Source organism: Rhizobium sp. CF122 (genome assembly GCF_000282035.1).
In the GTDB taxonomy this organism is placed as follows: Bacteria; Pseudomonadota; Alphaproteobacteria; order Rhizobiales; family Rhizobiaceae; genus Rhizobium.
Genome location: NZ_AKKA01000119.1, coordinates 1 through 56,880 on the forward strand (window position 1 = coordinate 1; position 56,880 = coordinate 56,880).

Below are 56,880 nucleotides of genomic sequence, written 5' to 3' on the forward strand. Positions count from 1 at the left end.
GGATCACCCGGTCGGGGAGGCGGCCCGCGCGGCAACTGATCGCCATCTTGATCATTCCGGAAATTCGGATCCAGCAGACGCGGCAGAATCTGATCGGCAGCACCAACGAATTGCCCGCCCGGCAAGAGGTTTTTGTTGCTGCCATCAACATGGCGCAGACCCCACGGAAGGATCGCCGCATTCGGTCCGATGATCGATTGCAGGCTTTCACCGGCAACTTCGCGTTCGGCGACGACGATCTGCTTCAGAATATACGCAAGGTCGTCCTGATAGACGGTGAAATTCGGATTCTGCGTAGCCATGTCGGTCCTCGAAGCAAACGCCGCCCCTCGGAAAGAACGCTCATTCTTTCCGTTGCGATCGGCTGGCAATTGTTGACCGTCTGAAGTTGTACAGGTCCCGAGGTGCAGTGATCTACAGAACAAGGTCCAAGGAATGTCGCGACCAAGAGGCCAGTTCATTCCTGCCACCAAAGTCGCACAATGCTTGGACCGAGGTCCCGGTATTATCAGACCAAAGTCCGAGAGGGGCGTTGGCTATTCGCCGTCGCGCGCGGCATCCGTCGTCTTCTGCGCGATCAGCGCCAACTCGATGCGGTTTTTCGCATTGACCTTACGGAGCAGCCGCGAGACGTGAAATTTGACGGTACGCAACGTCGTACCGGTCGCTTCGGCAATTGCCTGATTGCCCATGCCACGCCCCACGCATTCCAACACGTGGCGCTCCTTCGCCGACAACTCCGTCAGCAAATTGCCTTTCGTTCTCGGCTGCGTCTGCCCTCTCATTGCAGCAACCAGCTTGGAGCCGAGCGTCGGCGCGAGATAGGTGCTACCCCGCTGGACAGTCGTCAACGCATCCAAAAGCTCGGTCGCGGCAATACCCTTGAGAATATAGCCGGAAGCGCCCGCTTCCAGTGCTTCGAGGGCATCTTGGTCATCCTCCGAAACGGTCAGCATCACAACCTTCACATCAGGCCATCGTTCATGGATTTCGCGGGCCGCCGCCACGCCACCACCCGGCATGGAAATATCCAGAAGCACGATCGTCGGCTGATGCAGCGCGACGAGGTCAAGCGCATCCTGCTTCGACGCGCCTTCGGCGACAACCTGCAAGTTCTCGCTGAGCGCAATCGTCTGCATCACCCCCATGCGAAAGAGCGCGTGATCATCGACAACAATGACAGAGGCCGGCACCACCATTCAGATTGTCTCCCGAAGCTCGAAGAGCATTGTCAGCTTTGTTCCCGCGCCGGCGGTGACGATCTGCAGGCTGCCGCCCAGGCTCTCGATACGCTGCCGCAGGCCCTGGAGGCCCATTCCGCCACCCGTTCGAGTAGCCGGCTTGACGAAGCCCTGCGGCGGCCCCCTGTCGGAGACGACCACTTTCATGTGTGCACGGCTCATCTCGCACCAAACTTCCTGGCCGTTGCCGCCAGCGTGCCTATAGGCGTTATTTAGCCCCTCCTGCACGAAACGGAAAAGGCAGATCTTCAATGCCGCCGGAATGTCGATATCCTCCGACACGACCGTCGAAGCGACCTTCGTTCCCGACCGGCTCTCGTGCATCTTGATCGCGCGTTCGATGATGCGACTGGGTGAAAGGTGCTCGATCTCCGGCAGGATCAACGATCGAGCGATCACCCGGATCTCGGCCAGGGCACTATCGAGCGACTCCTCGAGTGTCGCGAGCGGCACCTTGCGCGCAGGATCGGTCTTGGCCTGTCGGACCTGCTCGACCTGCAGGCGTGCGAAGCTGAGAAGCTGGGCCGGGCCATCATGAAGATCCGCGCCAACCCCACGCATAAGTTTTTCATTGCGTTCGGCAAGCTGCATCGAGGCCTGACGGGCGATGCCCTGCAATTCTGCGAGCTTGCGCGACGCGGCCTCCGCATCTTCCGCGCGTTGGTGCAAGGCTCGCCGCTGTTCCTCAATGGTGTTGCTGCCCCGGCGAACGATCATGAAGAGACAAAGCAGGATCGCGCAGGAGGCAAGAGCCACCGCGACCCAACTTGCCAGTCGCACATATCCTACATCGTGATCGAAGGTTGCAGGATCCTCCTGTATCTCCGCGACAGCGATGATCGTGCCGGAGGAGTTGTCACGCAGTGGGCTATAGATCTCCAGATAATTTGTCTGGAAATTGCGGACGACGTGTTCGCCTGCATCGAGGTCGGCAAAGGAAAGCGCAACCTCGCCTGCCAGCGCACTCCTGGCACCAGAAGGCAGAGGGAACTTTCGACCGATTAGGTCCGGCGCGATCGAATAGGCAACCGTCCCATCCGGCTTCCATATCTCGACATGCGGGAAACGTTCCCGCAACATGGGATCGGTGAAAAGATCGTGGAGCCTGGCGAGATCCTCCGGCGGCACGGCATCCGCCGAAGCCAGCTTCTGCACTAACGGCTCGGTCATACTCTGAACGAATATCGCGGCGGCTCCGGCTTTGCTGCGGATGGCGTTTTGCTCAACGATTCCGGAGATGACGTAGCCCGAGATCAGTGTCGCGAAGAAGATCAGGATGCCACTGGCAAACAGGAACTGAATCGACAATGGCCGACTCCTCACCCAACTCAGCAATCCTTTGGACCGCAATCCTTGTCCTCCGATCGAAGAAAGCAGCTCTTGCCAGTATAAGCCCAGCAGTATGATCGCAGTGTTCGCGAAAAATTGAAAGACTGGCCTGGAAGGCATCGCAACGGCTAGTCGACGCGTCATTTTTCAAGGAGCCAGTTCTTCCATGAGTGAAGGAGAATTGAGATGCGAAAGATCCTTGTGAACTGCACTGTCGCGGCGATGGCGCGCCAACGGAGCTACGCCAACGACCATGATCAGGCGCGTCCCGCAATTACCATCAACGATCATGGCATCAGAGTTGGCGCCGTTCGCGAGCGTGACCGCCACTATCGCGATCGCTGCTACACCAAGACGGTCAGAACGATGACCGACGATGGCGATGAGATCACCAAGACGGTACGCCGTTGCAGATAGCCACAAACGTGGCCGACCTCTTGCGACAATTCGAAATCCGAAGCAACAAACGCCTCGACCGAGGCGAGCGGAAGAGTGTCGACCATAAAGCGATAAGCCAAAGGAGAAATGCCATGCTTCTACGAGCGCTTGGAGCGCCCGTTCTAGCAATTGGTCTTGCAACCAGCGCTATGGCGCGATCGAGCGCGCGACCGGCGGCGGAGCAAATACTACCGGCAGCGGCTCGACAACACGCCCGGCCTGAACAACAACACACCTGGTATCAACAACAGTAACAATGGCACCGGCACGCTGGATCCAAACGCTGCGAATAACGTCACCACTGCGAACGGACAGTCGGGCTCGTCGGGCGGCAATCCGAATGACCGCCAACGCCGCGAGTCCAGTGGCACGTCCAACCCAACGCCGCCGGTGAGCACCACGATGACCTCGCCTGACACCCAGCAGGCGTGCCGATAGAACTAAACCCGCCTTCGACCGGGTTTTTCTTTTTAGACTAACTCTCTGCCTCAAACTCGTCGGAAGGCGTCAGCGGAATCGATTGCAGCAGAGTCTGGCGCGCCGAGCGCAGATGCAGGCGGCACGCGAAATCAATCGTCGCCTGATCACGTGATTCCAGTGCGGCGATATAATCCAGATGTTCGTAAATAGCGCGTTCGTTGCGCTCACGGGCGAAAGCTTTGTTCCACTGGTAGTGATAGTGAAAGATGATCGCGATCGCATCGTAGAAATCGGCGATGAAGCGGTTCTTCGAGGCTGCGTGGATGAGCAGGTGGAAGCGTTCGTCGAGGGTGGAAAACTCCTTGTAGCGCGTATCGAGATCGCGCAGCATCGCCTGGTGTTGGGCCTTGATGTCCGATAGCGCGCGCCACGCGTCGCTCTCGGGCGGAAGCTTGCCGAATTCCGCGGCCGAATGCAGCTCGAACATCTCACGCACGTCAGCGAGTTCAAGCGCAAAGTCACGCGTGAACCCCTTGAGTATCCAGTGGCTGTTCGGCCGCTTCTCGATCAGGCCGAACCGCGAAAAGCGGATCAGGAACTCGCGGACGCTGGTGGTGCCGGTGCCGATTTCGCGGGCGAGTTCCAACTCGTTGATCTGCATGCCGGGTGCAGCATCATCCGACAGAATGCGCTGCATAAAGCTGCGCTCGATGATGTCGTGCAGCGAATCCGTCTCTTCCGTCGGGAAGAAATCGGCCTCGGTCGGCTGCCGGAGGACAACCTTCTGGCGCTTGTTCCAGCGAATGATGCCGGCATCGCTGAGCCGTGTCAGGATGGCACGCGCCGTGCTGCGGCTGATGCCGAGCTGGGACGCGATCTCGGGCTCCGACGGTAATGCGGCATCCGTCCGCAAAGCCGCGGCATAGCGGTTGTACGCTTCCTTGAAGACTGTATTCTGCCGTGCCATACGCGCTCCGCCCTCTTGCCTCGGCAACACGAACGGCCGGCCGCGGAGCGCGGCACGAAGCGTGGCAGAAGCTTATCTCTCAGCAATCCTTATCTTATTTTGGATCGCATGCGGCTGTTTGCCTCCCTCGTCCACAGGATCAATAATCCCGTTGACTTGAAAATGTTTATTGTAGATAAAAAACAAAATCAATGAGCATTCGCCGACGCAGCGAGTGTTTCCCTAGGGAGAAGAATGTTGACCAAGGACCCCTGGATCATCTTGTCTGCCGGCGACAACGTTGCGGTCGCAACGGCGGCGATCCCCTCTGGCGCAACGGTCGCCGGCATCCAGACCCGGGAGAAGATCGATCCCGGCCACAAGATTGCATTGGCCGATATTCCGCTCGGCCAGCCGGTCGTCAAATACGGGCAAGCGATCGGGCGGACGACGGCTGACGTTAGGGCCGGCGACCATATTCACAGCCACAATCTGCATTTCGAGAACGATCGTCTTGCGGCAACGGCCAATTCGGCGCCCGAGGAAGCAAGCGCCGCAGACAGAGCGCGCACGTTCATGGGCTATCGTCGCGCCGACGGCCGCTCGGCGACGCGCAACTACATCGGCATCATTGCCAGCGTGAACTGTTCCACCACGGTCTGTCGGGCGATCGCCGACGAGGCCAACCGGACGATCCTGCCGCATTTCGACGGCATCGACGGTTTCGTGCCGATCGTGCACGATCAAGGTTGCGGCATGAGCTCCACCGGCGACGGCATGGCGGTCCTCCACCGGACACTTGCCGGCTATACCAGGCATGTGAACTTCGGTGGCGTGCTGATGATCGGGCTCGGCTGCGAAGTCAACCAGCTCACGCTCTACGGCCAAAGCGGCGCCGGCAATTCCAAGCGCCATTTCAACATCCAAGATGCCGGTGGCTCGCGCCGTGCGGTTGCGCGCGCCATGGGCATGCTGCGCGAGATTGCTCAGGATGTCGGCAAGGAAAAGCGGGTGCCGCTGCCGATCAGCGATATCATCATCGGCCTGCAGTGCGGTGGCTCGGATGGATTTTCCGGCATCACCGCCAATCCGGCGCTTGGAGTGGCCGCCGACCTGCTGGCGGCTGCCGGCGGCACGGCGATCCTCTCCGAAACATCCGAGATCTATGGCGCGGAGCACCTACTGCGAAGCCGTGCAGTCAACGATGAGGTTGCCCGCAAGCTCGACGATAAGATCGCCTGGTGGGAGAAATATGTGGCGTTGCATGGCGCATCGCTGGATAACAACCCCTCGCCCGGCAACAAGCGTGGCGGCCTGACGACCATTCTAGAAAAATCGCTTGGCGCCGTCGCCAAGGGCGGTCGCTCGCCCTTGACCGCCGTCTATGGCTATGCCGAGCGCGTCAGCGCGCCGGGTCTGGTCTTCATGGATACCCCCGGCTACGATCCGGTTTCGGCAACCGGCCAGGTGGCCGGTGGCGCGAACATGATCGCCTTCACCACCGGCCGCGGCAGCTGCTTCGGCTGCCGCCCGGCGCCTTCGATCAAGCTTTCCAGCAACTCGGCTCTTTATGCCTCGATGGAAGAGGACATGGATATCGACTGCGGCACGATCGCAACAGGCGACGCAACCATTAGCGCGAAGGGCCGCGAGATCTTCGATCTGATCATCGACACAGCGTCGGGCAAGAAGACGAAAAGCGAAGAATTCGGCTACGGCGACAATGAGTTCGTGCCGTGGCATCTCGGAGCGACGCTCTAAACCACACGAAATATCAGGTCTTCACAGGAGGAAGGATGAAGACGAGGAGCATCGGCAGGACGGAGCTTGACGTGACCGAAGTGAGCTTCGGTGGCGCGGCTCTCGGCGGCCTGTATCGGACCTGCCCGCGCGAGCAGGCCATGGAGACGCTGGAGGCTGCATGGGACAGCGGCATTCGCTACTTCGATGTCGCGCCATGGTATGGCCTTGGCCTTGCGGAGCGTCGCTTCGGCGATTTCCTGCGTGACAAGCCGGAAAAGGAGTGGGTGCTCTCGACCAAGGTGGGCCGACTGCTACGCCCGGTGCCGACGAGGACGGTTCCCGATTATAGCTATGTCGATCCGCTCTCCTTCGATGCCGACTACGACTATTCCTACGACGGCATCATGCGCTCGGTGGAGTTCAGCTACGCCCGTCTCGGCCTGAACCGGATCGATATCCTCTATGTCCACGACATCGGCAGATACACCCATGGTGCGGCCAAGAACGCCATCCTCCAGAAGCAATTCCTGGATAGCGGCATCAAGGCGTTGGAGGAGCTGAAATCCTCCGGAGCGATCAAGGCCTTCGGGCTTGGTGTCAACGAGGTCCCGGTCTGCCTTGACGTGATGCGTAATGCCGATATCGACTGCATCCTGATGGCCGGGCGCTACACCCTGCTCGACCGATCGGCAGTTGCCGAGCTGCTGCCGCTCTGTCGGAAGAAGGGCACATCGCTCGTGGTCGGCGGCGTCTTCAATTCAGGTATCCTTGCAACCGGACCCGTGCCTGGCTCGCATTTCGACTATATGCCGGCGACAGATGACGTGCTCGCCAAGGTCGCGAGCATGGAAAAGATTGCCATTAAGCACGGTGTGCCACTGGCCGCCCCTGCTCTGCAGTTTCCGCTCCGCGATCCGCTCGTCTCGTCCGTGCTGATCGGCACGGCCAAGGCATCAAGCTTGCAGCGCAACATGGAGCTTTTCGAGCCCACGTTGCCGGACTCCATCTTCCCCGAATTCGACGCTCTGACGCTCGTCGCGCCGCCGCTCGGCGAAGACGCTGTGCGTGTTTAAGGACTGACTATGCTTAAAGGCATCCACCCCATCCTCAATCCCGACCTGCTGCGTGCGATCGCTCGCATGGGACACGGCGACGACATCGTGATTGCCGACGCCAACTTCCCGTCGAGCACGATGGGGCCGGAGGTCATCCGCGCCGACGGCGTCAGCGCGACCGACATGGCCGGGGCCATCCTGACGCATTTTCCGCTTGATACGTTCGTGCCGGAAACGGCGTGGCGCATGGAGGTGGTCGGCGATCCGACTGCCGTGCCCGAAGTTTGTGCCGAATTTCAGGAAATCGTGTCGAGGCGCGCTGGCGACTTCAGGATCGCCTCCCTCGAACGCTTTGCCTTTTATGAGCGCGCTCGCACGGCTGCCTATATCGTGGCAACGACCGAATTCCGGCTCTACGGCAACTTGATTTTGAAGAAAGGCGTCGTGCACCCCCATGAAGTCTATCGCGGTTGACAGAACTTCAGACCGCGGTTGAATAATCGTAAAAACAATCACTTACGGCGAACGAAGAAACGACAATCGAGCCTGCTAAGCTACTTGCAATTTGACTTTCGCTCGGCTAGCTTCTCGTAGTAAATGTTTTTTATCGATAAAAATCGTCCGCCTGCGTTCAGCGGTACGGTTTACCTGGAGGAGAACGCACCTAGGAGGAGAACTACATGCGCATGAAATCCATTCTGTCGCGCCGAGCCTTCACGGCTCTCGCGGGTGCTGCCGTTATCGCCACCGCAATGCCGGTGACGTCGTTCGCAGCTGACGTGACGATCCCGATCATCGTCAAGGACACGACGTCCTTCTACTGGCAGATCGTTCTGGCCGGCGCCCGCGCTGCCGGCAAGGATCTCGGCGTCAACGTACCGGAACTCGGCGCACAGGCCGAATCCGACATCAACGGCCAGATCAGCATTCTTGAGAACGCCGTTGCCGGCAAGCCGGCTGCAATCGTGATCTCGCCGACGGAGTTCAAGGCGCTCGGCAAGCCGATCGATGAAGCCGCCAAGTCCGTTCCGATCATCGGCATCGACTCGGCCGCGGACTCCCAGGCGTTTAAGTCGTTCCTGACGACCGACAACGTTCAGGGCGGGCGCATCGCAGCCGACGGCCTTGCCGCGGCCATTAAGGAAATGACCGGCAAGGAAGAGGGCGAAGTCGTCATCCTTACCAACCTTCCGGGCGTCGGCTCGCTTGAGCAGCGCCGCGAAGGTTTCCTGGATCAAGTAAAGACGAAGCATCCCGGCCTGAAGGTCATCGCCGACAAATACGGTGATGGCCAGGCGACGACCGGCCTCAACATGATGACCGATCTGATCACGGCCAATCCGAACCTCGTGGGTGTCTTCGCCTCGAACCTGATCCTGGGTCAGGGTGTTGGCCAAGCGATTGCGGAAAACAAGCTCGGCGACAAGATCAAGGTCATCGCCTTCGATAGCGACGACAAGACGGTTGGCTTCCTCAAGGACGGCTCGCTTGCCGGTCTCGTTGTTCAGGATCCCTATCGCATGGGCTATGACGGCGTGAAGACGGCGCTCGCCGTATCCAAGGGCGAGAAGGTCGAAGAGAAGGTCGATACCGGTGCCAACCTGGTCACCAAGGCCAACATGAGCGACCCGAAGATCGACGCTCTGCTGAACCCGAAGATCAAGTAATGATCTGACGATGGCCGCGCGGGAGAAATCCCGCGCGGCCTTTCCTTCACCTGTGTTATCGTCCGCATGAGGAGCGCGGACGGCCGGTGGAGAGTTGGCAATTCGCGAGAAGGAGACGCCCATGAGCCTGGAAGAGGTCAGTCATCGCCACGATGACAGCGCCACGCTGACGGAGGGAAACCGCATTCCGGCGGGCGCCCCAATCCTCGAACTCAAGGGATTGCAGAAGAATTACGGCTACGTTCAGGCACTGAAGCCGGCGACGATGACGTTTCTGGCCGGCGAGATTCATGCGATTGTAGGTGAGAACGGAGCCGGAAAGTCGACGCTGATCAAGCTGCTGACAGGCGTTATCACCAGAACGGCCGGCGAGATCCTCTGGTGCGGACACCCCGTCGCGCTGGCAACGCCGAACGAGGCGATCGCGCGCGGCATCAACGCCGTCCATCAGGAAGTCGTGCTTTGCCCGCATCTGACGGTCGCGGCCAATCTCTTCCTTGGCGACGAGGTCAATCAATACGGCCTGATGCGCAAGAGAGAGATGGAGAAGATGGCGCAAGCCGTGCTCGACGATCTCGGCTTCGGGCTGCCCGCCGGCGTCCCGCTCGCCGATCTGACGATCGGCCAGCAGCAGCTCGTCGCGACGGCGCGTGCGGCGATGCGCGGCACCCAGTTTCTGATCTTCGACGAACCGACCGCTTACCTTACGCGTCAGGAATCGGCCCAACTTTTCAAGCTGATCCGTCGCCTGCAGGGCGAAGGCGTGACGATCGTCTACATCAGCCACCGCATGGAGGAAGTGTTCGAGCTCGCCGACCGTGTTTCGGTACTTCGCGACGGCACGCATGTCGGCACGCGCGCCATCGGCGAGACGAACGAGGCCGAGCTGATCGCTCTCATGATCAACCGCTCGATCGAGCAGATCTATCATAAGGAAGAGATCCCGATCGGAGAAACGATCCTCGACGTGCGCGGCCTTTCTGGGCCGGGCTTCGAGAACGTGTCGCTCTCGGTCAAGGCCGGGCAGATCGTCGGCCTTTACGGCCTGATCGGTGCGGGGCGAAGCGAATTCGCGCTGGGCCTTTTCGGCCGGGAAAAGACGACGGCCGGTGAGATCCACTGGATGGGCAAGAAGGTCGATATCAACAGCGAACGCACGGCGATGGAGCTCGGGATCGCGCTGGCGCCGGAGAGCCGCCGCGACCAGGGTCTTTGCCTCAACCTACCGATCGGGCTCAACATCAACCTCCCGGTCTTCAAGCGGCTGAGCAAGGGCCCGGTCATCAGCCACAGCGAAGAAACGCAGAATGCCGACCAGCAGATCCGTGACCTCGCGATCAAGACGCCCAGCCGGCGCGTTCTGGTTTCGGCCATGTCCGGCGGCAATCAACAGAAAGTCGTCATCGGCAAGTGGCTGAGCTATGGCGCACGGCTCTTCATCTTCGACGAGCCGACCGTGGGCGTCGATGTTGGCACCAAGGCGGAAATCTACCGGCTGTTCGCCAAGCTTCTGAAGCAGGGGGCCGGGATCATTCTGATCTCGTCCTATCTGCCCGAGGTTTATGAGCTTGCGGATAGGCTGCACGTCTTCCGCCGCGGCCAGCTTGTCGCGAGCCACGACTTCCACGCCGCAACACATGAAGAAGTGCTGAGCGAAGCGATCGGCGTCTAAAAGAATAAGAGGGAGAGAGAACCAATGACCGCAACCCCCACCGAGATCGCCGCGCCGCCACCGCGTCGAAAAGTGAACATCCTTTTCGGCCTGACTCTAATCGGGCTCCTGGCCTTCCTTTGGATCGTTCTCGGCTTCGTGACTGCCAGCTTCTGGACGCCACTGAATATCTCCAACCTCCTGCGCCAAGGCGCAATGACGGCGATTTTGGCTCTTGGCCAGACCTTTGTGATCATCACCGCCGGCATCGACCTTTCGGTCGGAGCGATCGTCGGCTTCACCAGCGTCATCCTTGCCTGGCTGCTGCAGGCGGGCGTGCCGGTCTGGGCGTCTATCCTGATAACGCTGCTGATCGGCGTCGGCATCGGGGTGTTCCATGGCTTCGGCATCGTCAAAATGGGACTGCCGCCTTTCATCATCACGCTGGCAACGCTCACGTCGTTGCGCGGCATCGGGCTTCTGATCACCAACGGCTCGACGATCAACATCGTCAACGAGCCCTTCACGAACTTTGCCCGCGCCGACTTCCTCGGAGTGCCGAGCCTGTTCTGGATGGTCATTCTCGTCGCGGTGCCGTCCTACATCTTCCTGCATCTGAGCCGATGGGGGCGCTATCTCTTCGCCGTCGGCTCGAACCGTGAAGCGGCCCGCCTATCGGGCGTCCGGGTGAACGGCATCATTTACCTCGCCTACATCCTCTCGGCGACGTTCGCTGCCTTCGTCGGCGTTCTGCTTGCCTCGCGTATCGCGATCGGCAACGCCACACAGGCCGACGGATGGGAGCTGCAGGCGATCGCTTCCTCGGTGATCGGCGGCACCAGTCTGTTCGGCGCTGTCGGTTCGGTCCACGGGCCGCTCATCGGCGCCTTCATTCTGGCAACCATCAACAACGGTGCGAACCTGCTCAACGTCAATTCGTTCTGGCAGCGCATCATCACCGGTCTGCTGATCATCGTGATCGTCTACTTCGATCAACTGCGCCGCCGCCGCAACCCGTAAGCAGGCAGCGACATACGGAGCCGGCCCCGAGGCCGGCTTCTTCCATTTCAGGAATGCGAGACCATCATGAAAGCAGTGCTCTGCAAAGAACCCGGTGTCCTCGAACTCGTGGAACGCCCTTCCCCCGGCGCGCCGTCACCCGGCTGGATCCGCCTTGCGGTCAGCCATGTCGGTATCTGTGGCACCGACTACCACATCTTCGAGGGCAAGCATCCATTCCTCGAATATCCACGCGTGATGGGGCACGAGATCTCCGCGACGGTTCTGGAAACAGGCGACGGTGTTGCCATGGCGGTCGGCACGCCCGTCATCGTCAACCCCTATCTTTCGTGTGGCAACTGCGTTGCCTGCCGCCAGGGCAAGCCGAATTGCTGCACGGACATCAAGGTGTTGGGCGTGCACACGGACGGAGCGTTCTGCGACGAGATTTCGGTGCCGGCCGGCAATCTCTATGCTGCAAAGGGCGTGAGCCTGGAGGCCGCAGCCACCACCGAGTTCCTCGCAATCGGCGCCCATGCGGTCCGCCGTTCCATGGCGCCGGCCGGATCACGCTCACTCGTCATCGGTGCCGGTCCGATCGGGCTGGGCGCCGCGATCTTCTCGCGGATTGCCGGGCATGAGGTCACATTGCTCGACACCAGTCAGGAGCGACTGCAGATGGCTGCTGACCGGTTCAACTTCTCCTCAGGCATCGTTGCCGGCGAAGGTGCCTCCGAAGCTGTCAAAGCGAAGACTGACGGCGATGGTTTTGACGTCGTCTTTGATGCCACCGGCTATGGCCCGTCGATGGAGAAGGCCTTCAGCTTCGTTGCCCATGGCGGCGCGCTTGTGCTCGTCAGCGTCGTCAAGGACGACATCCGTTTCTCCGATCCGGAGTTTCATAAGCGTGAAATGATGGTGATCGGTAGCCGCAACGCGACGCGCGTGGATTTCGAGCATGTCGCAGATTCGATCGCCAAAGGACTCGTGCCCGTCGAGCAGTTGATCACTCACCGCACGACGCTGGCGGACGCGCCGCGTGACCTGGCACGCTGGGCGCACGAAAAGAGCGGCCTGATCAAGGCAGTCATCAAGGTCGGCGCCTAAAGCGCGTCGATCGCCGCCCGCATTTGACGCACTACGTCGGCATCCGTCCGGTTCGTCGTCGCGGCTTCGAAGCCGAAGGCAACCGCCCTTGGATCGATGCTGTCAACCCGTGAGCTGCAGGAGGCGTGAACCTCGCTTGCGCCCGTAACCCTTAGTATGTCGCCCACGTTGCCGGGACGCACGCCGCTGCCGGGCATGATCGAGACGCGGCCGGCGGCCTTGCGGGAGAGACGACCCAGCGTCTCCAAGCCGTCGATCGCCTTCGGCACACAGCCGGACGTGAGAACGCGCTCGCAGCCAAGCTCGATCGCCTGTTCCAGCGCTGCATCGGCATCAGGGACGAGATCGAAGGCGCGGTGAAGGGTCGATCCAAGTCCGTCGGCGCGAGCCTTTAACCGGCTGATCAGCGGTACATCCAGTGTACCGTCCAAACGATTGGCGCCGATGACAACCCCGGCGAGGCCGAAGGCGCGCACGGCGTCAATATCGGCCATCATCGCTTCTTCGTCGACCGCATCGAATACGAAGGGCCCGGCATGCGGCCGGATCATCGCATAGACAGGAACAGGTGCGGCGGCCGCAGCCTTCATCAGGCCCGCAACCGGCGTCAGTCCGCCAAGCTCCAGAGCCGAGCAGAGCTCAATGCGGCCGGCACCGCCGGCGATCGCAGCCGCAAGGCCCTGCGGGCTGTCGACGCATACTTCCAGCAAAACGGTCACGCTCGAATCTCCTTGTCCGCCGCTGTCTCTTTAAGCGAAGGCGCTCTCCTGCGCGATGGGCGTGGCAATTATTTTGGCGACGGCGTCGATGATCATGGCACTTGCGTCAGCCGAAGCTTTCCGATGGTTGAAGGCGACATGATAGGACATCGGAATGGACTCATCGAGCTCGACGATCCGAACTTTGTCGGCAATGGGCATGGCGCTGACGCGGCCAAGAAACGAGATGTAGCCGTGATTGGCCACAAGGTCGACGATGACAGGCAGCGAGTCAGCCGCCGTGATATCCCGGTTTCGGTAGCGGCGATTGTTGACGCGCTCGTGGCTCAGCGCCATCGTGGCGTGTCCGAGGCCCGTCCGGGAACTCGGCGTGCAGATCGCGTGACTTTCGACAAGCTCGGCCACTGTCCGCTCGCGGCTCTGCGGCGGAGCGATCAGAACCATGTTCGTCTGCAGCAATTCACGGTGTCGGAAGCGCTCGAGGCCGAAGACGGAGTCGAGAATTGCAACATCGATACGGCCGGCCTTGAGAGCTTCCCGCAAGTCATCCGCGGTCATCAGTACCAGCGAGATCGCGTTCTTGCTGCGGCTGGCATTCCACTCCGCAACCAGCGTGCCAAGGCATCGCGCTACCCAACTTTCCGATCCTGTTGGGATGATCGAACCGATGCGAAGCGCCCGCGCGGTGCGCTGATAGCGCTCGTCGGAGGATGCCTTCAAATCATTCCATCTCTGAGCGATGGCCTGGAAGATGGCATAGACCTCGTGGCCATGCTCGGTTAGCACAGAGCCCTGAGCCTGCCGCTCAAACAGGCGATGACCCAGTGCCTTCTCCAAAGTCGCGATCTGAAGCGAAAGCTGCGGCTGACCAAGCTTCAGCCGCCGCGCCGCACGGTTGATGCTGCCTTGGTCGGCGACCTCGAGAAATCGCTCCATTGTGGCGATCTTGATCGGCAGGCGCGACGGCTTGTCTGTCCCAATCCATTCCGCCAGATCCTCCGCCGACTGCACAATCGGCAGGAGTTTTTCGCGGACGTCGTCGCTGGCAAGCAGCGTCGCAAGCTCGCCGGAACTGCGCTCGGTCAGTTTGAGCGCAAGCTCGGTCTCAAGGCTGCGGACTGCTGTCGAAACCGTCGATACCGCGAGTGAAAGGTTTCGTGCCGTCTCTCTCACCGACCCGGACGAGAGCACGTGACTAGCAACAAACAACGTGCCGAGCTGCAACCGCGTTCTCCGTAACGATATGAAAAATCGAACGATATGATGTGTTCGTTAAAAAAGATATCCCTGCCGGGAAATCGGGCGGCTATCGTTCCTGCCAAGTACAAAACCGGGCGTGGCAGTAGAACCACGGAAAGAGCACCGGACATCTGCGGAAACGCGTAAGGGAACAAAACAAATCGCGCCGGCGATAGAAAAGGAAATGCATTTTCGCGCAAGCGTTTGCATTCACCGCCATAATCACGCCGCGACCGCAAAACTGGAGAGGCTTGCATCGATTTTTTCAACGCGAACGCTATTTCCATCACGCACGTATTTCCGGCACGATCGTAGCGGGGCTGCTTTCGCCGGTGATTTTATACGTGGGAGCCCTCCGCCGGGGCTTTCCGCGCAGTCAAACGGTGTAAATCAAGGGGACAATCCATGCTGAAGAAATTCGCTCTTGCCGTTTCGCTCTCCGCTTTTGCGGCAGGCGCGGCCGACGCTGCAGACGTCGTCGTTTCATCGAAGATCGATACTGAGGGCACGCTGCTCGGCAACGTCATCGTGCTGGCGCTCAACGCAAACGGCATCAAGACGCAGGAGCGCGTCGCGCTCGGTACGACGCCGGTTCTTCGCAAGGCGATCACTGCCGGCGAAATCGATATCTATCCGGAATACACAGGTAACGCCGGCTTCTTCTTCAACAAGGCCGACGACCCGGCCTGGAAAAATCTTCAGCAGGGCTACGACCTCGCGAAGAAGCTCGACTACGACGCCAACAAGATCGTCTGGCTGACGCCTTCTCCGGCGAACAACACCTGGGCGCTCGCCGTGCGCAATGATGTCGCCGGCCCGAACAACCTGAAGACCATGTCGGATTTCGGAAAATGGGTCGCCGGCGGCGGGGCTGCCAAGCTGGTCGCTTCCGCCGAGTTCATCAATTCGGCCGGCGCGCTTCCGGCATTCCAGACGACCTACGGCTTCACGCTGAAGCCGGATCAGGAAATCGTTCTTTCGGGCGGTGACACGGCCGCGACCATCAAGGCCGCAGCCGACCAGACGAACGGCGCCAACACGGCCATGGTCTACGGCACGGACGGTGCGATCCAAGCCGCCGAACTGACCGTTCTCGAGGACGACAAGAACGTGCAGCAGGTCTATGCGCCGACCGCGATCATCCGTGAAGAAGTGCTAAAGGCAAACCCGAAGATCGAAGAAGTCCTCGCACCAATCTTCAAGAGCCTGAGCGCGGATGAACTGCGCAAGCTGAACGGCAAGATCCAAGTCGATGGCGAACCGGCGAAATCCGTTGCCGAAGGCTACCTGAAGGAAAAAGGCTTCCTGAAGTAATCTCGTCGCCCGATGCTCCGCCCGCCCGCGGGCGGAGCATCATTTCTGACCGGACAGGGATGGATCGATGGAAGAAACCTTAGCGGTCCGCAAGCTGGACCGGCTCGGCGCGGTGTTGGTGACGGCCGGCATCGTCGCAACTGCGCTCCTGCCTTTCATCTATGTGAAGGCAAACCGCATCGCCGCCGGAAAGCCCATGCTGCTGATGCAGCTTCTGAACCAGCCGTCCGCCATCATCCTGACAATCCTCCTAATCGTCACCGCACTGGCCGTTCTGTTTCTGCAGAACGCGCTGCTGCGGCTGGTGATCGCGACCCTCTGCTTTGCGGCGCTGCTTGCGACGATCGGGCTTGCGGCCGCGGTATTCACACCACCGAACAGCAATGCCGCACGCATGACGCCTGGCGGCGGATTCTGGGTGCTGTTCGCGGTCATCGGGCTCATCATCTCGGACGCGCTCGTCAAGATCAGGCTTACTCCGTGGATGCGGATTGCAGCCCTTGCGGCTTACACCGGCCTGCTCGGAATCTTCCTCACGTCGGGTCTGCTCGACAATCTCTCGATCATGAAGGAATTCGCGACCCGATCCGCGCAATTCTGGACCGAGGCGCTGGCCCATCTGCTGCTCGCATTCGGCTCGCTGGCGACCGCAATCGTCATCGGCCTGCCGCTCGGCATCCTGTGTTTCTGGGTTCCGAAGCTGCGTGCCGCAGTGCTACAGGGTCTCAGCCTGATCCAGACGATCCCGAGCCTTGCGCTTTTCGGTATTCTGATGCTGCCGCTCGGCTATCTCGCGACCCATGTGCCGGCGGCTGCCTCGATCGGCATTCGCGGCATCGGTGCTGCGCCAGCGCTGATCGCGCTCATCCTTTATTCGCTGCTGCCGATCGTCGCCAACACGGTCGTCGGTCTGCAGGGTGTTGATCCCTCGGTCCGCGACGCCGCGGCGGGGATGGGCTTGACGCGCCGCCAGATCCTCACTGGCATCGACCTGCCGCTGGCCTTTCCCGTCATCCTGACAGGCATTCGCATCGTCCTCGTTCAGGCGATCGGTCTGGTGACGGTGGCAGCGCTGATCGGCGGTGGCGGCTTCGGCATCTTCATCTTCCAGGGGCTTGGCCAGACAGCCATGGATCTCGTTCTGCTCGGCGCCGTGCCGACCGTTTTCTTCGCCTTTTCTTCGGCCGTCATCCTCGATGCGGTCATCGACAGCATACGGGGATCCGCCGCATGAGCATGATCGAGATCAGGAACGTTACCAAGCGCTACGGAGCGGCAACCGTCGTCGACAATGTCTCGATGGATGTCGAGAAGGGCTCGATCACCGTCATCGTCGGTACCTCGGGCTCGGGCAAATCGACACTGATGCGGATGATCAACCGTCTCGTGCCGATCACCGCGGGTGAGATCTTCGTTGGCGGGCAGAACATCATGGATGTGCCAGTGACGGAACTGCGCCGCAAGATCGGCTATGCGATCCAGGGCCACGGCCTCTTTCCTCATCGGACGGTCGCACAGAACATCGCGACGGTGCCGCAGCTTCTCGGCTGGGACACGGTAAAAATCAAAGCCCGCGTCGAGGAACTGCTCGGCCTCTTCAACCTCGATCCGGCGACCTTCGCCGAGAAATATCCGCATCAGCTCTCGGGCGGCCAGCAGCAGCGCGTCGGCGTTGCGCGAGCGCTGGCGGCGGAACCGGAACTGCTGTTGATGGACGAGCCGTTCGGCGCGCTCGATCCTGTCATCCGCGGCAAGGCGCAAGACGATCTCCTCGCGATCCAGAAGCAGTTCGGTACGACCGTCGTCCTCGTCACGCACGATATGGACGAGGCCTTCCACCTCGGCAACCAGATCGCCGTGATGAGCGTCGGCAAGCTGCTGCAATGCTCGACCCCGGAAAAGATCCTGACCGAGCCGGCCGATCCCTTCGTGCAGCAATTGACCGGCACCTCCGACCGGGCACTGAAATTGATGTCGCTGCTGCCACTGAAGGAGAGCATGGAGCCGGCGAAGTCAGGCCTGGCTTACACATTGCCACAATCGCTCAGCCTGCGCGACGCGCTGGCCGAGATGATCTGGCAAGGCGTCGACGAAGCCGCCGTTCAGGATGGCGACAGGGCGCCTATCGGCTCGATCTCGATAACGCGGCTGCTCGAACTGGGCCGTAAGGCATGAAACACGTCTTCGCGAACCTCTTCCGCGTCGTCGCACTGCTGTTGCTGCTGATCCTCCTGTTCAGGACGGAGTGGCTGTCTTTCCTGCTCGTGCCGTTGACGAGTAACAATGCGCCGGCCGTCTACACGCAAAACAGTCTTCCGCAGCTTGCCGCTTCGCATCTCTTTCTTGTGGCGATCTCGATCGCGGGCAGCGCCGTTCTTGCGATCCTCGGCGGCATTTTCGTCACCCGCAAGAGCGGCGAAGACTTCCTGCCGTTGTCGCGGGCGATTGCCAATGCCGGCCAGACCTTTCCGCCGGTCGCGGTGCTCGCTTTGGCCGTGCCAGCAACCGGCTTCGGTGCCGGTCCGACGTTGATCGCCCTCTTTCTCTATGGCCTGCTGCCGATCTTCGAGAACACCGTCTCCGGCCTGAAGCAGGTCTCCCCCTCCGTGCTTGATGCCGCCGATGGCATGGGCATGAATGGCAGACAGCGGCTCTTTCAGGTGGAACTGCCGCTTGCTCTGCCGCTGATCCTCGAGGGCTTGAAGGTTGCGACCGTCATCAACATCGGTACCGCGACGATCGGCTCGACGGTGGCGGCCAAGGGCCTTGGCGAAGTCATCATCGCCGGGCTGATTTCCGACAATACCGCCTTCATCCTGCAAGGTGGTCTGATCGTCGGCCTGATGGCAGTGCTGATCTATGATGCGATGGGGCTTGTCGAAAACGCCATCACGCAAAGAATTGGCTTGCGCCCGGCCTGAGGCGGCGGCTACCAAGGCTGCCGTGATATCGGCAACGGGAGGCAGCCTTGGCCAAGATGATTCACTCCATGATCCGCGTTCTCGACGAGGCGCGCTCGGTCGAGTTCTACGGCAAGGTTCTCGGCCTCAAAGTCGCCGATCGCATCGACTTCGATACCTTCACCCTGATCTACATGAGCAACGACGAAACCGGCTTCGAGCTGGAGCTGACGGTCAACAAGGGGCGCACTGAACCCTATGATCTCGGCAATGGCTATGGGCATCTTGCCCTCTCCGTCCAGGAAGTGAAGATCGAGCATAAGCGCCTGATGGAAGCGGGCCTGAACCCCGGCAAGATCGTCGAACTCAATCGCGACGGCAAACTGCTGGCGCTGTTCTTCTTCGTTACCGATCCCGACGGCTACAAGATCGAAGTCCTGCAACGCCACGGCCGTTATCTCTAAGAGTTTCCCATGATCGAAAAGACCGAACTAAACCGGGGCTGGACTCTTTCCTGCAACGTTACAGGTCGACGCGACCTGCCGGCTGAGATTCCAGCAAAAGTGCCCGGTTGCGTACATCTCGACCTTCTGGCCGCCCGGCTGATCCCCGACCCCTATCTCGACATCAACGAGATCACCAACGACTGGATCGGCAAGGACGACTGGACCTATCGCTGCACTTTAGACGCGTCACCGGACGCCGGAAAAATCCACGAACTGGTGTTCGACGGCCTCGATACCGTCGCGACGATCGTCCTGAACGGCGAGGAGCTCGGCCGAACCTTCAACATGCATCGCACCTATCGCTACGATGTCTCGGAGCGACTGAAGCAGGGCTCGAACGAGCTCGTCGTGGCATTTCGCTCGGCATACGCATACGGTGCCGAGATGGAGGCGCATTACGGCTATCGGCCGAACAACTATCCCGGCCCTGGCAACCTGATGCGCAAGATGGCCTGCAACTTCGGTTGGGACTGGGGACCGACGCTGGTAACCGCGGGGATCTGGAAGCTGGTGCGGCTGGAAAGCTGGGAACGGGCTCGGCTTGCAGAAACGCGGGTTTCGGCAACGCTTGCCGGCCACGACGGGCTTGTGACGGTGCGAGCACGTGTCGAGCGCCACGCCGGCGAGGGCGCGAAGATCGTCGCTAGCATTGCCGGCATCAGCCATGTCGCCGAGTTCGTGGAGGGAGCAGATGAGATCGAGTTTCGGTTGACTGTCCCTGCCCCGCAGATCTGGTGGCCGCATCATCTCGGCGCACAACCGCTCTACCCGTTGCAGATTGAACTGCGCGATAGCGTAAGCAATGACTTACTTGACAGCTATTCGAAAGAGATCGGCTTCCGCTCGGTCAGGCTGGATACCGCACCCGACGAACACGGCTCCGCATTTACTTTCGTTGTCAACGACGTCCCACTTTTCCTCTGCGGCGCGAACTGGATTCCGGACGACTGCTTCCCATCGCGGGTGACCGCAGAGCGCTATACTTCCCGGATTGAGGAGGCCAAAGCAGGGAACATCAATCTGCTGCGTGTCTGGGGCGGCGGCATATTCGAGCGCGACGAGTTCTACGAAGCCTGCGACCGCGCCGGGATGCTCGTCTGGCAGGACTTCCTGTTTGCCTGCGCATCCTATCCCGAAGAAGAGCCCTTGCGCAGTGAGGTCGAAGCGGAGGTGCGCGACAACGTCATGCGCCTGATGCCGCACCCGTCGCTTATCGTCTGGAACGGCAACAACGAAAATATCTGGGGCTTCGACGAGTGGGGCTGGCGTCCGATCATCAAGGATGGAGTGAGCTGGGGGCTCGGCTACTATCTCGATGTTCTGCCGAAACTCTGTGCTGAGCTGGACCCGGATCGGCCGTATTATCCAGGCAGCCCCTACTCCGGGACGATGGAGATCGAGCCGAACGCCGATGAACATGGCTGCAAGCATATCTGGGATGTCTGGAATGACGTCGGCTACGAGGTCTATCGCAACTACATCCCACGCTTCTGCTCAGAGTTCGGCTGGCAGGCACCACCCAACTGGGCGACGATCGAGGAAAGCGTCCACGATACGCCGCTGACACCGACCTCGAATGGCGTTTTCCACCATCAGAAGGCGACGCAAGGCAACGACAAGCTGATCCGCGGGCTCGCCGGGCATCTGCCGGTGCCGCGGACCATGGACGACTGGCATTTCGCCACACAGCTCAACCAGGCGCGCGCCATCCGCTTCGCGATCGAGCACATGCGCTCACACCGCGCTGTCTGCAAAGGCGCCGTCGTCTGGCAGTTCAACGATTGCTGGCCGGTCACCTCCTGGGCGGCGCTCGATTCGGCCGGACGCCGCAAGCCGCTCTGGTATGCCATGCAACAGGCATTCGATCCGAGGCTGCTGACGATCCAGCCGCGCAGCAGCGGACTGGCGGCGGTGGCAGTCAACGAGCGTACCCTCTTCTGGCGTGCGAAGATTTCAGGCAAGCGCCTGCGGCTTGACGGAACAGTGCTGGCCGAATTCGAGTTCTGGCGACTGCTCTGCGACCGCTTCGAAGCGAAGGCGTTTCCGCTGCCGGCTGACATCGCAACGCCAGACAACGCAAACGATGAGCTCATCGTCGTGCAGATGCTCGACCGCCGTGCCTTCCACTACTTCGTCGAGGATGTCGACCTGAAGCTGCCGGCGCCGCAGGCATCGATCGAGGTTAGCCCTTCCGCGGATGGCTATGAAGTGAAAGTAACAGCTGTGACGTTCCTGAAGGATCTCTGCTTGATGTCAGATCGGCTCGATCCTGATGCCGTCGTCGATTCCATGCTGGTAACGCTACTTCCGGGCGAAAGCCACATATTCACGTTGCGGACTGCAACGGCGCTCTCGGCAAGCGATATCACCATTGGCGCTGTGCTGCGCTCGGCCAACGACCTCGTTGCCACAAACTGAAAAGGCCCCGTCTGCACGGCGCCCATCCAAGTCGCTTTACGACGCCAAGCGCCATAAAGCGCGCTCTGGCGCAGCGGATATACGCGCGATAGATAGACCGCGGGCGCCGACGACGTTGCATCCAGTAGGGCGGCACGCCGTAATAGTCATAAACGCGGCCATTATCCTTGTACCAAGTGTCGTCATCATCCGCATAGCTCGGCGCGCCTTCGATCTTTTCCTTCGTCTGGTCGATGCGGTAGCCGTACAGTTGTGTGTCGTAAGTCAGCTTTTCCCACGGCAGCGGACAGTGATTGTGACCGATGCCCAGGAAGCCACCGAAGCTCAACACGGCGTAGGCAACGCGCCCATCCTGCTCGCCGAGGATCAACCGTTCGATCGAGCCGATGTCTTTGCCATCGGCGCCATAGACTCGGGTGCCTTCCACGCGGTCGCTCGCAATCAGCGTTGGCGTATCCTCTACATTCGGGTCACGGCGGGTCGTGTCAGCGTCCTGATGCAGCATCCTGCACCTCCTTTTTCGTTCCTCGTGGTTGGTCCACAGTTGAAAGACGCTGCCCGAACTCGAGGTTCCCTTTAGTCACAACAACCAGCCCCGCAGCGTTATTGACGTTTACGTCAAGGTTAGTGTAACTCTATTCTCAGCTTGAACCGTTCAGGCGATGACATAAGCTGCCGTGTTGGAAGATGGAGGATCGTCCAATCGGTTTTGCCGGTAGGACCGGCCGGCGGCGACAGGGAGAGAGACACGATGAACAGCATTTCCGTCCATCCAGGCGGTGCGAATCCCCAAAAGCCCTGGCTTGCGACCTATCCCGACAGCGTGCCGGCCGAGCTGCCGCCTTTGGAATACGAATCGCTGGCGGAACTGCTCGAAAAATCCTGTGCGCGCTACGCCAATCGTACCGCCTTCTCCAGCATGGGAAAGACGCTGACCTATGGCGAGCTTGAAAGCCAGACGCGGAAGATCGCAGCCTGGCTTCAGGGCCTCGGCCTCGAAAAGGGCGACCGCGTCGCCGTCATGATGCCGAATGTGCTGCAGAACCCCGTCGCCGTCTACGGCATCCTGCGCGCTGGCCTTGTCGCAGTGAACGTCAATCCGCTGTACACGCCGCGCGAGTTGGAGCACCAACTGCGCGACTCGGGCGCCAAGGCGATCTTCGTGCTGGAGAATTTCGCCCGCACCGTGGAGCAGGTACTTGTGAAAACCGATGTGCGCCATGTGGTGGTCACCTCGCTCGGCGAAATGCTGGGCGCCAAGGGTCTGATCGTCAATCTACTCGTGCGCAAGGTGAAGAAGCTCGTTCCATCCTGGTCCATCCCGCAGCACAAAACCTTCAAGCAGGTTCTGGCCGAAGGCGCCGGCAAGGCGCTGAAACCGGCAAACCTCAAGGGCGACGATATCGCCTTCCTGCAATACACGGGCGGCACCACGGGGATCGCCAAGGGCGCAGTGCTAACGCACAAGAACCTGCTCTCCAATAAGCTCCAGCTGGAACTCTGGCTGCAATCGGCTTTCGACAAGAAGCAGCGGCCAGAAGTGCTGAACTTTCTCTGTGCCCTGCCGCTTTATCACATCTTTGCGCTGACGGTGAATTCGCTGATGGGCATGTCGCTCGGCGCGCACAACATCCTCGTTGCCAACCCGCGCGATATTCCGGCGCTCGTCAAGGAGTTCGGCAAGGTCAAGGTCCACATATTCCCCGGCCTCAACACACTCTTCAACGCCTTGATGAACAACGCCGATTTCGCCAAGATCGACTTCTCCTCCATGGTGATGTCGCTTGGCGGCGGTATGGCGGTACAGCGGCCGGTTGCGGAGCGGTGGATGAAGATCACCGGCTCCCATATCACCGAAGGCTATGGCCTCTCCGAGACGTCGCCGGTGGCAACGGCAAACCGCTTCGATTCGGCCGAGTTTACTGGCTCGATCGGTCTGCCGATCCCATCGACCGAGCTCGACATTCGCGACGAAGACGGCAATTCGCTTCCGCTTGGCGAAATCGGCGAGATCTGCATACGCGGTCCTCAGGTGATGGCTGGCTACTGGAACAAGCCGGAGGAGACGGCGCGCGTGATGACGCCGGACGGTTATTTCCGCACCGGCGACATGGGCTTCATGGATGCACGCGGCTACACCAAGATCGTAGACCGCAAGAAGGACATGATCCTCGTCTCCGGCTTCAACGTCTATCCGAACGAGATCGAGGAAGTGGCCGCGATGCATCCGGGCATCCTCGAGGCCGCGGCGGTCGGCATTGCCGACGGGCACTCCGGCGAGGCAGTGAAACTCTTTGTGGTGCGCAAGGATCCGGCGCTGACGGAGGCGGACGTCAAGGCGCATTGCGCCGCGAATCTCACCAATTACAAGCGCCCGCGCTTCGTAGAATTCCGCACGGAATTGCCGAAGACACCGGTCGGAAAAATCCTGCGCAAGGATCTGCGCGGTTAAGTTTGACGGTTGCGTGAAATTGAGAGCCATCCGTTTGTTCGGATGGCTTTTTTGCGTTTCGACAGGTCGCCGAACTTGATTTGCGCCCTACAAAGCGAATAGTTTCCGCGACCCTCTCGCCCTGCAAAGGAGCCTCCCATGAATGCCATCGTCGAACAATTGAAGAGCACTGCGGCCGCCACCAAAGCGACCGATCTGCGCGCCGCCTTTGCCGCCGATCCGCAGCGTTTCTCGCACTTCAGCGTGTCGCTCGACGACCTGCTGATGGACTATTCCAAGACGGCCGTGAACGACAAGATCCTGGCTCTCCTGGTCAAGCTCGCGGAAACGAGCGGCGTCGAAGCCAAGCGCGACGAGATGTTTGCCGGCAAGGCGATCAACTTCACCGAAAACCGCGCCGTCCTGCACACTGCTCTGCGCAACCGCTCCAATACGACGGTGCTGGTCGACGGCAAGGATGTCATGCCTGAGGTCAACGCTGTACTTGCCGCCATGGGCAAGTTTGCCGACGGCATCCGCTCCGGCAGCCTGAAGGGCGCGACTGGCAAGGCGATCACCGACGTCATCAATATCGGCATCGGCGGCTCCGACCTCGGCCCGGTCATGGCGACGCTGGCGCTGGCGCCTTTCCACGACGGTCCGCGCGCGCATTTCGTTTCCAACATCGACGGCGCCCATATCGCCGATACGCTGAAGCTCGTTCAGCCCGAGACGACGCTCTTCATCGTCGCCTCCAAGACCTTCACCACCGTGGAGACGATGACGAACGCACAGACGGCGCGCAAGTTCATCGCCGACGCGCTCGGTGAGGCCGCCGTTCAGCATCATTTCGCTGCCGTTTCGACTGCGCTCGACAAGGTCGCGGCCTTCGGCATCGAAAGCGAACGCGTCTTCGGCTTCTGGGATTGGGTCGGCGGTCGCTATTCCCTGTGGTCGGCGATCGGCCTGCCGATCATGATCGCGATCGGACCGGACAATTTCATCAAGTTTCTCGAGGGCGCCCATGCCGTCGACAACCACTTCCGCACGGCGCCGATCACCCAGAACCTGCCAATATTGCTCGGCCTGATCGGCTACTATCACCGCAATGTACTCGGCTACCCGACCCGTGCGGTCCTGCCCTACGACCAACGCCTGTCGCGCTTCCCGGCCTATCTGCAGCAGCTCGACATGGAATCGAACGGCAAGGGCGTGACGATCGACGGCACGCCGGTTGAAGGCAATTCCGGTCCGGTTGTCTGGGGCGAGCCCGGCACCAACGGCCAGCACGCCTTCTACCAGCTCATCCACCAGGGCACGAGCGTCATCCCGGCCGAGTTCATGATCGCGGCGAACGCCTTCGAGCCAAATCTGCGCCACCAGCACCAGCTTCTGATGTCAAATGTGCTCGCCCAGTCCGAAGCCCTGATGAAGGGCCGCACCTTCGAAGAGGCGAAGAAGCAGCTGACCGACAAGGGCATGGACGACAAAAAGGCCGATTTCATCGCACCGCACCGCGTCTTCACCGGCAATCGCCCGTCGATCACCTTCGTCTACGACAAGCTGACGCCCTATGCGCTGGGTCGCCTGATCGCGCTCTATGAGCACCGAGTCTTTGTTGAAGGTGTGCTCTTCCGCATCAACTCCTTCGATCAGTGGGGCGTTGAGCTCGGCAAGGAACTGGCGACCGGCCTGCTGCCTGTCGTCGAAGGCAAGGAAAGCGCTGACGGACACGACTCCTCGACGCAGGGGCTCGTTTCTGCACTGGCGAAGCTCGCCAAGTAAGCGCTCGCACAAAGCGATTCAAAAGCTCGCCCATGTCATGTGGGCGAGCTTTTTTGTTTGAAGCAGTCGAACCGGGCTACATTTCTTCGTCTTTACTGCAGTGTTCGATGGGAGAGACGCATGATCGAAACAGACGACGAGCTGGCAACATTCGAAGCGAAGGGTGCCGCGCCGCTGCCCACCGCAGCTCGTGCTGGCTTCGTCGAAAACGACGGTGCTCGCATCTGGTATGAGAGCTATGGCTCCGGCCCCGCCGTCATCCTGCTGCATGGCGGACTCGGCAATGCCGGGAACTGGGGATATCAGGTGCCAGCACTTGTTGCTGCCGACCGACAGGTCGTCGTCATCGACAGTCGCGGACACGGCCGCAGCACGCGCGACCCACGTCCTTTTCACTATGCCCAGATGGCAGACGACGCGCTTGCGGTGATGGATCGGCTGGCGCTCGCGAAAGCCGCCCTCGTCGGCTGGAGCGACGGTGCCTGCACGGCGCTGATCCTCGCCGATAAGCGGCCGGAGCGGGTTTCCGGTGTGTTTTTCTTCGCCTGCAACATGGATCCCAGCGGCACGCTTGAATTCAAGCCGACACCCATGATCGATCGTTGCTTTAGTCGCCATCGTAAGGACTATCAGGCGCTATCCGCCACGCCCGATGCCTTCGATGGCTTCGTGGCCGACGTGTCGAAGATGATGGCCAGCGAGCCGAACTACACGGCCGCCGACCTCGCCGGCATGAAGGTGCCGGTCGCGGTCGTGCTTGGAGAGAACGACGAGTTCATCAAGCGTGAGCATGCCGATTATCTGGCACGCAGCATTCCCGACGCCGAGCTGATCCTCCTACCAGAGGTCAGCCATTTCGCACCGCTACAGCGGCCGGAGCACTTCAGCCGCGAAGTGCTCGCCTTTCTCGATCGCCTATAGTTCAGAGGCCGATTTCTTTCGCCCATGGGGGATTGGCGCCGGCGCGCGAGACCGTGACGGCGGCGGCCTTCGCGCCAAGCGAAAGGGCGTTCTGCAGAGCCTTTTCGCTGAGCGAGGCAACCTTTTCCTTGGTCAGGAGGTCGTCGATCTTCAGCGAGGCGAGCACGCCGGCATCGAAAGTGTCGCCCGCGCCAACGGTATCGACGACGGTGACGCGCTCGCTCGGCACGGTGACCTTGCGTTCCTTGGTGTAGCCGGACGCCCCTTCCGCACCCTTGGTGATGACGACAAGCTTGACGCCCTGTTGCAGCCAGTAGGCGGCGAGATCGTCGTGGCTGCCCTCGAGACCGAACCACTCCAGGTCCTCGTCGGAGAACTTCACGATATCCGACTTGGACGCCATGCGCTTGATGCGCGCCATGTGGGCTTCCTTGTTCTTGATGAAGCCGGGGCGAATGTTGGGATCCAGCGAAATGACGCGCTTGTCGCACTCGCGGTCGAGCAGTGCCTCGTAGGTCTCGCCGCAGGGGCTGGGGATGAGGCTGATCGCGCCGAAATGCAATGCTTCGCAATCGTCGCCAAGTGCGGGCAGATCGTCGGTGGTGATCATGCGGCCGGCCGTGCCTTCATCGTAGAAAGCATAGGTCGCCTGGCCGTTGACCAACTTGACGAACGCGACAGTTGACGGGCGCGGGGTGATGGCGCAGAGGCTGAAGTCGACATTGCTCGCCTTCAGCGTATCGCGCAGGATCTCGCCCATCATGTCGTCGGCGAGGCCGGTGAAGAAGGCCGTTGGGATGCCGAGGCGTCCGAGCGCGATCGCCGTGTTGAAGATCGCACCCCCGGCGTACGGCGCAAAGCCCTTCTCGCCGAGAGTTGTCTCCCGCGGCAGCATGTCAATCAGCGCTTCGCCACAGCACAAAATCATTCCGGCCTCCCAAGCATTACGATCCATCGATGTTCAAATCGATTAGATAATTTCGTGGCAAAAGCAAAGCGCCGCGACGCAATTCTTCATTCAAAGTGATGAAATGCCGCCATTGCGTCCCGACCAGGCGAGGGGCGCATCAAGGAAGGCCTCCACTTCGCTCAATGTCTTCTCGTCGAACAGCTTCTGCGCCTTGGCGACCGCCAGCACATCGCGCCAGGTGGCGATGTAGTGCAGCTTGACCTTGCCGTCGGCAAAGCGCAGGGCGCCTTCGTCGAAAATGCCGTAGTAGAAGAGCGCGATACCGTGATCGACCACACCACCGGCGGCACGGACAGCATCGATGAACTTGAACATGCTGCCGCCGGCCGTCGTCAGGTCCTCGATGACGAGGACGCGCGAGCCCTCCGGCATGTTGCCTTCGATCTGCGCGTTGCGACCGTGACCCTTCGGCTGCTTGCGCACATAGATCATCGGCAGGCTGAGGCGATCTGCGAGCAGTGCGGCAAAGGGGATGCCAGCGGTTTCACCACCGGCCACGCAATCGAACTGCTCGAAGCCGGCCTCGCGCAACACGACGCTGGTGGCAAAGTCCATCACGGTCGAGCGGACGCGCGGGAAGGACAGAAGCTTGCGGCAATCGATGTAGACGGGGCTCGCCATACCGGAGGCGAACTTGTAGGGCTGGGCAGCGTTGAAGTGCACCGCCTTGATCTCCCAGAGCATCTTCGCAACGAGTTCCGCCATGACTGCGCGGTCGGTGAATGTCGTCTGGATCATCGCTCTCTCCTTTGGTCAAATTTATGGGCCAATAGCAGCAAGCGGGTCAGTTTTCCAGAACAGCGAGTGGTTCCATGCCGAGAATGATGGCAAAAACGCCCTGGTGATCGAACAATGCCCGCGCGCCGCCGCACAAGAAATGCTGAGAGAACCGCGTTCGAGGGCACGGCGGCGCGCAATGCATCAATTCTTTCAGACATTTGCGCTTGCGCGCCCGCGCGGCGGCGATATCGTCATGCCATGGACCATATCGAAGTTTTCCAGCGCCTCGGCGTCGCACTTGCCATTGGCCTGCTCGTCGGCGTCGAGCGGGGCTGGCAGGAACGCGAGGTTCGCGCGGGCGGCAGGACGGCGGGTATCCGCACCTTCGGTCTCACCGGCTTTCTCGGCGCAATAGCTGGAACACTTCAGTCCATGACCGGCCCCCTTCTGCCTGCAGTAATCGCGGTGCTTCTGGGTCTCATCTACATCGCCGGCAAGTGGCAGGAGACGAAGGAGGACGAAGACTACAGCATCACCTCGGTCGTGGCCGCCCTTGTGGTGTTCGGGCTCGGCGTTCTGGCTGCCGTCGGCGACATCGTTACCGCGGCTGCCGGCGGCGTCGCAACGACAGCAATTCTTGCGGCTCGCCACAGCCTGCACGGCTTTCTTAGAGGGTTAACGTGGGTTGAACTCCGCTCCGCCTTGCTGCTGCTTGCGATGACCGTGATTGCACTGCCACTGCTGCCGGACGAGGCGCTCGATCCCTGGGGCGCGCTCAATCCTTACTCGCTGTGGCTGTTGACGATCACCATCGCAGCCCTGTCTTTTGCCGGCTACATGGCGATTCGATTGATGGGCACCGGCCGTGGCGTTCTGTTGGCGGGGGCTGCCGGCGGGCTTGTCTCGTCGACCGCCTTGACGCTGTCTTTCGCCCGCTATTCGGCGGAAGCGCCCGAGGGTGCACGGCACCTTGCGGCAGGCGCAGGTATTGCCGGCGCCCTCTCCTATGCGCGCGTCCTCGTCATCGCCAGCGCCCTCTCCTTCACCATGCTGGCGCCGCTCGCGTCCGCGCTCGTCCCGGCGATCATCGGTTTCATGGCGGCCGGCCTGTTCTCGGTGTGGCGTTCCAAGACTGCGACCGAGGCGCCGGAGATCGACCTGAAAAACCCCTTCGAGCTCAAGACCGTCATCTCCTTTGCGGCGCTGCTCGGTCTCATCAGCCTCGTGTCGAAGATGGCGATCGACTATGTCGGGCCATCCGCGCTCTTCGTCGTGGCGGCGATCTCCGGCCTCGTCGATGTTGATGCCATCACGCTTTCCACCGTACGCCTCGTAGGCTCGACGATCGACGTGACGACGGCGGCCGATGTCATCCTGATCGCCGTCGCGGTTAATACGGTGACGAAGGTGGTGCTTGCCTTCACGGCCGGGAGGCGGGAATACGCGATGGCGCTCGGCGAAGCGTCGGCGGTGGCGGTCGTGCTCGGCGCCGTAGGCTATTTCGCGGCGCGCAGCTTTCTGCCTGCCTGAGCCGATTGCACCAACGCGAGCCCAGAAAAAGAAGCGTGGATCCAGCGCCTACGATATTCGTGCGATATCGGCGGGCAGCATCCGCTGATAAAGCGCAATCGTGGCCCGTCCGTCCGCATCATCCAGTGAAATCGCGTAACGAACGGCCGCTGCCAGAAGCTGCATGGTAAGCCTGGCAATGGCGAGAAGCTCGCCCTTGCTACGTTCCGGCTCCAGCTTTGCGAGAACGGAAAACAGCGCCTGAGCGTGAAACTCCATGTCCTCGCCATCGACCTCCTGCAGCAACCGATCAGCCTGGGTGGCGACCCATATGTCGCGCATCACGGGCTCCTGCCGGAAAAAACCGTAGTACTGGTCGGCAATGTTGCAGAGCGCCTGCCGCAGCGTTGCGGCATCCGTCGCCGTTGCAAGCTCAGCCCCGACGCAAGCCCTGCCCTGTTCGTTGAAGCGTTCGGCAAGTGTGCGGATGATCGAACTCTTGTCCGGGAAATACTGGTAGAGCGCCCCGAAGGATAGCTCAGCCCTTTCAACGATCTCACTCATCCTCAGCGCATCGCTGCCATTCTTCTCGATCAGTTCCAGCGCCACCGAAAGGATCTTCTCGAAACGCTCCCGGCCGCGCTTCTGCTGCGGAATCCGGCGCGGCTGGCCGGTCGGTTCCGGCTGTCTTCTGCGCCTAACGGCAACCTCTTCGCCCATTCCACTCTCCATTTTTCACTTGACGAATAAAATAGGAGAGTTTATCTCATTTTGCAAATGAGAGACTTTCTCTTATTTAAACCGGAGGAGTGGTCCCATGCAGAATTCCGAAATCATCGTCATCGGCGGCTCGGGCAAGACAGGCGGCCGCATCGCAGACCAGCTGGCGAAGCGAGGGCTCACCTTCCGCTTTGCCTCGCGTTCCAGCGCGCGTCCATTCGATTGGGAAAAGCGGGCAGACTGGGCCGCGACGCTCGCCGGCGCAAAGAGCGCCTATGTGAGCTTCCAGCCTGACCTTGCCGTATCATGGGCCGCTGATGCGATTGGTGCGCTCGCCCGCACAGCGATCGACTGCGGCCTTAGCCATATCGTCCTGTTGTCGGGCCGCGGCGAAGAGGGTGCGCAGCGCGCCGAGGAGGCGCTCAAGGCGTCCGGCATCGACTACACTATTCTGCGAGCATCATGGTTCTGCCAGAATTTCAGCGAAGGCGCCTTTGCCGAGCAGGTCGCTGCAGGCGAACTGGCCCTTCCGGCGGGTGCTGTGAAGGAACCCTTCATCGATACCGACGACATTGCCGACGCGGCCGTTGTGGCGTTAACCGATGCCAGCCATGTTGGCAAGACCTACGAACTGACCGGTCCACGCGCGCTAACCTTCCGCGAGGCGGTCGCCGAGATCGCTGAAGCATGCGGCAGGGATATCGCCTATCAGCAGATATCCATGGCAGAGTTCAAGGAGGGACTTGCTGCCGCTGGGCTGCCGAAAGACATGATCGACCTGCTCGAAGAGCTCTTCACGCAGGTGCTTGATGGCAGAAATTCGCGGGTTGCGAATGGGGTCGCGGAAATTCTCGGCCGCCCCGCCAAAGATTTCGGCGACTATGCACGCGATGCTGCTGCCAATGGAACGTGGAGGGTATGACAATGACACTTGTTCTCAGTATCGCTTTGGCGGCTGCGGCGATCGGCAGCGGCCTTGTTGCCGGCATCTTCTTTGCCTTCTCAACCTTTATCATGACGTCGTTCGCCCGCATTCCCACCGAACAGGGCATAGCGGCGATGAACTCCATCAATGTCACGATCGTGCGCTCGCCCTTCATGCTGCTTTTCGTACCGACCGTGGTCCTGTGCCTCGTGATCGCTGCCGTCGCGTTCTTCAACTGGCGCGGTGGCGTCAGCGTCTGGATGCTCTCCGGCGCAGTGCTTTACGTCTTTGCATCGTTCCTCTCCACGATCGTCTTCAACGTGCCGATGAACGACGCGCTGGCGAAAGTCAGCGGCAGCGGCGCCGAGGCCACCGCGCTCTGGACGGCCTACCTCAAGGATTGGACCTGGTGGAACCACGTGAGGACGATTGCTTCGCTCCTCGCCTCGATCGCCTTCGTGCGCGCCTTGATGCTCGTGTGAAATAAGGCGGGAGGGGATACCTCCTCCCGCCTGGCGACATTACATCCGTTCGCAGAAGGTGAGCCGGTTATTGAAGGGGTCGATTACCTCCATTTCGAGGCCCCAGGGCGCCTCCTGCAGGCCGGGCTTCATGTAGCGATATTGCTTGGCCGCGAGCTCGCACTGCAAGACACGAACACCAGTGACGGGCACGAAGGCGCGGGCGCCGGGGCTGGCGTCGCCGGAATGTTCGCTGAGATGCAGGATCATGCCGCTTCTCGACACCTGGCAGTAGAGCGGGAAATGATCGCCGAAGCGGTGCTCCCAATCCAGCGCGAAGCCGAGAAATCCGCAATAGAACTCCTTCGCCTTGTCGACGTCGAAGATGCGGAAAATCGGGATCGGCGGCTGAATGGCAATCGCGGGCGTTGCCGCTTCCTGCTCTTCAAGCTTGGCCGAAAGGATATTCCACTGATCGAACCCGAACTGCCGGGCAACGATCTCCAGGGTTTCACTATGGGTGAAGTCTATGTCGCGGGTAGCCAGAGCCTGCCGCAGAGCTTTCGCCATGAGTTTGGCGTCGCGAAAATCGCGCATGATTCATTCCTTACGTTGGCGGCAAACAGGATGATCAGTGCCCGCGTCTGCTGACCCGTTCGCCATCAATCGCCAAACGGCAAGGGATGTGAAGGATATATCTGGATGCATTCACCATCGCGCTTTCGCGCCGCGGGGCGGCTGGCCGCATCCGGCCGACGGCGACAATAGGCGAGCTGAGTTTTTCGATCAAGAGCCGGTGCGAGCCGCACCCGCCGGCACAGAATGGAGATGGCTTGCGAGCTCGATTCGGTTCCGGCCCGCGCGCTTGGCGGCGTAGAGCGCCTTGTCTGCGGCATTCAGCATGGCGTCAAAATCCATCGGCGTGGAGCGCCCCGGCGCGACACCGACACTGACCGTGCATGTGAGTGTTTCGTCGTCGAGGTAGATCTCGCGGCCGGCAAAAGCTTTGCGGATGCGCTCGGCCACCATTTCGGCGCGGCCAGGCATGATCTCTTTCACAACCAGCGCAAACTCCTCGCCGCCGAGGCGCGCGGCGGTATCACCGATTCTGCAATTCGCCGCGAGCTCAGCTGCGAAAACCTTCAGTACACGGTCGCCTCCGGCGTGCCCAAAGGTATCGTTAATGGACTTGAAGTGATCGAGATCGAAGATCAGCACTGCGGTTGCCGATCCCATCAGACCCTGCCCGTAGCGATCGAAAAGCGCACGGCGATTCACGAGCCCGGTCAGCGGATCCGTCATGGCATCCAGACGGTGCCGCGCGGCGAGCCGCCACTGGTGAAGTGCCAGCGACAGGGCACCGATGCCGGTCATGCTGGCGATGCAGATCGCAAGGCTCAGATCCTCGGCCCAATTGCTCGGCGCAACGCCCAGCTCCATCTTTCCATCGGCGATCAGGACGGCCGCGCACAGGACGAAGGAAATCGCCGTCAGGCAATAGAGGACGGTAATTCCGGTCAGAGGCGCCGGCGCCTCTTGCCGCGCCCGCCAATACTGATAGGCGGTAGCGAAGAGCATGGCAGCGATCGCCGCATTTTCGGCGATAAATGCGAGCCCATCATAACCGATCAACAGCGGAGGAATGGAAACGAGCATTGCCACCAGGGCGCAGGCGACGGTGGCTCGCAGCGCCAGTCCGCCAGTGCGAAACTGGCAACCGGCGCCCCAGACAGTTGCAAAGCCGGCATGGAAAAGTACGAACGAGACAACGGCAAACACCACCACCGGATCATCGACATACATGCCGTAAGCAATGATGCCGCTGACGATGAGAACGAGGCCCAAAGTGCAGGTTAAAAGAAAAGTCTCGGAGCGGCGCACAAACCAACTGCCCAGCGACGTAAGGGCAAGACACGTGGTCGAGACAGCAAGCGCCATCAAAAGGGAATTGTAATCAAGCGTCATGCTTTAGAAATCGCGATGGCCGTCGCGCCCCCATTCGTGCAAAGCCTACGGGTCTGCTATGACGAATGTCTTACTTATTTCGTTAAAAATTCATGCATTTAGATCAGCGATGCCGCAGGCATAACATATCGCTGCAGCCCTCAAAGAAGAGCGGCAGTAAACATTCCGTGATGACAAAAGATCTTTAGCGCTCAACGTCCCAATGGAGCGGGAACATTGGATCGAAAACGGTAACCACGCCTGCGCCGGTTTCGACCTTGCTCGGAAAACTGACGGGGCTATCACGCTTGACCAGCGTTATTCTTTCTTCGTTGACCGGCAGGCCATACCAGGCGGGTCCGTTCAACGACGCGAATGCTTCGAGCTTGTCGAGCGCGGTTTCCTGTTCGAAGACATGCGCAAGGCAACTCATCGTGTTGATCGAGGTATAAATGCCGGCGCAGCCGCAGGCACATTCCTTCAAGGGATCGACGTGCGGGGCTGAATCCGTGCCTAGAAAGAAGCGCTGATCGCCGCTCGTTGCGGCGGCGCGAAGGGCAAGGCGGTGGTTCTCGCGCTTGGCGACCGGCAGGCAATAGTAATGCGGGCGAATGCCGCCGACCAGGATGGCATTGCGGTTGATGATCAGATGGTGCGTCGTGATCGAACCTGCGAGATTGCCCCTTGCAGACTTGATGTAGTCGACGCCGTCCTTGGTGGTCACGTGCTCCATCGTGACCTTGAGTTCGGGCAGGCGTTTGCGGAGCGGATCGAGCACGGTTTCGATGAACACCGCTTCACGATCGAAGATGTCGACGTCAGGTGTCGTCACCTCGCCATGAACGCAAAGCGGCAGGCCGATCCTGGCCATGCGTTCCAGCACCGGCATCGCCTTCTCGATATCGCGCACCCCGCCATGCGAATTGGTCGTGGCGCCGGCGGGGTAAAGCTTGACGGCGGTAATTAGCCCGCTCGCCTTGCCGGCCTCAACGTCATCGGGATTGGTGTGCTCCGTCAGGTAGAGCGTCATCAGCGGCTGGAACTTGTCGCCCTTCGGCAGCGCCGCCATGATGCGACCGCGATAGGCTTCGGCGTCCGTTGTGGTCACCACCGGCGGCACCAGGTTCGGCATGATGATTGCGCGAGCGAAGTCGCGGCTCGTATCACCGATCACCCCTTCCAACATGGCGCCGTCACGCAGATGCAGGTGCCAATCATCGGGACGACGGATGGTGATCGATTGCATGCGCTGAAACTCCGCGGGCTGGCCTATAAGGTTCAGCCCTGCGCATTATCACCCCAACGCGCTGCATGGCAAACATTTTACCCACCGTTTCAGGCGGGCGCGCCGTATTCATTGAAGCCGGGCGTGCCACGGCTGACATACCAGACGAGAAGAACGATCCAGCCTACCAGCGGAATGACGCCGACCAGAATCCACCAGCCGGAGCGGCCGATATCATGGAGTCGCCGAACCGCGACGCCGAGGCCGGGAAGCAACACGGCAAGACCGTACAGGGCGCCAAGTATTTCGTAACCGAAGAGGACCTTGTCCAGAAAGGCCAGGATCAGTGAGGCGATGACGTTGAAGAGCGCAAACCACCAAAATTCGGGGCGGCCGGCGCGGCCGCTGAAGACGGCGTATTTCGAAAAAACTGTCGAGACTGCTTCCGTGAAACCCATGCGCTCTCCCTCCAGGCATTCCGCTGATAAAGCAGAAGTTGCATGAGGATAAACCTGCAACGATTCCATCACGCGCTGCAAGTCCAGTACTTCAGCGGGAACAGCGGACAGATCAGGCTATGTCGAGCGTCACATCCGCCCTGCGGCGGTTGCCGAGGATCAGCTGGCCATTAGGCAGATCATTGCCGTAGACCTTGGCGCTCGCTTCCTCCTCTGTCAGCCTGTAGCCGCGCCAGCGCGCCCACAGCCGCTCCTCGAGCACCTCGATCGGCGGCGCCAGCATGACCGAGTAGTCGAAGATGCCTTCGAGTTCGGCCCATTTGCCTTGGCTGAACAGCAGGTAGTTGCCCTCGACGATGATGAAGCGATGCTCCGGCGAAACGACACGCGCCGAGGCGATGGCTATCTCGCGGGACCGGTCGAAGACCGGGATCAGGACTTCCTGGTCGGCAGGGCGTACAGCCCGGATGATATCCAGGAAGCCTCGAACGTCGAAGGTTTCCGGGATACCCTTGCGCGCCAGAAGACCGCGTTCGATGAGGATGGCATTGTCCATATGGAAGCCATCCATCGGCAGGACCTCGGCCGTTTCGCCCCTGGCTTTCAGGGCATCGGCAAGATTGTCTGCCATGGTGGACTTGCCAGCGCCGGGGGGACCGGCAATGGCGATCAGGAAGCGTTTGATATCGCCGGCGCGGTCGATGACCTCGCCGGCGATTTCGTCGATCGTGACGCTCATGCGGCGACCGGCTCCGTCGGCACGGCTTTGGCGCCGGTCATGAAAGCAACGGCGTCGGACATCGTGTATTCCTTCGGATTGATGACCGTCAGACGGCGGCCAAGCCGATGAATATGAATGCGGTCGGCGACCTCGAAAACATGTGGCATGTTGTGCGAGATCAGCACGATCGGCAAACCGCGCGAGCGTACGTCGAGGATCAGTTCCAACACCTTGCGGCTTTCTTTGACGCCGAGTGCGGCCGTCGGCTCGTCCATGATAACGACCTTCGATCCGAAGGCGGCGGCGCGCGCCACGGCCACACCCTGGCGCTGCCCGCCCGAGAGCGTTTCGACCGCCTGGTTGATGTTCTGGATGGTCATCAGGCCAAGCTCGGAGAGCTTGGCGCGCGCCCGCTTCTCCATCGCCGGGCGATCGAGCATACGGAACCAGCTGCCGAGCAAGCCAGGTTTCCTGATCTCGCGACCCAGGAACATGTTGTCGGCAATCGATAGTGCCGGCGAAAGCGCGAGATTCTGGTAGACGGTCTCGATGCCCGCCTCTCGCGCCTCCATGGGGGACTTGAAGTGGACCGGCTTGCCCTCCAGCGTAATCTCGCCCTCATCGGGAGTGATCGCGCCAGATATGGCCTTGATGAGCGACGATTTGCCAGCACCGTTGTCGCCGATCACAGCGAGAATCTCGCCGGGATAAAGGTCGAAATCGGCATGATCGAGTGCGGTGACGCGTCCGTAGCGTTTGACGAGCCCGCGAGCCGAAAGAAGGGGTTCGTTTGCCATGTTACACCGACACCTTTCTGATCCACTGGTCGATTGCGACTGCGGCGATGATGAGCACGCCGGTGAGCAACACCTTCCACTGCGGATCGGCGCCGAGCATGTTGAGGCCCATCGAGACCACGCCAACGATCATCGCGCCGAACAGGGTGCCTAGGATCGAGCCGCGACCGCCGAAGAGCGAGATGCCGCCGATCACGGTCGCCGTGATGGCCTGCAGGTTATAATCCGTCACCGCGGACGAGGGAGAGATCGAGCCATTACGGCCGATCGAGACCCAGGCTGCGAAGGCGGCAATGATGCCGGAGACGGTATAGACCGTCAGCAGCACACTCTTGGCCTGGATGCCGGAGAGCTTGGCCGCTTCAGGGTCGTCGCCGACGGCATAAACGTGGCGGCCCCAGGCCGTGTGATTGAGGATATACCAGAGCACAAGAACGAGCAGCACCATGGCGATGACGCCGAGAGTAAGCACGGCGGTGCCCAATCTGAAGCTGATCGCAAAGAAATGTAGCAGCGGCGCCTGCGCATCGACATCGGTGTCGCGGATCGTTTCGTTGGCCGAATAGATGAAGTTCGTCGCCATGACGATGTTCCAGGTGCCGAGCGTTACGATGAACGGCGGCAGCTTCACATAGGCGACGAGGAAACCGTTCAGCAAGCCACAGAGACCGCCGACAAGCATCCCGGCCAGCACAGCGATCGGTGTCGGAATGCCGTAAGTGATGGCGCAGTTGCCCATGATGACAGCCGAAATGACCATGATGACGCCGATCGAAAGATCGATGCCGGCAGTCAGGATGACCAGCGTCTGTGCAGCACCGAGAATGCCGACGATGGCGATCTGCTGCAAGATGAGCGTCAACGTGTAGGACGAGAAGAACCGTCCGCCGAGCGCGAAGCCAAAGATGATGATCGCCAGCACCAGCACGATCAGCGGCACGGCGGCCGGGGTCGAATGCAGGAAGTGCTGCGCACGTTTCACAAATGGTACGCTTTGGTGTTCGAACGACGCGACGTTCTTGTCGCTGCCGTCAAGCACCCGTTCGAATTCCTGTGCTCCGGTCATTGTTCCTCCTCCGCTTTCGCGCCAAACCGCGCGCGGAAAGCCCCTGCCCCTTATCACGCCGGTCTTCGTTCGCCGGTTTCTCAGGCAGCAGCTATGGTCAGTCGAAACCGGCCGAGGATCAAGCCCCGGCCGGCGCTAGATTCATATCGTGAGACTTAGCCCCAGCACTTGTCGGTGCCGACCTTCGTGTCGATTGACTCGAGGCCAGAGACCGGCTTGTCGGTGACAAGCGAAACGCCGGTATCGAAGAACGACTTGCCTTCGGTTGGCTTCGGCTTTTCACCGCTGTCGGCGAACTTCTTGATCGCCTCGATGCCGAGCGAAGCCATCAGCAGCGGATACTGCTGGGAGGTGGCGCCGATGACGCCTTCCTTGACCGACTGGACGCCTGGGCAACCGCCGTCAACCGAGACGATCAGGACGTTCTTTTCCATGCCGACAGCCTTGAGGGCCTGGTAGGCGCCAACTGCGGCTGGCTCGTTGATCGTGTGAATGACGTTGATGCTCGGATCCTTCTGCAGAAGGTTTTCCATCGCCTTGCGGCCGCCTTCTTCGTTGCCGTTTGTCACGTCGTGGCCGACGATGCGCGCATCGTCTTCGTCGCCGATCTTATTCGGGTCCTTGGTGTCGATGCCGAAGCCCATCATGAAGCCCTGGTCACGCAGAACGTCGACAGTCGGCTGCGATGGCGTCAGGTCGAGGAAGCCGACCTTGGCATCCTTTGCCTTGTCGCCGAGCGTTTCCTTGGCCCACTGGCCGATCAGCTTGCCGGCGAGCAGGTTGTCAGTTGCGAAGGTTGCGTCGGCAGCGTCAGCCGGATCGAGCGGGGTGTCGAGGGCAATCACCAGGAGGCCGGCATCGCGGGCCTTCTTGACCGAGGGGACGATGCCCTTCGTGTCGGACGCCGTGATCAGAATACCCTTCGCGCCGTCGGCAATGCAGCTTTCGATCGCGGCAACCTGGCTTTCGCTGTCACCATCAATCTTGCCGGCGTAGGACTTGAGCGTCACTCCCAGTTCCTTAGCCTTGGCCGTCGCGCCTTCCTTCATCTTGACGAAGAACGGGTTGGTGTCGGTCTTGGTAATGAGGCAGGCGGAAACATCCGCGGCCATGGCCGGCGCCGAGAAGGCGACACCGAGGGCGAGCGCACCAAGCGCGGCGGAAAGCACTGATTTCTTCATTGAGTCCTCCCTGAGATTAGCCGACCCGCCCCCTGGCGGTGCCGGAATTGACGGGCACGAGAACCGCTGCAGTCTCGCCGACGGCCTCCTCCAAGCCGTTCCGTGCCGTTTGACGATGGCAATTAAGAGCGAAAGGAATTGCCTTGTCAATAAATAAATCCAATTGAATTATTAATTCTATATGGCATGCTCGATGAAAATAGGGCATAGGCCAACAGACGGGAGGAGTGGCCAATGTCGTCTTTGGACGGTCCGGTACATACGTCGGCTCAACCGCCTATTTTGAGTCCGGCAGGCGGCGCGAACCAAATCAGGGTGCGCGCCTATAACGAGCGGCTTGTGCTGTCGCTGGTGCGCCTTTACGGCTCCCAGTCGAAGGCCGATATCGCGCGGCGAACCGGGCTTTCGGCGCAAACAGTCTCCGTCATCATGCGGGCACTGGAGAAGGAAGGGCTGCTCTCCCGCGGAGAGCCGGTGCGTGGCCGGGTTGGCCAGCCGTCGATCCCGATGCGCCTCAATGCCGATGCCGTCTACTCGTTCGGCGTCAAGATGGGCCGACGCAGCGCGGACCTAGTGTTGATGGATTTCGTGGGCAAGATCCGCCTGCAGCTTCACCAGACCTATGCCTATCCGCTGCCTGACGTCTTTCTGGATTTCATCACTTCAGGGATCCGCGAACTCGAAAGCCGGCTCGACGAGAAGCAACGCGGCCGCATTGCCGGCATCGGTATCGCGGCACCGTTCGAGCTTTGGAACTGGGAAGAGGAAGTCGGTTCACCCAAGGGCGCGATGGATGTATGGCGCGACTTCGATCTCCACACCGAGATTGCCGCCCGCGTGCCCTACCCGGTCTACCTGCAGAACGATGCGACAAGTGCCTGCGGCGCAGAACTCGTGTTCGGCATCGGGCCGTCCTATCCCGACTTCGTTTATTTTTTCATCGGCTCCTTCATCGGCGGCGGCATTGTCCTCAATTCCGCGATCTTTTCGGGGCGCACGGGTACGGCTGGCGCCATCGGCCCACTCCCGGTGCGCGGCAAGAACGGCGAAACGCTGCAGCTGCTTGAAGTTGCCTCAATCTTCGTTCTCGAGAACATGCTGCGGGAGCGCGGCATCGACCCGCAGCCACTCTGGTATTCAGCCGACGACTGGATCGACTTCGGCGAGCCCCTGGAAACGTGGATCCAGGACACCGCCCGAGCACTCGCGCAGGCGATCGTCGCGGCAGCCTCGATCATCGACTTCAGCGCGGCCGTGATCGACGGCGGCTTTCCCGGATGGGTGCGAGAACGGATCGTGCAGGCGACCATCCACGAAGCAGCGATGCTCGATCTCCAGGGCGTCGTCATGCCCGACATCATCGAAGGCGCAATCGGAGCCCATGCGCGCGCCATCGGCGGCGCCAGCCTACCGATCTTCGCGCGCTATCTCACGGACCAGAACGTTTTATTCAAGGAGGTCGAAAATGCTGAAGGGACTTAACCCACTTTTGAGCCCGGAATTGCTTTCGACGCTGCGTGCCATGGGGCATGGCGACGAAATCGCTATCGTCGACGGCAATTACCCCGGCGTCGAACATGCACGGCGGCTGATCCGTCTTGATGGCCACGGCATCGTGGCCGTGCTCGACGCCGTTCTCAGCGTCCTGCCGATCGACGACTTTGTTACAGAGGCGATCTTCCGGTCGACCGTCAAGGCCGAGCGCGACAGGCTTGACCCGGTTCACGAGGAGATGATCGACTGCTGCGCCCGCCACGAGCCGCACCGACAGGTCGTGCCGCTCGTCGGGGCAGACTTCTACAATCGAGTACGGACCGCTCACGCCGTGATCCAGACCAGCGAACCGCGGCTTTACGCCAACATCATCCTGCGCAAGGGTGTCATCTATCCGGAGCGAGCGGGCGACCACGCCGTTGAAAAGGCAGAGGTCGACCCCTTCACCTATTGAGCGTCAGATCTCGCCGGCCAATGGCCCCCAGACATCCGTCAAGGCAAAACCGCCCGGATGCGGATCGAAGGGATCGAGTGCGACCTGCGAAAGGCCGAAGGTGAAACCGCGGCCCGCGATGGTCGGAATGATCGCGGGGCGACCGGCAACTTCGGTTTCCGCCAGCAATCCGACTTCGAACTCCGAACCGATGATCGAGCGCGACTTGAAGACATCGCCGACCTTTGCCTTGCCGCGCGCATGCCATGCCGCGAGATTGGCGGAATTGCCCGTGCCGCAGGGCGAGCGATCGGCGCGGCCCGGCCACATCGTGGTGCAGGTGCGAACGGTGCCGTCCGCCTCGAGGTCGCGGAACATGACGTAGGCAACGCCGGAGATTGCCGGGATTTCCGGATGGACAACCTCGATGCCGCGGTTGATCAGTTCCTTCAGGACCATGCCGGCCTGAACCAGGGCGGCAGCATTGCCCTTCTCGATTGTCAGATTGATCTGCCCGACGTCGACCAGCGCGTAGAAAATACCGCCGTAGCATAGGTCGACCTTGACCTTGCCCCAGTGCGGCGTGTCGATGTCCACGTCGAGCTCGTGCACGAAGGACGGGACCATGGTGAGCTTCACCTTCTCACATCGCCCGTCGCGGCAGGTCGCGGTCGCCTTGACGAGGCCGGCGGCCGTCTCCAGCGTGACAATGGTTTCCGGCTCCTTCATCTCGACGACGCCGGTTTCCAATAGCGCGGTTGTGACACAGATCGAGTTCGAGCCGGAGCTCGCATGCGCCTGGTCCGGCTGCAGGATGATGAAGGCCGCATCGGCATCCGGATGCTTCGGCGGCAGCAGCAGATTGACAGAGCCGATCGGCGCGCCGCGCGGTTCGAGGCAGAGGAAGCGGCGCAGTTCCTGGCCCTTCGGATCGGTGTTCAGCCAGTTCAGCTGCTCGGCGACAGTATTGCCGGGAATCTTTGGCACGCCGCCGATCGCGACCTTGCCGATTTCACCCTCGGCGTGAACATCCAGAAGCTGGATCGTGCGCTTCCATCTCATCAGTCAACTCCTCTCAAGCCTGCCGCGTGATGCTGGCGCAAATCAACACGAACGGCCTGATATATCAGATCACTGGCGATTGCCTACGGGATTTTTTCGCTCGGTAAAAGACTTCCCGACGCTGCCATGGCTCGCGGCAGTGTAGCGCAGTCCCGAGCAGATGGGCCAGCACAAGCGCCTGATCATGTGTGAGGGAGGCTGAAATAGAAAAGAGCCCGGTGCGGGAGGAGGTGCACCGGGCTCTTGATCCTGACTGACAACTGGGAGGAGGAGTGTTGTCAGTCCGATGAAGGAGCGCTGGGAGGAGGAGTGCGCTGCCTTCGAGATAAGAGATAGCCCATTGTTTCGATCAGGAATAGGGAGATTACCGCAATGCAGCAATGCGCCTCGCGCATATCTCGCCTATTATTGAAGCCTATTTTTGCGGCATTTTTGATCAGTTAGTCAATTTCTTAGGCGAAGCAGGCCAATCTGCGCAGGGGCGGCTCAAATACTACCAGACGGTGGCCGGACCGCGGCGCACCCACCGCAAAATATCGCCAAAAGTTGGAGGAAATCGATGATCGGAAAGGCGAGAGATCGTCCCGCCTTTCCCCTGGCCTAACGCGATCAATAGCCGTTGTCACAGGGCATGCTGCCATCGCCATTGGTGCCGCTGAACGTGTTCTGGCAGTAGGTTTGCCGTTGCATCGGCCGCACGGGCTGATTGCCGATCGAACCCGTTGTGCCGCCCTCGACGCCAAAGGCTGCCAGCGGATACCAATAGCCGTCCGGACCGCGGCGGGTGCCCGGGCGCTCGGTGCGTGTGCCACGATAGCCGTTCAAGTGGCCTGCCCGCTGACTGTACTGCACCATTTCCATGTTCGAGGCGCTTGGGAGCGGGACCGGCTGCACAGGCGCCGCCTGAACGGGAGTGATTGATGCGAGCGTGAGCAGAGCCCCTGCTGACAGGGCGGGAACGAAGCTGGAGATTTTCATGATAAATCCTCCTTCTGGATTTATCCGAGAAAAATGCGTTCTTTCGTAGCAAAGTTCCGCGATCACACGCAGCCTCCAGCAGTCGTGATCGGCAGCGACTGGGCGTGATCCGCAGGCGCTGATCTCAAGAACTGCTTGCTCCGTTCGGAGATGGTATCAAGCGATGCAGAGTCCGTCGGCAGCAATTCACTAGAACTTATCTATCGGCGATCCGGTATCCCTGGCTCGACAGGCACGTGACATACTGCCGGTGTGCGGCAGCGGTCGCGTTCGCTTCTTCCTGGGCCGGATCGATTGGATAGCCACCCATGCCGGCGCGCAGTTCGTATTGCTTCTTCGCCTCGCGATACATGAAATTGCCGTCGCCGACGCAAATGTGATGGGCGACAGCCGGCAGATTGAGAGGCGGGTCAAAGGGTGCTGCGACGGGCACGAGCGTCGGCGCATTGGCGTCGACGCAGCCGGCAAGCGTCACTACGGCCGCGCACAACGCAAACGCTCGCACCATACTCCTCAGCATATTCCCTCCGGCCATGCGCCATGAATCGCTGCACACGCGCAGCGCCGACCGCATCATGGCTTCGCAACATTGCGCCAAGCTCGCGGGCCGGCTATGCCGATATCGGCGGCATGGCGCTTTCACAACGGAGAGGCAACACTGAGGTGACCTCAACGAAGGTTCCGATCGATCGATCGAGCGGCCGCTAATGACCTTCTGCGAGCTGCCATCTCCTGACGCCGGCAGACATCGCTGCCCCCGTGACCGCAAGGGTTTTGAACAGAAGCGTCGTGCGCCTTCTCCCTTCGTTGTCGTGTCTCTTTCTCGCCGGTCAGGCCGTGCAGATGCTGGCAACGCCGACCTTTTGGAACAGCTGCGGTCTTGCAATTGCGGACGATGGATAGCTCGTCAGCTTCGCCCGGAACTCAGGATGTGTGAAAGCTGCGCGAAATGCTTCATTCGATTCCCACACCGCATAGTTCAGGTAGGCTGGGCTTTCGCCTATGGCGCGATGGAGTTGGGTCGAGATAAAGCCCGGCTGGCGCTTCATGAACTCGGCGTCGTCCTTCCAGACTTCGAGAAAGCGCTCTTCATCGGCCGCATCGAGTGTGAAGAGGTTGATGAGTACGACCGGCGCGGCTTCGATGGCCAGTTGGCGTTCGATAGGTAGTCTCTCGTCCATGGGCTTCATGTGGGACATTTCGGGCTCCTTCCAGGTTGTATGCATGATGTCAATTCGATACGATGAAGACATATTAACTTGACATAATAATGTCAATATAGATGGATGTTGCCAATGAGCGAAACGACCCGAAACCGGAAGGGCGATGCCTTGACCGACCTGATCCTCAGCCTGTTCAGAGCGAACAACCTGACCCTGTTGTGGGGAGACAGGCTAGTTGGGTCGTACGGGCTGACTAGTGCTCGGTGGCAGATTCTCGGAGCGATCGTGCACGCCGACCGGCCGCAGCCGGTGGCGTGGCTCGCCCGTGATCTCGGAGCTAATCGGCAGAATGTTCAGCGCATCGTGAATGATCTGCACCAGGAAGGGATCGTGGTGTTCGAGCCCAACCCGCACCACCGGAGGGCGCATCTCGTGGTGCTTACGGCGAAGGGACGCCGCGCCTACGAGTCCGCGATCAACGCGTACAACCCGAGGGTCGACGCGTTGGCTGAGGGCTTTTCACTTGAAGATATCAGGATAGCGCACCGCGTGATGGCGACGCTGCGAGCAAGACTCGAAGGAGAAATGGATGCTGAGAAGCACAACTAGCCGCTACGGCGCGATCCCCGTCACGATCCACCGGCTGGTCGCCATCCTCGCTATACTCGCGCTCGGTTCCAGGTTTCAGGCGGGCAGCGCGCTTGCCCCGGACACGAAAGCCTGCGCATGCACATCCCCGCAGCGATCATCGCCCTGCTGCTCACCGCGTTCCGCATCGTCTGGTGGTGGTTCTTCGATAAGAAGCCCGAGCCGGTGCAGGGATCGCTCCTGTGGCAGGAACGGCTGGCGCGCGGCGTTCACATTGCCTTCTACATTGTCATCCTCGGCATGATCGCAAGCGGTATCGGTATGATTGTGTTGAATGGTGCGGGACCCTTCATCTTCGGTGGAGCGGGCGCTGAACTGCCGAACGTCCTTTAATATCCTCCGCATATCCCGCACGGCCTCGGAGCCAACCTTCTGGTCGCTCTGCTACTCGCCCATGTCGGTGCAGCGCTCTACCACCATTACATCCGCAGCGACGGGTTGCTCTGGCGCATGTGGTACGGGCATTGATCATCGCAGCAGCATCGAAACAAACGGGGTGTTTTGCCACCAGCCAAAACAGACTCGCGAAGAGCGCCGCCCGCTCCATGCCGAGTCCTTTCACTGAAAACAGGCTTCGGTCCCACCTCTCACACAACTTGCGCGGCATAATGCCGGACCTCATACCCGCCCGGTCAATCCGAAGCGATTGCGGTAGTCACCCGGCGATAGCCCGGTGATTTTCTGGAACACTTTTCGGAACGCACCCGAATCCTCGTAACCGGCCGCAGCGGCGATCTGCTCGACGGTGCAATTCGAGAATTCGAGCATCTCGCGCGCCTTGCCGACCCGCAGATGCTGGCAATATTCGGTCGGCCGCAGGCCGGTCGCCTTGTGGAACCGACGAAGGAAGGTGCGCTCTTCCAGGCGGGCACGCTGCGCCATCGCCGCAAGTGTCACCCCGCGCGCGCCGCTCGCGTGCAACCAGTGCTGCACCTTTAGGATCTGCCCGTCGCCATGGTTCAGGCGTGGCGAGAAACTGCTGTAGCAGCGCTGCTCCCTGCCCGGCGGATCGACGAGGAGGTGGCGCGCGGTATCGAGCATGATGGTCGATCCCAGCAATCTTTCGACGAGGTTGAGACCGAGATCGGTCCAGGCCATCATGCCACCCGCGGTAATCATGTCGCCCTCGTCGATGATGAGTTTGTCGGTGTCCACCCGCACCTCGGGAAAGCGCTGCGCCAGCAAGTCCGCATAGACCCAGTGGGTCGTCGCCATGCGGTGTGCCAGAAGGCCCGTTTCTGCAAGAAGGAAGGCGCCGACGCAAACGGAGCTCAGCGTCGTTCCCTCGGCATGCCGCTCACGAAGCCATCGCGCCAGCGGACCGGCTTCCTCCGAGGTCATCGGCTCGCTGAAGCTTGGAGGCAGGACGAGGACGGTGGGCGACCCCGGAGTGCCGGGCACCGTATCGAAAACGCGCTCGATTGTCGCTGCGGTTTCTGTGCCGCGCCAATGGCTTACACGCAGGGCGGGGCCTCCCGACGGTTGCCGGACCGCTGCGAACCGATTGGCTAGGTAGAAGAGATCGGTAAGGCCGTAGACGGCTGCGAGCTGGACGTTCGGATAAAGCAGGATACCGATCTCGGCCGGCGCGTCGGTCTGGCTCATTTGTCAGTTTTGGCCTCGATAATGTCAATTTCGCCAATCCACACAATGCCGCTTCAGACGTAACTTGTCCATCAACGAACGGGGATCGTCCCCGGAAGGAATGAAAGGATACAAGGACATGAACAAGCGAGCCCTCATCGTCGTCGACATTCAGAACGATTACTTTCCAAACGGCAAGTGGCCGTTGAACGGTGCTGACGCAGCCGCCGACAATGCCGCACGGATGATCGCGGCAGCCCGCGATGCAGGCGATCTTGTCGTCCATATCAGACATGAGTCGGCCGGCGAGAATGCAGCCTTTTTCCTTGCCGGCTCGGAGGGTGCGCAGATTCACCCGAAAGTGCTGGACCGGCCCGGCGAAACCGTCATCGTCAAGAACCATGTCAACTCGTTCCGTGAAACTGATCTGAAGGCGACACTCGACCGCAATGGCATCGACGAGGTCACCGTCGTCGGCAGTATGAGTCATATGTGCATCGATGCCATCACGCGGGCCGCCAGCGATTTCGGGTACCGGGTAACGGTCATCCACGATGCCTGCGCAACGCGCGACCTCGAATTCAACGGCACGTCGGTCCCCGCCGCGCAGGCGCATGCGGCCTTCATGGCGGCATTCGCCTTCGCCTACGCCTCCGTGCTCTCGACGGACGAGGCACTGGCCGTACGCAGCGAACTGAGAGCCTCCGCCTAGCACGGCGATATCGGGCGCGTGTCAACCGCGCGCGGAGCACTGGAGAGCTTGTTCGACCGCCATCGCCCCATGGCGGTCATCAGCCAACGAACCGCAACAGGCATTTGCGGCCGCTCGCCGTTGACTTCGCAGGCGATGAGAGGAGAATACCTTTCATGCCTCGCCACGCAATACAGGGGGCGCCCAGATGACGATCGCAAGGAAACTTCAGGATTATATCGACGGTGAGGGTGTCGCCTACGACACCGTGCCTCATCATCGCACAGCGACAACCAGCCAATCGGCACAAGCCGCACATGTTCCGGGCAGCCGGCTGGCCAAATCAGTCGTCGTACATCATGAAATGGGATACGTCCTGGCCGTCGTTCCCAGCACACACCGGATCGAGCTCAGCACGTTACAGGATGTGATGAACAGACGCCTTGGCCTCGCCTCGGAAGATGAGGTCAGTTCGCTTTTCGCCGATTGCGACATTGGCGCAGTTCCGCCGATCGGATCGGCCTACAACGTGCCTGTGATCCTCGACGAAAGCCTCGGCAATGCCAGCGACATCTATTTCGAAGGCGGCGACCACAGGACACTGGTGCATATGAGCGGCCTCAGCTTTCGCAACCTGATGAAGGATGCGCAAATCGCCCGCTTCAGTCACCGACCGTAAAATCGTGATCCTAGGGTCATACTGACGCGGCTCGATGCCGCCCGAAAAGTCGATCAATCCTGCCGGCTGGTACGTCAAGAGGCGCACACCGGGTCGTCGCTCACTGATCTCGCTTCTTGGTAGGTCCCGGAAAGAACTGGCACGCCGGACGAGATGAAACTGCGAACTCGCATGTGATTGGTACCGCCGTCGACGTCCACACGGCAGGCCTGCTTCGCGCGCGATCTCCGGATCTTGCCGAACGACCCCGCAAGTTCACGAGCCCGGCCTAGCTTCGCAGAAGTCACGCAACCTTGCCAGTTCAGCAGCATACCCTAGTTTGAAGTCGCGCGGGATTGTCGCGACCAACATGCATGCCGTTGTTCTAAAGTAGCTTTTCAATCACAAAGGGCCTCCATCATGTCGGACAAATTGAAGAACGGCATCGATCGCCGCGATCTGTTGATTGCATCTATTGCCACGGTCGGCGCGTCGGCTGCCCTTGCCGTCAACGCGGGTGCTGCAAATGCTCAGGACGCAGCGACACCCGCTGCCCATCCGACATCAGGAACGGCCTATACCGGCGATGTTATCCGGGGAAAAAAGGTTATCAGCGCGCTCGACGTCAACGACCTGGAGCCGGGACAGAAGCACCTCCTGTATTTTCAGGGTGCGCAGATGCCCACGGGGCAGCACTGGTACGTGTCCGTGACGGTCGCCAAGGGGGCAAGGCCGGGCAAGCGCGGCGTCCTGACCAGTGGTGTGCATGGCGACGAAATGAGTAACATTCACGCGGTCCAGACCGTGATGAACCAGCTCGATCCGGCGCAGATGTCGGGCACGGTCATGGCGGTCACCGACGTGGCACGCCCGGCCATTGAAAGCATGCAGCGCAGGTGGCCCAATCAGGGCAGAGGCCTAGATCTGATCGATATGAATCGGGAATGGCCCGGGAACGAGAACGGTGCCACCGCGCCCAGCCGACACGCCGGGCTGCTGTTCAACCGGCTGCTGCGGCCGAACGCCGACTTCGCGATCGACTTCCACACCGGAACAACCGGATTCGAAGTCACCGCATTTAATCTTGGCGGCATGGATGTGCCCGAGGTCAAGGCAATGGTGGAGCTCTATCCCGTCGGCCAGATCTTCGACAACCATGTCTATCCCGGTGTCCTGCACAACGCGTTCATGGACGCGGGCATCCCGTCCTTTACACCGGAGATCGGTGCTGCTCGCGTTCTGAACGTCGAGATGATCTCACTGTTCGTGGAAGGCACGATGAACGTCCTCAAGCATCACGGCATCGTCGCCGGGCCGATGGGCCGGACAGGCAAGGACGTGAATGTCTTCGTCGGCAACAGTGCGTTCCCTATCCTGGCAACCCAGGGCGGGATCGTCGAGCATTTGGTCAAGCTCAACGACAAGGTCGAACCTGGACAGAAGGTGGCCATCCAGCGCAACAGCTTCGGCGAAGTGGTCGCGGAGTATACGAGCGGCGTGGCCGGAGAGATAGCGGGCCAGCGCAGCGACGCAATGTCCGAGCCCGGCAACCCCCTGGTATTCATCCTCTTCCACAAGCCGACGATGGAGGGCATTGAGTCCTATCCCGAATAGTCCGCCTTGCGAGCGATTCTTCGCCCGTCTTAGTAGTTCAGAATCACAAATCGCGCGCTTCAAACCGACGGTGATGTCGTGTTTCCTGCAGCGGATGGACGCGGCCTCGGGGCTTTTCTCATCTAGGCCACACCGAGCGGTTGAAGTCTGCCTCGATGAGGCGAACCGCGTTCTCCACTCGTCACGGGCTATACGCACCCTGCATAACTCTATACGTTCCTAATGATTTCACTGCTTTACACCGAGCAAGGTTCCGATCCCATGCAGCTCGACGCACACCCTCGGCAGATACTGTCCCGATGGCCGACGCCGATCGAGACGCTCGACCGGCTCTCCGCCGCTTACGGTGGCCCGCGGATCTCCATCAAGCGGGATGATTTCGGCAGCATCGCCATGGGCGGCAATAAGCTGCGGAAGCTCGAATATCTGATGGGGGACGCTCTGGCGAAGGGATGCGACATCGTCGTCACGTCCGGAGCCTTACAATCGAACCACGCTCGCTTGACTGCGGCGGTCGCGGCCAAGCTTGGCCTGACGTGCCATTTGGTCCTAAAGGACGACGTTCCCGACCGTTCCGAGACCTACCACAACTCGGCAAACCTGCTTCTAGACAAGCTTGTCGGTGCGGAGATCGTGCGGGTCGGACGCCACGACCCGCTCGCCGAGGCGGTGGAGGCTCATGCGGCGTCGTTGCGGGTGAAAGGGCTTTCGCCGTACGTCGTGCCGCTGGGCGGGTCGAACGCGATCGGCTGCCTGGGCTACGTGACCTGCGCCCTGGAAATCGCGGAACAGGAACGGAAACTCGGAAAGGCGTTCAGCCACATCTTCGTCGTGTCAGGATCAGGCGGGACTCATGCGGGGCTGCTTGCCGGGCTCAAACTCACCGGCTCGACGGCGAAGCTTGTCGGCGCGACAATCTCACGGTCGAAAGCGATGCAGCGCCCGATTATCGAGCAGTTAGTCTCTGACGTCGCCCCCCTGGTCGGAATCCATGAATCTGGAACCACGGATGCTATCGAACTCGATGATAGCATGTACCTTCCCGGCTACGGGCTTCCGAACGGCCCTTCGAGGAATGCCGTCGTTCAGTGCGCGAAGTCCGAGGGCATCCTTTTGGACCCGGTCTACACGTCGAAGGCGATGGCGGCTCTTTACAACCGGATCGAGGCAGGGACCTTTAAGCCCTCGGATGAGGTGCTCTTCATCCACACCGGCGGTGCGCCAGCATTGTTCGCGTACGATGAGATCTACGCCAAGAACGCTCCCTTGTAGTTGCCTCCTCCGCAGAGCCCTGGCGCTCCCTGGGCGTTTTCGCTGCCAGCCATGTAAGGTGACCCAGCGGGAGCGACTTGAGGTGACTATTGTGAGCCAGCACTACGATTGCCAGTCGGCCAATGCGGACTTCAGATGCGCTTTCACGTCAGCGTTGGCAAAACTCGCGTCGATGGACGTTCGAGCAACGTCGCGCATGATCTCGTCGCTCCACCCGAAGGCGGCCGCCGCCAGTTCGTATTCAGCCGGAAGGTTTGTAGCCAACAGGCTTGGATCGTCGGTGTTGACCGACACCCTGACGCCCGCCTTTCGGAGGCGGTCGATGGGATGGGCCTCAATAGAGGGATAAAGCTTGAGCGTGAGGTTCGAGGTGGGGCAGACGCCCAGCGGGATACCGCGTTCGGCAAGAAGCGCCACCACACGGTCGTCCTCGACAGCTCGGACACCGTGGTCGATGCGATCTGCGCCTAACAATTCGACCGCATCACGAACTCCTTCCGGTCCGCTCGACTCGCCGGCATGAACGGTACGCCGCAAGCCGGCAGCCGCGGCCCGGCGAAATGCCTCGGCAAAGCGTGGTCCGGTGCGACCTGCGGCTGCCTCATTGCCGTCAACCGACAGGGCGACCACCCGCGGATGGCGCCAGGCGATGAGATTTTCGACGAGTTCTACCGCTTCATCGGAGCTCTGGGTGCGGAGTAAGCTGACGCACAATCCAACGGGTGGAAGTCCGTCCTGCGCCGCAGCGGTGAAGCCTGCATCGAGGGCCTCTATCAGCTCCCTGGTCCTGCCCTGCCATGGGGCCCAGTGCTTGGGATTGATGATCAGGTCTGCGTAACCGGTGCCGTCCGCCGCCAATCGCCGGCAAAACCCATAGGCCAATTCGGCCAGGCGGTCCCGAGTGCTGGCCAGGCCACAGGCCCAGTCTAGAAATTCGAGCATATCAGCGAGGCTCTCGAAAGAGAAAAGCCGCTCGTGCGGCCGCGGCATTGGAACGCCAGCCTGCCTTGCCCAACTCTCCAGGGTGGCGGATTCAAAGCAGCCCTCCAGGTGAACATGCACTTCCGCCTTAGGCAGTGCCTGAAGGGATTCGCCGCTACGTGTGCCGTCTTTTCTCATCGCAGTTACTCCCCGCTGCAGGGTCCCCACCATGCGGCGACCGCGCGAGGTACGAGGATGGCCGCTATCCTATGCCGTCGCCGGCTTCGCCTGACCGTTGATCACGTGAAGGATGACCGCTTATAGTAGAGTGCCGATCAAGCCGCCTGTCAAACCGACGTAAGAAAGATACAGCATGACGACTGCGCTGTGGATCAACATGCCGACCACAGGCGGCAGTCGTCCTGTTCACGCCGCATTTGAGATTTTCGCGTGCTCGTAGTCGACGACCAACAAGGGTCATTGTCGTAAGTTCAGCTGAAGACGCGCGAGTTTCTTCTGAAGCGGTGGAAAAATGGCGCGCCGGACGAGATGAAACTGGGCACCGCTATGTGATTGTTTGCACTATTTAATTTCCCGGCACCACAATCGCACTAACCATTGACGCGGCGATCCGATGAGTTATTGGGTCGATGGCTCACACGCACGCCAATTGCCTGGCACCCCAGCTTCCCCCAAATCCCAATAGAGTCCGGCCATTAGCGCGAGTCCTTCGCGGGCGATCGCGAGGGGGACATGCTCGTTCGGCGCGTGCTGGGAGCAGGCCGGATACGAATGCGGCACCCACACGGTAGGCAGTTCTAGAACCTCGGCGAAAATGTCGTTCGGTAGCGCGCCTCCAAGGCTCGGCAGGATCGCCGGCTTCGTCCCGATTGTGCGGCTGATCGATTCGACTGCCCACTCGACCCAAGGATGGTCGGGCTCGAGCATCGACGCCCGGAAGAGTTCGGCGCTTGCCTGTGCGATCTGGACATTCGAAAAGCCGTGCCGATCAAGATGGCGGCGTAGGGCTGGCAGGATGCCATCCGCGTCAACCCCGACCACAAACCGTAGCTGGCAGCGCGCCCAAGCGCGCGGGGGGATTGCATTGACAGGTGTTCTCGGATTGCCGGCTTCGAAGGCCAGCACCGCGAACGAGGACCAACCGAATACTTTCTCGGCCGGTGTAAGCCCTGGCTCGCCCCAGGTCGGATCAATTTCAGGTGCGCCGGGGCTGCTCACAATCTCGCAATCGAAAAGAGCGCGCCGCACGCTGTCGGGAAAGCTTTTTGGAATCCATTCAGGCACCTGAATCTTGCCTGTCGGCCCGGCAAGGCTCGCAATGGCATTGGCAAGCTGGATTGCCGGATCGGAAAGAAGGCCGCCCCAATTGCCGGAATGATGGCCGCCCTCGCGTGCATCAATCCAGATATCGAATGAAAGAGCGCCACGCGATCCCAAGAAGATGGTCGGTCGTTCGGCCGACAGCCGGGGTCCGTCCGACGCAATCAGAACGTCAGCCCGCAACAAATCCTTGTGCGCGGACGCGAACTCGCGCAACGCGGGCGATCCGATTTCCTCGCCCATTTCGAAAAGATACTTTGCGTTGAACCCGAGACGCCCACGAGTCTCCAGGACGGCTTGCAGGGCGCCGATGTTGATCGAGTGCTGTCCCTTATTGTCGGCAACGCCACGACCATACCATCGACCATCCCGCTCGGTAAGTCGCCAAGGCGAGAGACCTTCATCCCAGCCATCGTAAAGGCCGCGAACGACATCACCGTGACCGTAGCCAAGGACTGTTGGCCGCAACATATCCTCGATGCGTTCTGCGAGAAGGAATGGCCACTGGCCTTCCGACAGCACATGGCAGACAAAGCCGAGCGCCTTGAGAGTGGGCTTGATCTCGGCTTCGAGATATTCGATCAGCGTTGACGCCTGATCGGGATTCTGACTTTCGGTCGGCATCGCCACGCGTCGGGCCAAGTCCTCGCGGAAGGCACCCGAGTCAAAATAGCTTTGGGCTTTTGCAACAGCGCTGTCTCGGTTCATGCATCCAAACTATCACGCTCGTATGGATTGCGTCGAACTGAATTGGCTAATCGAGGCTGTTGCCGCTACACGACGCAACGTGGTCAGCGTAGGCTACAACCGTGGTGTACTGAACGACGGTTCGCCATCTTGTCCGGTGTCGAGAATATATTGTAGAGAAATCAACATGATAGAAATGGCGCACCCGAAGAGATTCGAACTCCTGACCCCCAGATTCGTAGTCTGGTGCTCTATCCAGCTGAGCTACGGGTGCGTGCCGGAAGCGGCCGAACCGCTTGCGTGGGCGGTTCTCTAAAGGGTCCTTTCGGGGATTGCAATAGGCTTTCTGAAAAAATCGCGACTTTGGTGGTGCAGAGCGGAAATGCATCACTTTTCTTGGAGAGCGCGGCTGCGATAGTCGTCGAGCGATACCGGGCGGTCCGGAATCTCGATGCGGAACTGCGTTCCGATGGAAGGCTTTTCCACAAGAGCGATCGTGCCGCCGTGGGCCAGCACCAGTTCACGGGCGATCACCAGGCCGAGGCCCGTGCCGCCGGAGCGGGCCGAGCCGCGGAAGGCGGCGAAGAGATTCTGTCTGGCCTTCTGCGGCATGCCGGGGCCAGTGTCGTCGACGATGATGCTGACGACGCTACCGACGCGCTGGGCCGAGACGGTGATGCGCTTGCCGCCCTCCGACCCGCGCCCCGCGCCCGTGGCACTCAGCGCCTCTACGGCGTTGCGGCAGAGATTGTGGATGACGCGAAACAATTGCTCGCTGTCCGCGTCGACCTCGAGCTCGGGCGCCATCTGGTCGATGAACTCGATGCCGCTTTGAGCATCGATCGCCAACATGTCCTTCACGTCCTGGGTGAGGTCATAAAGCCGGATGCGGCGCCTGCGAGGCGCCGCTTCGCTTGCCTGGCCATAGGATAGCACCTCGGTCGTATAGCCGACCGCGCGGTCGATGGTGCGCAGCAGCTTTGGCGCGAAGGCCTTCACCATCGGATCGTCGACATCCACGAGACGGTCCGACATCAGTTGCGCCGAGGCCAGGATGTTGCGCATGTCGTGGTTGATCTTCGAGACGGCGAGGCCGAGCGCTGCCAGGTTCTTCTGCTGCTTCAGCGTCTTTTGCAGTTCCATCTGCATGGAGGTCAGGTGCCGGCCGGCCACCGCGAGCTCATCGCGGCCGCCATCGCCAACGAAGACGTTGTGCGGATTTTCCGGATCCGAGGAGAATTGCTGCATGCTGCCGGTCAGCTTGCGAATCGGCCGGATCAGGATGCGGTTGATCGCGAAGAACACCAGCGTCGCGGTGAACAGCGAGATCAGGATCGACAACAGGAAGACGTTGCGGGAATACGCAAGCATCGCATTGCGCAGGTGCTTGTCCTTCATCACCACTTCGACGCCGGTATTGGTGTCCTGCACCGGGCCATAGACACGGATCAGACGGTTGCCGCCGAAAATCATCGTATCGAGCGCATCGCTGATCGCCGTCAAAGCCGGCACATCCGTCAGGTCGTATTGCTCATCGACAAAGGTGGGCATGTCAGTCGTGGCAAGCAGGCGAGAGGTGCCCTCCTTGCGCAGCACGATTGCCTTGGTGCCGGTCGCCTCCAGCGTCTCCTTTTGCAGCGTGCGCGGCAGTTCGACCGGCTGCAGGCCGTCGATCACGATCGCGGCCGCAGCCGCGGCATTCAACCTCTCGTCCAGCCATCGCAGGCGCATGCTGGCCACCGAGGGAAAGAAGATCAGCACCTCGGCGAGCATGATGCAGACAACCGTCAGCCATAGCAGCTTGCCGGAAAGCCCGCCGAACTTGCCAGGCGGGCGCTGTTCCGCCTTGTCAGCCTCGGTCTCAGTAGCACCGCCGGGGGGAAGATTGTCACCTTGGGCTTGCATGGTCTTTCGTCCGCTTGGCGCAAAGCGCCCTCTGCGCCTTCTATATTAGACGATGACGGTCCGCTTTCAAATCTTTGCGAGCAAAGCCATTTGCGACAAAAGGAAACGCCACCCGGAGGCGGCGTTTCCCATCGGTCGAAAAGAGGAAGGGGATCAGAACTCTTCCCAATTCTGCTCGGCGACGGCGGCATTGCCGCTGAACGCCCGGGCGACGGTGCCCATGGCACGACGGGCCGGAGAGGCCACTGGCCGGTGCTCCTGATGGCGGGCAACGGCGACCGGGGCCGCGGCCGGCACGTTCGAGACCTTGAAGCGCGAGATGAGACGGACGAGGCCGTCGGCTTCGCCGGAAAGCTTGTGCGTTGCTGCTGAGGTCTCCTCGACCATGGCAGCGTTCTGCTGCGTCACCTGATCCATCTGGTTGACGGCTGTGTTGACTTCCTTGAGGCCGGTTGACTGCTCCTTCGCGGCGGTTGCGATCGAGTGAATGTGGTCGTTGATCGCGTTGACGCGGCGTTCGATCTGGGACAGTGCCTCGCCGGTTGCCTGCACCAGCTTCACACCGACCTGCACTTCGTCGCCCGACTTGGTGATCAGGCCTTTGATGTCCTTCGCCGCTGTCGCCGAGCGCTGCGCCAGCTCGCGGACTTCCTGGGCGACGACGGCAAAGCCCTTGCCTGCCTCGCCGGCACGAGCGGCTTCAACTCCGGCATTGAGGGCGAGCAGGTTCGTCTGGAAGGCAATCTCGTCGATGACGTTGATGATTTGGCTGATTTCGCGCGAGGCCTGCTCGATCCGGCCCATGGCGTCGACGGCGTTACGGACAACCACGCCCGACTTGCCGGCATCGTCCTTGGCCTCGGAGACCATGACGCTGGCTTCCTGAGCGCGCTCGGTCGAATT

At 60.7% G+C, this 56,880-nt stretch carries 54 protein-coding genes, 1 tRNA gene and 2 pseudogenes (1 of these 57 only partly in view); 29 read left to right on the forward strand and 28 right to left on the reverse strand.

The window, feature by feature from the left end; all coding sequences use genetic code 11:
• The 3 genes from PMI09_RS27060 to PMI09_RS27070 all read right to left on the reverse strand — a co-directional run.
• Positions 1-302 (reverse strand): hypothetical protein (locus PMI09_RS27060; RefSeq protein ID WP_007801907.1); only part of this gene is annotated, 302 nt, incomplete at its 3' end.
• A 234-nt stretch (positions 303-536) separates the two neighbouring features.
• Complete coding sequence (locus PMI09_RS27065; protein WP_007801909.1) at positions 537-1,199, reverse strand: response regulator; 663 nt, start codon at positions 1,197-1,199, stop codon at positions 537-539.
• On the reverse strand, positions 1,200-2,549 hold the full coding sequence (locus PMI09_RS27070; protein WP_007801911.1) for a sensor histidine kinase: 1,350 nt from the start codon (positions 2,547-2,549) through the stop codon (positions 1,200-1,202).
• Between the two features lie 207 nt (positions 2,550-2,756).
• On the opposite strand from PMI09_RS27070, the gene PMI09_RS27075 reads away from it, so the two are divergent.
• On the forward strand, positions 2,757-2,987 hold the full coding sequence (locus PMI09_RS27075; RefSeq protein ID WP_007801913.1) for a hypothetical protein: 231 nt from the start codon (positions 2,757-2,759) through the stop codon (positions 2,985-2,987).
• A gap of 156 nt (positions 2,988-3,143) precedes the next feature.
• Positions 3,144-3,446 carry a hypothetical protein gene (locus PMI09_RS31520; protein ID WP_157213409.1) on the forward strand — a complete coding sequence of 101 codons (303 nt, stop codon included), beginning with the start codon at positions 3,144-3,146 and terminating at the stop codon, positions 3,444-3,446.
• 37 nt (positions 3,447-3,483) lie between these two features.
• On the opposite strand, the gene PMI09_RS27080 is transcribed toward PMI09_RS31520, so the two are convergent.
• Positions 3,484-4,395, reverse strand: coding sequence for a GntR family transcriptional regulator (locus PMI09_RS27080; RefSeq protein ID WP_007801915.1), 912 nt, complete (start codon positions 4,393-4,395; stop codon positions 3,484-3,486).
• 237 nt (positions 4,396-4,632) lie between these two features.
• Between PMI09_RS27080 and PMI09_RS27085 the strand changes: the two genes are divergently transcribed.
• The 7 genes from PMI09_RS27085 (at position 4,633) to PMI09_RS27115 (ending at position 12,596) form a co-directional block, all read left to right on the forward strand.
• Positions 4,633-6,135, forward strand: coding sequence for a UxaA family hydrolase (locus tag PMI09_RS27085; protein ID WP_037084363.1), 1,503 nt, complete (start codon positions 4,633-4,635; stop codon positions 6,133-6,135).
• A 35-nt stretch (positions 6,136-6,170) separates the two neighbouring features.
• Positions 6,171-7,190, forward strand: a complete 1,020-nt coding sequence (locus PMI09_RS27090; RefSeq protein ID WP_007801918.1) for an aldo/keto reductase — start codon at positions 6,171-6,173, stop codon at positions 7,188-7,190.
• Positions 7,191-7,199: 9 nt separating this feature from the next.
• A complete protein-coding gene (locus PMI09_RS27095; RefSeq protein ID WP_007801920.1) occupies positions 7,200-7,646 on the forward strand; it encodes an RbsD/FucU family protein in 447 nt (148 codons plus the stop codon).
• A gap of 206 nt (positions 7,647-7,852) precedes the next feature.
• The gene (locus tag PMI09_RS27100) at positions 7,853-8,839 is read left to right on the forward strand and encodes an ABC transporter substrate-binding protein (protein WP_007801922.1); all 987 of its coding nucleotides are present in this window, start codon (positions 7,853-7,855) and stop codon (positions 8,837-8,839) included.
• Between the two features lie 121 nt (positions 8,840-8,960).
• A complete protein-coding gene (locus PMI09_RS27105) occupies positions 8,961-10,511 on the forward strand; it encodes a sugar ABC transporter ATP-binding protein (RefSeq protein WP_007801924.1) in 1,551 nt (516 codons plus the stop codon).
• A 24-nt stretch (positions 10,512-10,535) separates the two neighbouring features.
• On the forward strand, positions 10,536-11,510 hold the full coding sequence (locus PMI09_RS27110) for an ABC transporter permease (protein WP_007801926.1): 975 nt from the start codon (positions 10,536-10,538) through the stop codon (positions 11,508-11,510).
• Positions 11,511-11,576: 66 nt separating this feature from the next.
• Positions 11,577-12,596, forward strand: coding sequence for a zinc-binding alcohol dehydrogenase family protein (locus tag PMI09_RS27115; protein WP_007801928.1), 1,020 nt, complete (start codon positions 11,577-11,579; stop codon positions 12,594-12,596).
• Here the strand turns inward: PMI09_RS27115 and PMI09_RS27120 are convergent.
• Together PMI09_RS27120 and PMI09_RS27125 are read right to left on the reverse strand one after the other, a co-directional pair.
• On the reverse strand, positions 12,593-13,315 hold the full coding sequence (locus PMI09_RS27120; protein WP_007801929.1) for a copper homeostasis protein CutC: 723 nt from the start codon (positions 13,313-13,315) through the stop codon (positions 12,593-12,595). The two genes, PMI09_RS27115 and PMI09_RS27120, sit on opposite strands and share 4 nt — an antisense overlap.
• Positions 13,316-13,345: 30 nt before the next feature.
• Positions 13,346-14,539, reverse strand: coding sequence for a LysR family transcriptional regulator (locus tag PMI09_RS27125; RefSeq protein ID WP_007801931.1), 1,194 nt, complete (start codon positions 14,537-14,539; stop codon positions 13,346-13,348).
• A 420-nt stretch (positions 14,540-14,959) separates the two neighbouring features.
• Between PMI09_RS27125 and osmF the strand changes: the two genes are divergently transcribed.
• The 6 genes from osmF to PMI09_RS27155 all read left to right on the forward strand — a co-directional run bounded on the left by osmF (position 14,960) and on the right by PMI09_RS27155 (position 21,692).
• Positions 14,960-15,868 (forward strand): glycine betaine ABC transporter substrate-binding protein OsmF, encoded by a 909-nt coding sequence (gene osmF, locus PMI09_RS27130; protein WP_007801933.1) that lies wholly within the window; start codon positions 14,960-14,962, stop codon positions 15,866-15,868.
• Between the two features lie 67 nt (positions 15,869-15,935).
• Positions 15,936-17,102: an ABC transporter permease gene (locus tag PMI09_RS27135; RefSeq protein WP_007801935.1), complete on the forward strand. Its 1,167-nt coding sequence runs from the start codon at positions 15,936-15,938 to the stop codon at positions 17,100-17,102.
• On the forward strand, positions 17,099-18,043 hold the full coding sequence (locus PMI09_RS27140) for an ABC transporter ATP-binding protein (protein ID WP_007801936.1): 945 nt from the start codon (positions 17,099-17,101) through the stop codon (positions 18,041-18,043). The genes PMI09_RS27135 and PMI09_RS27140 overlap by 4 nt, the downstream gene beginning before the upstream one ends.
• A complete protein-coding gene (locus PMI09_RS27145; protein WP_007801938.1) occupies positions 18,040-18,789 on the forward strand; it encodes an ABC transporter permease in 750 nt (249 codons plus the stop codon). Before PMI09_RS27140 ends, PMI09_RS27145 begins: the two co-directional genes overlap by 4 nt.
• Before the next feature lie 47 nt (positions 18,790-18,836).
• Positions 18,837-19,232, forward strand: a complete 396-nt coding sequence (locus PMI09_RS27150; protein ID WP_007801940.1) for a glyoxalase superfamily protein — start codon at positions 18,837-18,839, stop codon at positions 19,230-19,232.
• A gap of 9 nt (positions 19,233-19,241) precedes the next feature.
• Positions 19,242-21,692 (forward strand): glycoside hydrolase family 2 protein, encoded by a 2,451-nt coding sequence (locus tag PMI09_RS27155; protein ID WP_007801942.1) that lies wholly within the window; start codon positions 19,242-19,244, stop codon positions 21,690-21,692.
• Positions 21,693-21,810: 118 nt separating this feature from the next.
• Here the strand turns inward: PMI09_RS27155 and PMI09_RS27160 are convergent.
• Positions 21,811-22,197: pseudogene (locus PMI09_RS27160) on the reverse strand (PRC-barrel domain-containing protein); the annotation flags it as partial.
• 246 nt (positions 22,198-22,443) lie between these two features.
• Between PMI09_RS27160 and PMI09_RS27165 the strand changes: the two are divergent.
• The 3 genes from PMI09_RS27165 (at position 22,444) to PMI09_RS27175 (ending at position 26,829) form a co-directional block, all read left to right on the forward strand.
• On the forward strand, positions 22,444-24,144 hold the full coding sequence (locus tag PMI09_RS27165; protein ID WP_007801946.1) for a long-chain fatty acid--CoA ligase: 1,701 nt from the start codon (positions 22,444-22,446) through the stop codon (positions 24,142-24,144).
• Positions 24,145-24,282: 138 nt separating this feature from the next.
• A complete protein-coding gene (gene pgi / locus PMI09_RS27170) occupies positions 24,283-25,908 on the forward strand; it encodes a glucose-6-phosphate isomerase (protein WP_007801948.1) in 1,626 nt (541 codons plus the stop codon).
• A 120-nt stretch (positions 25,909-26,028) separates the two neighbouring features.
• A complete protein-coding gene (locus PMI09_RS27175) occupies positions 26,029-26,829 on the forward strand; it encodes an alpha/beta fold hydrolase (RefSeq protein ID WP_007801951.1) in 801 nt (266 codons plus the stop codon).
• A 1-nt stretch (position 26,830) separates the two neighbouring features.
• Here PMI09_RS27175 and PMI09_RS27180 read toward each other — a convergent pair whose 3' ends face one another.
• Both PMI09_RS27180 and PMI09_RS27185 read right to left on the reverse strand, forming a co-directional pair.
• Positions 26,831-27,757, reverse strand: coding sequence for a carbohydrate kinase family protein (locus PMI09_RS27180; RefSeq protein WP_007801952.1), 927 nt, complete (start codon positions 27,755-27,757; stop codon positions 26,831-26,833).
• A gap of 90 nt (positions 27,758-27,847) precedes the next feature.
• Positions 27,848-28,537, reverse strand: a complete 690-nt coding sequence (locus PMI09_RS27185; protein ID WP_007801954.1) for an orotate phosphoribosyltransferase — start codon at positions 28,535-28,537, stop codon at positions 27,848-27,850.
• A gap of 240 nt (positions 28,538-28,777) precedes the next feature.
• Here PMI09_RS27185 and PMI09_RS27190 point away from each other — a divergent pair, with 240 nt between their 5' ends.
• Positions 28,778-30,049: an MgtC/SapB family protein gene (locus PMI09_RS27190; RefSeq protein ID WP_007801956.1), complete on the forward strand. Its 1,272-nt coding sequence runs from the start codon at positions 28,778-28,780 to the stop codon at positions 30,047-30,049.
• Positions 30,050-30,097: 48 nt separating this feature from the next.
• Here the strand turns inward: PMI09_RS27190 and PMI09_RS27195 are convergent, their stop codons facing one another.
• Positions 30,098-30,748: a TetR/AcrR family transcriptional regulator gene (locus tag PMI09_RS27195; RefSeq protein ID WP_007801958.1), complete on the reverse strand. Its 651-nt coding sequence runs from the start codon at positions 30,746-30,748 to the stop codon at positions 30,098-30,100.
• A gap of 97 nt (positions 30,749-30,845) precedes the next feature.
• Here PMI09_RS27195 and PMI09_RS27200 point away from each other — a divergent pair, with 97 nt between their 5' ends.
• Positions 30,846-31,670, forward strand: coding sequence for an NmrA family NAD(P)-binding protein (locus PMI09_RS27200; protein WP_007801961.1), 825 nt, complete (start codon positions 30,846-30,848; stop codon positions 31,668-31,670).
• Positions 31,667-32,155, forward strand: a complete 489-nt coding sequence (locus PMI09_RS27205) for an anthrone oxygenase family protein (protein WP_443216208.1) — start codon at positions 31,667-31,669, stop codon at positions 32,153-32,155. The genes PMI09_RS27200 and PMI09_RS27205 overlap by 4 nt, the downstream gene beginning before the upstream one ends.
• Positions 32,156-32,194: 39 nt before the next feature.
• Here PMI09_RS27205 and PMI09_RS27210 read toward each other — a convergent pair whose 3' ends face one another.
• The 8 genes from PMI09_RS27210 to PMI09_RS27245 all read right to left on the reverse strand — a co-directional run bounded on the left by PMI09_RS27210 (position 32,195) and on the right by PMI09_RS27245 (position 39,526).
• A complete protein-coding gene (locus PMI09_RS27210; protein ID WP_007801964.1) occupies positions 32,195-32,731 on the reverse strand; it encodes a glyoxalase superfamily protein in 537 nt (178 codons plus the stop codon).
• A gap of 189 nt (positions 32,732-32,920) precedes the next feature.
• Positions 32,921-34,099 carry a GGDEF domain-containing protein gene (locus PMI09_RS27215; protein WP_007801966.1) on the reverse strand — a complete coding sequence of 393 codons (1,179 nt, stop codon included), beginning with the start codon at positions 34,097-34,099 and terminating at the stop codon, positions 32,921-32,923.
• 184 nt (positions 34,100-34,283) lie between these two features.
• Entirely contained in the window at positions 34,284-35,324 is a 1,041-nt protein-coding gene (gene pyrC, locus PMI09_RS27220) for a dihydroorotase (protein WP_007801968.1), read from the reverse strand.
• 89 nt (positions 35,325-35,413) lie between these two features.
• Entirely contained in the window at positions 35,414-35,761 is a 348-nt protein-coding gene (locus PMI09_RS27225) for a DUF805 domain-containing protein (RefSeq protein ID WP_007801970.1), read from the reverse strand.
• Positions 35,762-35,873: 112 nt separating this feature from the next.
• Entirely contained in the window at positions 35,874-36,500 is a 627-nt protein-coding gene (locus PMI09_RS27230) for a nucleoside triphosphate hydrolase (protein ID WP_007801971.1), read from the reverse strand.
• Entirely contained in the window at positions 36,497-37,279 is a 783-nt protein-coding gene (locus tag PMI09_RS27235; protein WP_007801973.1) for an ATP-binding cassette domain-containing protein, read from the reverse strand. The genes PMI09_RS27230 and PMI09_RS27235 overlap by 4 nt, the downstream gene beginning before the upstream one ends.
• Position 37,280: 1 nt before the next feature.
• The gene (locus tag PMI09_RS27240) at positions 37,281-38,345 is read right to left on the reverse strand and encodes an ABC transporter permease (protein ID WP_007801975.1); all 1,065 of its coding nucleotides are present in this window, start codon (positions 38,343-38,345) and stop codon (positions 37,281-37,283) included.
• Between the two features lie 155 nt (positions 38,346-38,500).
• The gene (locus PMI09_RS27245) at positions 38,501-39,526 is read right to left on the reverse strand and encodes a sugar ABC transporter substrate-binding protein (RefSeq protein ID WP_007801977.1); all 1,026 of its coding nucleotides are present in this window, start codon (positions 39,524-39,526) and stop codon (positions 38,501-38,503) included.
• A 234-nt stretch (positions 39,527-39,760) separates the two neighbouring features.
• On the opposite strand from PMI09_RS27245, the gene PMI09_RS27250 reads away from it, so the two are divergent.
• Positions 39,761-41,008 carry an ROK family transcriptional regulator gene (locus PMI09_RS27250; protein ID WP_007801979.1) on the forward strand — a complete coding sequence of 416 codons (1,248 nt, stop codon included), beginning with the start codon at positions 39,761-39,763 and terminating at the stop codon, positions 41,006-41,008.
• The gene (locus PMI09_RS27255; RefSeq protein WP_007801982.1) at positions 40,992-41,474 is read left to right on the forward strand and encodes an RbsD/FucU family protein; all 483 of its coding nucleotides are present in this window, start codon (positions 40,992-40,994) and stop codon (positions 41,472-41,474) included. The genes PMI09_RS27250 and PMI09_RS27255 overlap by 17 nt, the downstream gene beginning before the upstream one ends.
• A 3-nt stretch (positions 41,475-41,477) precedes the next feature.
• Here the strand turns inward: PMI09_RS27255 and PMI09_RS27260 are convergent, their stop codons facing one another.
• The 4 genes from PMI09_RS27260 to PMI09_RS27275 form a co-directional block, all read right to left on the reverse strand.
• On the reverse strand, positions 41,478-42,515 hold the full coding sequence (locus PMI09_RS27260) for a 4-hydroxyproline epimerase (RefSeq protein ID WP_007801984.1): 1,038 nt from the start codon (positions 42,513-42,515) through the stop codon (positions 41,478-41,480).
• Positions 42,516-43,124: 609 nt separating this feature from the next.
• The gene (locus PMI09_RS27265) at positions 43,125-43,493 is read right to left on the reverse strand and encodes a hypothetical protein (RefSeq protein ID WP_007801986.1); all 369 of its coding nucleotides are present in this window, start codon (positions 43,491-43,493) and stop codon (positions 43,125-43,127) included.
• Positions 43,494-43,689: 196 nt separating this feature from the next.
• The gene (locus PMI09_RS27270; RefSeq protein WP_007801988.1) at positions 43,690-44,013 is read right to left on the reverse strand and encodes a hypothetical protein; all 324 of its coding nucleotides are present in this window, start codon (positions 44,011-44,013) and stop codon (positions 43,690-43,692) included.
• 310 nt (positions 44,014-44,323) lie between these two features.
• Positions 44,324-44,692 (reverse strand): antibiotic biosynthesis monooxygenase family protein, encoded by a 369-nt coding sequence (locus PMI09_RS27275; protein WP_007801990.1) that lies wholly within the window; start codon positions 44,690-44,692, stop codon positions 44,324-44,326.
• A 96-nt stretch (positions 44,693-44,788) separates the two neighbouring features.
• Between PMI09_RS27275 and PMI09_RS27280 the strand changes: the two genes are divergently transcribed.
• Both PMI09_RS27280 and PMI09_RS32450 read left to right on the forward strand, forming a co-directional pair.
• Complete coding sequence (locus PMI09_RS27280; RefSeq protein WP_007801992.1) at positions 44,789-45,265, forward strand: MarR family winged helix-turn-helix transcriptional regulator; 477 nt, start codon at positions 44,789-44,791, stop codon at positions 45,263-45,265.
• A 117-nt stretch (positions 45,266-45,382) separates the two neighbouring features.
• Positions 45,383-45,772: pseudogene (locus PMI09_RS32450) on the forward strand (cytochrome b).
• A gap of 150 nt (positions 45,773-45,922) precedes the next feature.
• Here the strand turns inward: PMI09_RS32450 and PMI09_RS27290 are convergent.
• Complete coding sequence (locus tag PMI09_RS27290; protein ID WP_007801997.1) at positions 45,923-46,909, reverse strand: GlxA family transcriptional regulator; 987 nt, start codon at positions 46,907-46,909, stop codon at positions 45,923-45,925.
• A 118-nt stretch (positions 46,910-47,027) separates the two neighbouring features.
• Here PMI09_RS27290 and PMI09_RS27295 point away from each other — a divergent pair, with 118 nt between their 5' ends.
• The 4 genes from PMI09_RS27295 (at position 47,028) to PMI09_RS27310 (ending at position 51,123) form a co-directional block, all read left to right on the forward strand.
• Positions 47,028-47,600 carry a cysteine hydrolase family protein gene (locus PMI09_RS27295; protein WP_007801999.1) on the forward strand — a complete coding sequence of 191 codons (573 nt, stop codon included), beginning with the start codon at positions 47,028-47,030 and terminating at the stop codon, positions 47,598-47,600.
• Positions 47,601-47,787: 187 nt separating this feature from the next.
• Positions 47,788-48,258 (forward strand): aminoacyl-tRNA deacylase, encoded by a 471-nt coding sequence (locus tag PMI09_RS27300; protein WP_007802001.1) that lies wholly within the window; start codon positions 47,788-47,790, stop codon positions 48,256-48,258.
• A 399-nt stretch (positions 48,259-48,657) separates the two neighbouring features.
• Positions 48,658-49,851 (forward strand): M14 family metallopeptidase, encoded by a 1,194-nt coding sequence (locus PMI09_RS27305; RefSeq protein WP_007802003.1) that lies wholly within the window; start codon positions 48,658-48,660, stop codon positions 49,849-49,851.
• Between the two features lie 261 nt (positions 49,852-50,112).
• Complete coding sequence (locus tag PMI09_RS27310) at positions 50,113-51,123, forward strand: D-cysteine desulfhydrase family protein (protein WP_007802004.1); 1,011 nt, start codon at positions 50,113-50,115, stop codon at positions 51,121-51,123.
• Between the two features lie 102 nt (positions 51,124-51,225).
• Here PMI09_RS27310 and add read toward each other — a convergent pair whose 3' ends face one another.
• The 5 genes from add to PMI09_RS27335 all read right to left on the reverse strand — a co-directional run.
• Entirely contained in the window at positions 51,226-52,242 is a 1,017-nt protein-coding gene (add, locus tag PMI09_RS27315) for an adenosine deaminase (RefSeq protein ID WP_007802006.1), read from the reverse strand.
• Between the two features lie 441 nt (positions 52,243-52,683).
• Complete coding sequence (locus tag PMI09_RS27320; protein ID WP_007802008.1) at positions 52,684-54,093, reverse strand: M20 family metallopeptidase; 1,410 nt, start codon at positions 54,091-54,093, stop codon at positions 52,684-52,686.
• A gap of 176 nt (positions 54,094-54,269) precedes the next feature.
• Positions 54,270-54,346, reverse strand: a tRNA-Arg gene (locus PMI09_RS27325).
• A 113-nt stretch (positions 54,347-54,459) separates the two neighbouring features.
• Positions 54,460-55,977, reverse strand: coding sequence for a sensor histidine kinase (locus PMI09_RS27330; RefSeq protein WP_007802009.1), 1,518 nt, complete (start codon positions 55,975-55,977; stop codon positions 54,460-54,462).
• Between the two features lie 153 nt (positions 55,978-56,130).
• Positions 56,131-56,880: the 3' portion of a methyl-accepting chemotaxis protein gene (locus PMI09_RS27335; protein ID WP_193385429.1), read on the reverse strand. The gene runs 1,251 nt beyond the window's last position; the window shows 750 of its 2,001 coding nt (coding positions 1,252-2,001); its start codon lies off the right edge, out of view; the stop codon is at positions 56,131-56,133.

Excerpts from the sequence above, each read along its gene's own strand:
- PMI09_RS27155 (WP_007801942.1), top strand. The coding sequence starts at position 19,242 with ATGATCGAAAAGACCGAACTAAACCGGGGCTGGACTCTTTCCTGCAAC.
- PMI09_RS27280 (WP_007801992.1), top strand. The coding sequence starts at position 44,789 with ATGAGCGAAACGACCCGAAACCGGAAGGGCGATGCCTTGACCGACCTG.
- PMI09_RS27235 (WP_007801973.1), bottom strand. The coding sequence starts at position 37,279 with ATGGCAAACGAACCCCTTCTTTCGGCTCGCGGGCTCGTCAAACGCTAC.
- PMI09_RS27320 (WP_007802008.1), bottom strand. The coding sequence starts at position 54,093 with ATGAACCGAGACAGCGCTGTTGCAAAAGCCCAAAGCTATTTTGACTCG.
- PMI09_RS27230 (WP_007801971.1), bottom strand. The coding sequence starts at position 36,500 with ATGAGCGTCACGATCGACGAAATCGCCGGCGAGGTCATCGACCGCGCC.
- PMI09_RS27250 (WP_007801979.1), top strand. The coding sequence starts at position 39,761 with ATGTCGTCTTTGGACGGTCCGGTACATACGTCGGCTCAACCGCCTATT.
- PMI09_RS27290 (WP_007801997.1), bottom strand. The coding sequence starts at position 46,909 with ATGAGCCAGACCGACGCGCCGGCCGAGATCGGTATCCTGCTTTATCCG.
- osmF (WP_007801933.1), top strand. The coding sequence starts at position 14,960 with ATGCTGAAGAAATTCGCTCTTGCCGTTTCGCTCTCCGCTTTTGCGGCA.
- PMI09_RS27100 (WP_007801922.1), top strand. The coding sequence starts at position 7,853 with ATGCGCATGAAATCCATTCTGTCGCGCCGAGCCTTCACGGCTCTCGCG.
- PMI09_RS27080 (WP_007801915.1), bottom strand. The coding sequence starts at position 4,395 with ATGGCACGGCAGAATACAGTCTTCAAGGAAGCGTACAACCGCTATGCC.
- PMI09_RS27075 (WP_007801913.1), top strand. The coding sequence starts at position 2,757 with ATGCGAAAGATCCTTGTGAACTGCACTGTCGCGGCGATGGCGCGCCAA.
- pyrC (WP_007801968.1), bottom strand. The coding sequence starts at position 35,324 with ATGCAATCGATCACCATCCGTCGTCCCGATGATTGGCACCTGCATCTG.
- PMI09_RS27200 (WP_007801961.1), top strand. The coding sequence starts at position 30,846 with ATGCAGAATTCCGAAATCATCGTCATCGGCGGCTCGGGCAAGACAGGC.
- PMI09_RS27090 (WP_007801918.1), top strand. The coding sequence starts at position 6,171 with ATGAAGACGAGGAGCATCGGCAGGACGGAGCTTGACGTGACCGAAGTG.
- PMI09_RS27165 (WP_007801946.1), top strand. The coding sequence starts at position 22,444 with ATGAACAGCATTTCCGTCCATCCAGGCGGTGCGAATCCCCAAAAGCCC.
- PMI09_RS27265 (WP_007801986.1), bottom strand. The coding sequence starts at position 43,493 with ATGAAAATCTCCAGCTTCGTTCCCGCCCTGTCAGCAGGGGCTCTGCTC.
- pgi (WP_007801948.1), top strand. The coding sequence starts at position 24,283 with ATGAATGCCATCGTCGAACAATTGAAGAGCACTGCGGCCGCCACCAAA.
- PMI09_RS27295 (WP_007801999.1), top strand. The coding sequence starts at position 47,028 with ATGAACAAGCGAGCCCTCATCGTCGTCGACATTCAGAACGATTACTTT.
- PMI09_RS27210 (WP_007801964.1), bottom strand. The coding sequence starts at position 32,731 with ATGCGCGATTTTCGCGACGCCAAACTCATGGCGAAAGCTCTGCGGCAG.
- PMI09_RS27260 (WP_007801984.1), bottom strand. The coding sequence starts at position 42,515 with ATGAGATGGAAGCGCACGATCCAGCTTCTGGATGTTCACGCCGAGGGT.
- PMI09_RS27245 (WP_007801977.1), bottom strand. The coding sequence starts at position 39,526 with ATGAAGAAATCAGTGCTTTCCGCCGCGCTTGGTGCGCTCGCCCTCGGT.
- PMI09_RS27330 (WP_007802009.1), bottom strand. The coding sequence starts at position 55,977 with ATGCAAGCCCAAGGTGACAATCTTCCCCCCGGCGGTGCTACTGAGACC.
- PMI09_RS27225 (WP_007801970.1), bottom strand. The coding sequence starts at position 35,761 with ATGGGTTTCACGGAAGCAGTCTCGACAGTTTTTTCGAAATACGCCGTC.
- PMI09_RS27305 (WP_007802003.1), top strand. The coding sequence starts at position 48,658 with ATGTCGGACAAATTGAAGAACGGCATCGATCGCCGCGATCTGTTGATT.
- PMI09_RS27270 (WP_007801988.1), bottom strand. The coding sequence starts at position 44,013 with ATGCTGAGGAGTATGGTGCGAGCGTTTGCGTTGTGCGCGGCCGTAGTG.
- PMI09_RS27095 (WP_007801920.1), top strand. The coding sequence starts at position 7,200 with ATGCTTAAAGGCATCCACCCCATCCTCAATCCCGACCTGCTGCGTGCG.
- PMI09_RS27275 (WP_007801990.1), bottom strand. The coding sequence starts at position 44,692 with ATGTCCCACATGAAGCCCATGGACGAGAGACTACCTATCGAACGCCAA.
- PMI09_RS27205 (WP_443216208.1), top strand. The coding sequence starts at position 31,667 with ATGACAATGACACTTGTTCTCAGTATCGCTTTGGCGGCTGCGGCGATC.
- PMI09_RS27145 (WP_007801938.1), top strand. The coding sequence starts at position 18,040 with ATGAAACACGTCTTCGCGAACCTCTTCCGCGTCGTCGCACTGCTGTTG.
- PMI09_RS27190 (WP_007801956.1), top strand. The coding sequence starts at position 28,778 with ATGGACCATATCGAAGTTTTCCAGCGCCTCGGCGTCGCACTTGCCATT.
- PMI09_RS27175 (WP_007801951.1), top strand. The coding sequence starts at position 26,029 with ATGATCGAAACAGACGACGAGCTGGCAACATTCGAAGCGAAGGGTGCC.
- PMI09_RS27115 (WP_007801928.1), top strand. The coding sequence starts at position 11,577 with ATGAAAGCAGTGCTCTGCAAAGAACCCGGTGTCCTCGAACTCGTGGAA.
- PMI09_RS27195 (WP_007801958.1), bottom strand. The coding sequence starts at position 30,748 with ATGGGCGAAGAGGTTGCCGTTAGGCGCAGAAGACAGCCGGAACCGACC.
- PMI09_RS27140 (WP_007801936.1), top strand. The coding sequence starts at position 17,099 with ATGAGCATGATCGAGATCAGGAACGTTACCAAGCGCTACGGAGCGGCA.
- PMI09_RS27300 (WP_007802001.1), top strand. The coding sequence starts at position 47,788 with ATGACGATCGCAAGGAAACTTCAGGATTATATCGACGGTGAGGGTGTC.
- PMI09_RS27240 (WP_007801975.1), bottom strand. The coding sequence starts at position 38,345 with ATGACCGGAGCACAGGAATTCGAACGGGTGCTTGACGGCAGCGACAAG.
- PMI09_RS27185 (WP_007801954.1), bottom strand. The coding sequence starts at position 28,537 with ATGATCCAGACGACATTCACCGACCGCGCAGTCATGGCGGAACTCGTT.
- PMI09_RS27215 (WP_007801966.1), bottom strand. The coding sequence starts at position 34,099 with ATGACGCTTGATTACAATTCCCTTTTGATGGCGCTTGCTGTCTCGACC.
- PMI09_RS27110 (WP_007801926.1), top strand. The coding sequence starts at position 10,536 with ATGACCGCAACCCCCACCGAGATCGCCGCGCCGCCACCGCGTCGAAAA.
- PMI09_RS27180 (WP_007801952.1), bottom strand. The coding sequence starts at position 27,757 with ATGATTTTGTGCTGTGGCGAAGCGCTGATTGACATGCTGCCGCGGGAG.
- PMI09_RS27310 (WP_007802004.1), top strand. The coding sequence starts at position 50,113 with ATGCAGCTCGACGCACACCCTCGGCAGATACTGTCCCGATGGCCGACG.
- add (WP_007802006.1), bottom strand. The coding sequence starts at position 52,242 with ATGAGAAAAGACGGCACACGTAGCGGCGAATCCCTTCAGGCACTGCCT.
- PMI09_RS27065 (WP_007801909.1), bottom strand. The coding sequence starts at position 1,199 with ATGGTGGTGCCGGCCTCTGTCATTGTTGTCGATGATCACGCGCTCTTT.
- PMI09_RS27105 (WP_007801924.1), top strand. The coding sequence starts at position 8,961 with ATGAGCCTGGAAGAGGTCAGTCATCGCCACGATGACAGCGCCACGCTG.
- PMI09_RS27255 (WP_007801982.1), top strand. The coding sequence starts at position 40,992 with ATGCTGAAGGGACTTAACCCACTTTTGAGCCCGGAATTGCTTTCGACG.
- PMI09_RS27135 (WP_007801935.1), top strand. The coding sequence starts at position 15,936 with ATGGAAGAAACCTTAGCGGTCCGCAAGCTGGACCGGCTCGGCGCGGTG.